Source organism: Rhodoferax sp., assembly GCF_013297935.1.
Taxonomy (GTDB): Bacteria; Pseudomonadota; Gammaproteobacteria; order Burkholderiales; family Burkholderiaceae_C; genus Allorhodoferax.
On record NZ_JAAFIX010000009.1, the window covers coordinates 1 to 57,671 of the forward strand.

Consider the following 57,671-nt stretch of genomic DNA (forward strand, 5'->3'; position numbering starts at 1 on the left):
AGAACTTGGCAATCACCTTCAAACGCCCACGCTTATCGGCTGTAAATTTTTAATGATCAGAGATCTCTTCAGATTTCTTTACTTGCTGCGATCAGCGAAGCCTTCAATTATGACACACTTTTCAGTACATCTCAGCAATCAGCGAACTTTTTTGCTTTTTTGCTGCCAGATGAAGAATCGACTTAGCGGAGGAGGGATTCTACACGAGAAAGCGCCTAGATGCGGTATCTATCTCCGGAACCTTTTAATCGGGCAAATACTGCATCTGCAATTTCGCTTAAAGGAAGGATCTCGTCAGCAGCGCCTGCTTGAATAGCCTCCCGCGGCATTCCAAAGACGATACAAGACGCCTCGTCTTGAACGATGTTGTAGCTGCCGGCATCTTTCATAACCTTCATTGCCTTGGCACCATCCCCCCCCATCCCAGTCAACATAATTCCCACGGCGTTGCGCCCCACTACTTGGGCAATAGACAAAAACAAAACCTCCACGGAAGGTTTGTGTCGATTCACCGGCTCACCATCCTCTACAACACATTGATAGTTGGCACCGCTACGCTCGATGCGAAACTGCTTCCCGCCAGGCGCAATGTACGCATGACCAGGCAAAATCCGCTGCCCGTTAGACGCCTCTTGAACCACGATCTGACAAAGACTGTTGAGACGGGCCGCAAAACTTGTAGTAAATCCAGGTGGCATATGCTGCGTAATGACAATCGCCGGTGCATCCGCGGGCATACGCACAAGCACCTCTTTGATTGCCTCTGTTCCACCGGTCGAAGCGCCGATACACACCAGCTTCTCTGTTGATACGTGGCTCAAAAGTCCGCCTTGACGAGGGCGGATGTTTTCCTGCTTCACGCCGACTGCCTGGATCGGTGTTTTTTCAGCAACCGTCCTGTGAATCTTCGCCTTGGAAGCGATGCGAACTTTTTCGACAATGCTTGCCGATAGCTCTTTGATTCCCTCGACGAGGCCAATACGAGGCTTTGCAACAAAATCTACAGCACCTAGCTCCAGCGCTCTAAGCGTGACATCAGCCCCACGCTCCGTCAACGTTGAAATCATTACGACAGGCATCGGACGCAATCGCATCAGTCGAGACAAAAACTCTAGCCCGTCCATCTTGGGCATTTCGATATCTAGCGTGATCACATCAGGATTCAACTCTCGGATCATCTCCCGAGCAATTAAAGGATCGTTCGCAGCACCGATGCACTCGATGTCTACTTGCTTATTTAGAATTTCCGTCAAGAGACTACGCACCAAGGCGGAATCGTCAACTACCAATACGCGAATTTTCTTCATTGCCAATCAAAACAAGTCCACTGAACCACCCGCATTCGATTTCGCGACCGTGGCGGCATTACCTCTACGCTCCTCGACGACCAATGTTTCAGGATGCGAGTGAGCAAGGCGCTTGACAAGCGCTTTGCCGCTGGTAGGAAAGAAACAAACCTTCCGCGGATGGATGTCCAAAACATCTTGGGAAACGATAGGGATGCGCTCCGTAGCGAGATAGTCGATCACGAATTTGGTGTTTCTTTCTCCGACATTCATCGTTGTGAAGCCAGCCATCACCTGGCCTCCCCCAAATATCTTTGCCTGCATCGTTTCTCGACGAGCACCCAACTTGAGCATCTCGTTGATCAAAAGCTCCATTGCGAACGAACCATAGCGTCCAGAGCCGTCACCGCCTTCACCGTCTGGCAACATAAAGTGATTCATCCCACCGACTCTTGCTTTGCCGTCCCAAATACATGCGGCAATACAAGAACCTAAGACTGTCATGATGACAATTTCTTCGTTGGATACAAAGTACTCACCGGGAAGTACTTTTACTGCGTCATACTGAAAATGATGATCTGCATAGAAGAAAGAGGCTTCGCCTGGTTTGCGCGGCTGTGCCTTTAAGTGATCGACTCTCGACATACGTCCGCTAGCCAATAACTTAGCCCCCGGCGTAAGCCCGCCCGGCTTAGATGCAGTAGAACTGGAGGAAAAAGTGTTCATAGACATGTATAGGGTTGGCAAATAAGACCACTAAACCCGCTCGTAAACAGTTTTACCTTTTAGGGCAAATAGGTCACGCGAATCACTGAAGTTCTCCGCATGTCCAACAAATAGAAGGCCACCTGGCTTCATCACCTTATGAATACGCTCCAAGACCTGTCTTTGGGTAGTCGCATCGAAGTAAATCATGACGTTACGGCAAAACACAACGTCAAACGGATCTCTGAATGGCCAGTCATTGCGAATCAGGTTGACCATAATGAAGTCAACTTTTGAGCGGACTTCAGCCTTAACCTTTGCCATCCCAGAATTAGCAGCCTTCCCTCTCATGAAAAAACGCTGAAGACGCGCCTGATCCAAGCCCTTCAGTGCATCTGATTTATAGACTCCTTGTGATGCGGTGTGCAGAACTTTTGAGTCGATATCACTTGCAACTAAGGAGAAGTTAGACGATGGTCCGAGCGCTTCCAAGGCTGTGATAACGATGGAGTATGGCTCTTCACCTGTCGATGCCGCACTGCACCAAATTTTGCATGGTCCACTAGGTTGGATGGACTGTAAATAGTCAGCCAGAATTTGGAAGTGATGCCCCTCTCGGAAAAACGAGGTCAAGTTCGTCGTCAATGCATTGACGAACTCCTGCCATTCGGGACCGTCCGTTGACTCGAGCCACTTTAAATACTCACGAAAGCTCTGGTAACCAGTTTCCCTTAACCGCCTGGAGAGGCGGCTGTAGACCATCGCATGCTTGCCATCATGGAGGCTGATTCCCGCACGCTGGTAAATCAGTTTTTGAACATGATCAAAATCGGCGTTGGTCCACAAGAACTCCCGACCTTGCATTTCATCTGGAGCTTTGAGTGACATCTATACTTTCGGGGTGAGAAAAAACGATATCTAGGTCAATCTCGTATCAGCCTCAATCTTCCATCGACACCAACCCCATCTCAGGGGCCGACATCAACTTTTCGATGTCAAGCAAGATAAGCATCCGCTCACCGACGGACCCCAAGCCCAGCACAGCAGAGTTGTCAATGACGCTTTCAATGTCAGGTGCGGCCTTTAAGCTCTCAGGCGGCAACTCCATCACGTCACTCACTGAATCCACAACGATGCCCACTATTCGACTTCTCAGATTCAGAACGATCACAACCGTGAAAGAGTTGTAGTCTGCTTTGGAACAATTAAATTTCAAACGCATATCTACGATAGGAACGATAGTTCCACGTAAATTCACCACTCCCTTAATAAAAGATGGAGCATTTGCGACTCGGGTGGGGGGCTCATAGCCGCGAATTTCTTGCACTTTCAGGATATCAATTCCGTACTCTTCCTGATCAAGGCGAAATGTCAGATATTCACGGGCTCCGCCCGTAGTGAGGTCGCCTAGCTTTTCCATCATTCCCATGGCTATCTCCTGTGTGCGTGCGTTTAGTGGCGAGACCGACGAACTAAGGCGCCAGTGTCCAAAATCAATGCGACTTTGCCATCGCCCAAGATCGTGGCCCCAGACACATTTGGCACCTTGCGGTAGTTGGACTCTAGGTTCTTGACCACAACCTGCTGCTGGCCCAAGAGCTCATCAACTAAAAGGGCTACTCGACTTCCGTCAGCCTCCACAACGACCATGATGTCACTCGATTTCTCAAAATCGAATCTTGGAATTTGAAATACTTTTTCAAGCTCAATGACAGGCATGTACTCGTCACGGACCTTGACAAGTTGGGACCCTTGGCCGACCGTGCTGACAGCCTCCGCTTTTACCTGGAACGACTCGATCACCGAAGAAAGCGGCAGAATGTAAACCTCTTCGCCCACACCCACTGACATCCCATCCATGATCGCCAAAGTCAACGGGAGGCGAACCGACACTTTCATGCCGTAGCCTTCAGCAGAATCAATGTCTACAGTACCATTTAGTGCGGTAATGTTTTTCTTTACAACATCCATACCCACACCACGCCCGGAAACATCAGTCACAACGGCGGCCGTCGAAAATCCAGGGGCAAAGATTAATTGCCATACCTCGGCATCAGACATTTGATCCGAAACATCCAAACCTCGCTCACGGGCTTTACTCAATATCTTGGTGCGGGACAGACCACGACCATCATCCCGCACTTCAATAACGATCGACCCACCTTGGTGGGAAGCAGACAAGGTAATCGTCCCTGACTCAGACTTCCCTGCGGCTATGCGCTCAGACGGCATTTCAATTCCGTGGTCGCAACTGTTGCGAACCAAATGAGTCAGCGGATCCGTGATTTTTTCTACAAGCCCCTTGTCCAACTCAGTTGCCTCTCCCTGCGTCACAAACTCTACTTTTTTACCGAGCTTGCCTGCCAAGTCACGCAGCATGCGCGGGAAACGACTGAACACAATCGACATCGGGATCATGCGAATCGACATGACCGACTCTTGTAGGTCCCTGGTGTTCCGATCCAAATCTGCAAGGCCAGTTAGCAATTGCTGGTAAACCGCCGGATCAAGTGCTCGGCTGTTTTGCGCAAGCATCGCCTGGGTAATGACCAATTCTCCGACCAAATTGATTAACTGATCGACTTTGCTGATAGCCACCCGTATGGTGGCGGCCTCAGGTTGAGACGCAGCGGATGGACTTGCTTTAGGTGCCACCTTAGATGCTTGGATCGATTCCTGCACCACCGCGGGAGGAGCCGCATGCTCTGCTGGAGCGCCAGGTGCGCCCGGGGAGCCATCAAAAAAGCCGAAGCCGGTCTCAGTCGGAGCGGCACGCTCGACAACTGATGACGCACTCGGCGCCCCCGCTGCACCATCAAAGAAGCCAAATCCCTCCTCGACTACACGCGGAGCGGACATCGTTTCAATCAGGACTTTATCCCTCGCAACGTGAAATGCGAACAAGTCCAACAAATCATCATCAGTCGATGCAGTAGAAGCGTGAAAGACCTTGTGGCTGGCTTTTGATGACTCCGCAAGCTTGATTGAGCCAAGTCCGGGAATATCCCGGAATAGCTCCTGAATAGCGTCGGCTTGCTCCGGGCGCTCTAAAGGACCTATCGTGATTACGAGCTCACGATCACCGACCTGCTTAGCAGAAGCTTCCAAAGCCACCGGAGGTGCAACACTTGCCTTGGGTGCAACAACCGCAGGTGCAACCGCTTTTTGAGACGACAAGATGCCGCCAGCAGCAAGGATACTGATTCGCTTTACGAGGTCAGCGGTTGGCAGAGCGTCCCCCTCGTCTCCTGCTTGGTGACGAGCAAGCAAGCTCCGCGACGCATCGGCAGACTCTAGCAACACATCCACCATTACCGATGTAGGTTGCAACTCATGTCGCCGGAGGCGGTCAAGCAAAGACTCCATCTGGTGGGTAAGCTCAGCTACATCAGCAAAACCGAAAGTAGCGGCACCGCCCTTTACAGAGTGGGCACAGCGGAAGATTCCATTGAGCTCCTCGTCATCGGCGGTTTCCAGATTCAAGTTAAGCAGCATCTGCTCCATTTGATCCAGATTTTCGCCAGCCTCTTCAAAGAAGATTTGATAAAACTGGCTGAGATCAAAGTCTCCGCCAGAACCACCATCTTGATGCGTCTCAGCCATGCCTAACTCCTGTTTTTGAGAACCAACGACGTCCCCACCACCCTATCGGATTACCTTTTTGATGACATCTAGAAGCTTTGCCGGATCAAACGGCTTTACCAACCAACCGGTCGCACCTGCAGCGCGCCCAGCCTGCTTCATAAGGTCACTCGACTCTGTAGTGAGCATCAATATCGGAGTCGTTTTGAAGTTAGGGTGCTCGCGCAATTTACGCGTCAAACCCAAGCCATCTAAACGCGGCATATTTTGGTCGGTCAGAACGAGATCAAATGTTTGTGCCTGCGCTTTTTCGTAGGCATCTTGACCATCCACTGCTTCCACCACTTGGTAACCTGCACCTGTAAGGGTAAAGGAAACCATCTTTCGCATGGAAGGGGAATCGTCAACAGCAAGAATTAAAGGCATGAGAGGCTCCGAAAAAAACGCGGTAATGTTGGTGTCTTAAAAAAGCTCAATGGACCCAGCGTCCATTTCATCTTGGGTCACGGGATTAGGGCGCTCCGGCACCTCTTCTACGAAAGGAACAGCTTCGCCATCTTCACTACCCATCGACTCAGAGGCCAGCCGATAGGCGCAACCTTGCAAAATCTTCGAGGTATGGACAATCAATTGAGACGCCATGTCTTGAAACTGCAGCTCCGTCACCGCGGCGTGGAGTGCTTTACGGACCTGATCAAGCTCCTCGGAGCTGCCCAAAGCAGGCGAAGCCAAATTGGCACTGGCGGTTGTGAAGCGCTCCATGAGGTTCTCCATGGTGTGCGCTAGCAAGCCATCCAAACGGGTCAGATCGTGCACAACCACCAACAGAGAGTCCTGCACTTCAGCGACCAGCATGACAGGCAGCTGTACAGCTGGAGCAGCAGGTGGCGTCAACGATGATTCCATTGTCATTCTTCCTCTGTGCCTGTCTTATTCGCTATCCTACGCCCGAATTAGGAGCTTTACGTTAATTACAGCCTATAAGTTAGCAGGAATCACGAATTTTGGGGAAAAATCAATTACTTTGACAGAATAAAAAATTTCAATTCTGCACTAAGCACACATAATCGTCTGCATGATAGCCCTGAAACACGACTCTGATCCAATGGGTAACCCTGTAAAAGCACTGCACTTAGAGGATTCTGAAATCGACCATCTGCTCTTAAAGCGGGCGGTGTCCGCAAGTGGCCTTTTGGCAGACTATGTCCGAGTTGATTCGCAAGAGACGCTCGTCGAAGCATTGCAATCGCAAACCTTCGACATCGTCTTGATGGATTTCAGGCTCCCCGGCTTCACAGCATTGGAGGCGTGGGATCACATTCGGCAGGATCCCCAGCATGCGCCGTGTGTCATCGTTTCAGGCGCCATCGGCGAAGAGGCTGCCGTAGGCGCAATTCAAAACGGCATCTCTGACTACCTCCATAAGGATCGGATCTCAGAAATCGGTCGCGTTATTCGAAGAGCGATTCGTGTTCATCAACTCGAAGTCGAACGAAGCGATGCAGAAATTCGACTCAAACTATCCGAGCAAAAGACCCGGGAGTTAGCCCAGCATCTGCAAACGTCGGTGGAGGAAGAGCGCACAGAAATATCGAGGGAGATACATGATGAAATCGGCGGCTCACTAACGGCCCTCAAGCTGGACCTGGGACGGATCAAACGGCATACCACTGACGATTTGGTCCGACAGCGCCTCGTTGGAGCTGAGGAAATTTTGAACCAAGCGCTCACAGCTACCCAACGCATCATGCAAAACACCCGTCCAGCAATTCTGGACCAAGGCCTTACCGAAAGCGTTCAGTGGCTTCTCGACGGATACCGCAGACGCACTGGCTGGGCCGCCTCATTGAACTGCGAACTTTCAAACTCGACCATCTCAGACGCGATTCGTCTTACGGCCTATAGAGTGGTTCAAGAGTCACTGACCAATGTCACCAAGTACGCTGCCAGTGCGTCTGTCAACGTCGAAATATCCGATTCAGGAGACGTACTGACCGTAGAGGTTAAGGACACTGGGCCAGGGTTTGATACCGGTCAGAACGATATTCGGAAAGGCTTCGGGCTCAAGGGACTCAAAGAGCGGGCCCACTCTGTGGGCGGGTGGCTGGATGTCAGTAGTGCGCTTGGTCGCGGAACTACCATTTCTCTCACTGTGCCTCTTGGCCTCGAACCACCCACTGAAGAAGAGAGCCCCGCAGCATGATCCACGTTGTACTGTGCGACGACCATGCAATGATCCGTCGGGGGATTAGAGACACACTGGTGGACTCCGGTTCCATTTCAATCACAGGGGAAGCCGCAAGCCAACAAGAACTCAAAGAGGTGCTCAAGACGGCCCCATGTGCAGTCTTGGTGCTTGACTTGAATCTACCCGGTCGCGGCGGCCTTGAGATTCTGTCATGGGTAAAAGAAGATCTACCCCACATCAAAATCCTGATCGTCTCCATGTACCCGGAAGATCAATATGCAATTCGGTGCCTGAAAGCCGGCGCATCCGGATACCTCAACAAGGCAGGAGATCCGTCGGACCTCGTAAAGGCAATACAGCAAATTCATGCTGGGAAAAAATTCATTACCCCAGCCGTCTCAGAAATGTTGGTTGAAAGTCTGGCGACACCTCAAAACGAGACATTGCATGCAAGGTTGTCTGAGCGTGAAATGCAGACTTTGATCAAAATTGCGTCCGGCAAAAAACTCTCGGACATTGCCGAAGATCTCATGCTGAGCCCGAAAACAGTCAGCGTGTATCGAGCACGCCTGCTCGAAAAACTGTCCCTCGCCAACAATGCCGAGCTCACGGTCTATGCCATCCGCAACGGTCTTGTCTAAGCCCTAACCTACCCCGAATAGTCCGATGACGCGCACCATAAGCGCGGTGAACGGCTGATCCAACATAGGCAAGGTAATGGCGATCGCCAGGATACCCACTACAAGCGTGATGGGAAAACCTATAGCGAAGATGTTCATCTGCGGCGAGACCCTTGAAATAATGCCAAGGGCCATATTGGTAAACAAGAGTATTCCGACCATCGGCAAAGCAATCCACAACGCACTGGAAAAAATTTCACTTCCCAGTTTTTGTAGCTGCATGGACGCCAACGCATCCAAAAAATGAGGTGAAACGGGAAAGGCTACAAAACTTTGTGTGACAGCCATCAGCACCATGAGGTGCCCATTCATCACCACAAAAAGCAGCGACGCCATTTGGGCAAAAAACCTGGCTACGGCGCTGGATTGCGTGTTCATCGATGGATCAAAAAATGCGGCAAAGTTGAGCCCCATTTGAAACCCCACCACTTCTCCCGCAAGCTCTACAGCCGCAAAAACGAGGCGCACGGCGAACCCGATAGACAGCCCGATGACGACCTGTTGCAAAACGACTGCTAATGCGTCGGGATCATTAAATGAAACGACGGGCGCGACGGGCAGGCTTGCCTGGGCTGCCAATGCAACCAAAAAAGAAAGCGCAATTTTTGCACGCAAAGGGAACGCTCGGGACGACAGCACGGGGGCCGAAGTAAAAACGGCCAGAACTCGTATAAACGGCCAGAATATAGGAGACAGCCAATGGGCTATCTGGGCTTCATCAATCGAGATCACGGTGTCGGCACGCTACACCACCGACGCGGGTATTGCTTCTAGCATGCGACGTATGTATTCCACCAGCATAGTCAGCATCCACGGGCCTGCAATTGCGAAGACTGCAATCACCGCCAGCAACTTCGGAACAAACGCCAGCGTTGCCTCATGAATTTGGGTAACCGCCTGAAACAAGCTGACCAGAAGCCCCACCAAGAGTGCTGTGCCCAAAACAGGGGCAGACACCATCAATAACATCAACAGAGCTTCTTGGCCCAGCGTAAGCACCGTCTGCGCGTTCATTTGAGCTCCTCAGGTAACGAAACTTGCAGCCAGTGAACCAATCAGCAGGTTCCAACCATCGGCCAAGACGAATAGCATCAGCTTGAACGGCAACGCCACCAAAACAGGTGACAGCATCATCATGCCCAGCGACATCAGCACGCTCGCCACCACGATATCAATAACCAAAAACGGAATGAAGATCATGAAACCGATCTGGAAGGCGGATTTCAGCTCGCTGATAACAAAAGCAGGAACCAAAACCCGTATAGGCGCCGTCTCAGCCGTGGTTTCAGCAGGAAGCTTTGCCAACTTGGCAAACAAGGAGAAATCTGACTGTCTTGTCTGCTTCACCATGAAGCCACGGATAGGCGCCTCGGCCTTCTGAATAGCCTGATCAAAAGGCAGAGTCCCTTGTGTGTAAGGCTGATAGGCCTCCGCATAAATCCGATCAAAAGTCGGCCCCATCACAAAGAATGTCAAAAACAATGACAGCCCGATAATCACTTGGTTCGGAGGCGCAGATTGAGTTCCCAATGCTTGCCGCAGTAGCGACAGCACAATCACGATCCGCGTAAAGCCCGTCATCATCAACAGGATTGCGGGAACAAAAGACAGCGCAGTAAAAAACAGCAGTGTCTGTATGGGCACTGAGAAATTCACACCACCGCTACCGGAGCCTACCAACAAAGGCAATTGCCCCGCCGCTTGGGCAAAAACTACTCCCGGCAGAACCAGTCCAGCCAGAACTGCGGCAGCCTTCAGAAGCAGGGGACGCATGAGAAGACGAATACGCATATCAGCTCACACTTGTCGCATCACTATTGGGCAACATGTGCGCCTGGGCCGGCGCCGGGGATGTGTGCAGGCAATGTATCCCGCTAGAACTCACACCTAACGTTAGCCAGACTCTGTTGTTCGCAGGTCCAACCTCAACAGTCACAACCCTTTGGTGAGGCCCTACTGCTACAGCAGAAACAAACACGTTTTGGGAATTATCGAGACGCGAAGCACTGGGAACACGTGATTTGAGCCATCGGATCAAAAAAGGAATACAAGCCAATCCGACCAAAAAAAGTACTACGGGAAAAAGTTGTGATGACACCGGCGAGGCCTGCCCTAGTTTCTACTGACACGTTTCAGTCGCTCCGACGGAGTGACCACATCCGTCAATCGTATACCGAACTTATCGTTCACCACGACCACCTCACCTTGGGCGATCAGATAGCCGTTCACCAACACATCCATGGGCTCCCCTGCCAGGGCATCCAATTCCACGACAGAGCCTTGTCCTAGCTGCAGAATATGCTTAATTGGCACTCTGGTGCGACCCAACTCTACGGACAACTGCACTGGAATATCGAGCACCATATTGATGTCGTTGGTGTGGCCATCAGAAGACGCAGAGAACGGCTTCGGCGTATCGCCAGACAGAGGCCCTCCGGAAGCAGAATCCGCTCCAGCATCGTTAGCCTTTTGTTCTAACAGGGCCTCCGCCCAATCGGCCATGCCATCGTCTGCAGCGCCCTGCGCGTCATCGGGTTTGTCTTCAGATGCCATTACGTTCTCCCAACCAGTTTTGGTCATTGCCGCGCAGCGCTTTTTCAATGCGCAACGCGTATTTTGAATTGTGAGTGCCATATTGGCACTCAAATATCGGCACTCCGTCTACAGTAGCCTGAATTCGCGATGCACGGTCAAGTTCGATAAAGTCACCTTTCTTCATGCCCAGCAACTGCTCCACAGTCGCGTCAGCGCGTGCGAGCTCCGCAATGATGGTGACCTCCGCAGCCTGAATTTCACGGGTCAACACATTCACCCAGCGGCGATCGACTTCAATCGAATCACCTTGGGTGGATGAGTACAAGACATCGCGAATAGGCTCCAGCGTGGAATACGGAAAGCTAAAGTGGATCGCCCCCGTGATATCTCCGATCTCCAGCTGAAACGATGTCGAAATCACGATTTCACTGGGCGTCGCAATATTGGCAAACTGGGGCTGCATTTCCGAACGCTGGTACTCAAGTTCCAGCGGGTAAATCCCCTTCCACGCCTTTTTGTACTCTGTGGTGATGACATCGACCAAGCGATTGATCACCCTTTGTTCTGTCGCAGAAAAATCCCGTCCCTCAATACGGGTCTGGAATTTCCCGATTCCACCGTAGAGCGTATCGATCACGCCGAACACCAAGGCCGGTTCACACACAATCAGCCCGCTCCCCCTCAGTGGGCGGATGGCCACGATATTGAAGTTGGTCGGAACCGCCAATTCGCGCAGAAAAGCGCTGTACCGCTGAACCACCACCGGCCCCACAGAGATTTCCGGGCTCCGACGGATGAAGTTAAAAAGTCCTACTCGGAGATTCCGCGCAAATCGTTCATTCACGATCTCCATCGTGGGCATGCGCCCACGAACAATACGCTCCTGGCTCGAAATGTTGTACGCGCGGACCTCTCCATGTTCGGCGACCTCTTCGACGGTCTTCTGGCTCTCGCCAGTGACACCTTCGAGTAGGGCATCAACCTCTTCCTGGGAAAGAAACGATTCGCTCATAGCAAGCCCGTACGTCCTTTACTGAACTATAAAACTGGAGAACAAGACACCTGTCACGGGGTACTCCACTTGAACGACCCGCTTTTTCTTCTTTTTGCTGCTGGACTCATCCTCATCCTCGCCACCACCAAAAGGAACGGATGCGGCTTTCAAAATATCTTCCACCAGCTTGTCTTTGCCTTCCGCCTTAAGTAGCTCGTCCGCGGTACGCTGAGAAATCAGCATCAATACGCTGCTGCGGATAGTGGGCAGGTAAGCCTTTACGGTGTCTGAGGCCTTGGTATCTATAACTTCCAATGTAATTCCAACTTGCGCGACCCGCTCTCCACCGGGGTCTGCAAGGTTCACCACCATGGAATCCATCGGCAAATACACCGGCGGAGTCTTGGGTGTAGCATGGGCAGCCGCCTTAGGTGGAGGGGGAGCGGCCTCTTCTCCGCCTTCTTCAGCTGCTGCATGTTTTTTGCTGATGAAGAAGAACGCACCACCACCGCCCAGCACTAACACAAGGACGGCCGCAATAATGATGATCAACATCTTCTTGCTCTTGGCAGGCGGCTTGGCCGCATCGGCTGCTTCTGGTTTTGCTGACACGTGAATACCTCTAAAGCGTAGTGTTAGTTGGATTATTCAATGCCGACCCGCCATCTAAGCATGAATAAGGGGGATTATTCATTTCCACCTGTCAATTTCACCATAAGCCTTACACAAAAAGGTCAATCGTCCGGCCGGCACCTTTCGCAGTCGGCCCGCGGGTCACGGGCTCGTCGGCGGCAACCTCGACCTGGCCCGAGCGCCATTTAGACGACCTATCGCCCCCTCCTTGAGGTTGAGCGCCACCGGAGTCAGAGGTTCCCACCGACATCCCGGCCAAGGTCAGCCCCTGGCGACCCAATGCCTCTTGTAACTGAGCGCTGGCGTTGGACAGTGCGTCACGGGTTTGGGCCTCGTCCGTCCGGAACATCACCTGAGCCTCATTTCCCTGCAGGGAAATACTGACCTCCACTGGATCCATTCCCATGCCGTCAAGGGTGATTTCGGCCTTCTGAAGATCCTGCCCCACCCAATATTTGACATCCTCAGAGAACGCCCCGGCCATGGACTCTGCGGCTGCACCCGCAACCACACCGTCAACCCCCATAGCTCCACCGGCTCCTTGTTGTATGCTGCCCACCTGCACCACCGCATCTTGATTCGCGCTTCGGCTCGTGGCGTAGGGCTCCTGGGTCCGCTCACGGGTAGTTCCCGCAAAAACCTGTGTTGCATCCGCTGGCTTAGTGCCCGTAGCACTCAGCTCTTGAACCAGCTTATGAATTCGGTCCGGCAAAGTCTCCTTCACCTGCAGTTGTTGAATCGTCGACCCTTGCAAAGCACCCGTATCCAGCTGCTCTTGCTTAAGCGCCGCTTCCGCCGAAACATCTAAGGCACTCTTTCCCGAAAGCGCGCCGGCAAAGGCCGTCTTCTTCCCTGCAAACTCAGAAGCAGTTGTCGCAACCGGTGACGCATCCGTAACCAACGACTTTACCGGCCTGAAAACTGTGGCTAGCCCCCCCGCTTCGGGCTGCGGAGTTTGCGCAGGCTGTGCGAGCAATGCAACTGCGGGCTGTCCCCATGGAACACTCGGGTCAGTTTCAACCAGCGCTGAAATCGCCGCACCTTGAACCGGCAGCGGCGCATCCGTCGGGTTTAACCCGACACCACTGAGCGGCGACGTATCGGTGGCGGCCAAGCTGTCCACGCTATCTAAGACAGACAGGAAACTCGCTCCGCCCTCGGGCTCTGCGTCGCGGGCCGCTTGTTTTCCAGCAGCAGCCACCCGGCCGGTAGCGGGTGTGGACTGCGGTGTTGTCGGGGCAAGTTCAATTGTCATCGGGCGTCCCCTTGAAGTTGGTGAGCGCGCGTGCGCGCAAAAAGCTGTGCCGCCATCTCGTCCATTTCGGATTGCTCACGTCGTCGTGTCACCCGCTCGGCATCTGCGCGCCGCTGCGCCAGCACCTTTTGCAAACCTGACAAGCGGGACTCTGCGGCCAGCAGGAGCTGCTGCACAGACTCCGCTTGGCGCCGGAGATTCACAATGACCCCCTCTTGCATGCCGATAGCTTGCTGAAGCCGACCACTGAATTGGTAATGGTGCTTTAGCAACTCTACAGAGAGCCCCGTTGAACCATTGCGAACCCAGCGCCCATCGGTATCGCCGGCATAGGACTTGAGTTGTTCCAGCTGGCCCAGTGCTGACTGCACGTTGTGTTGGGCTTGTACCAATTGCTGGACCACCGCATCGCGCTTGCGCTCTGCCAGCGAAATCGCCAGTATCAACCCGCTTGAATCTTTCATGGCAAGGCCTCAATCGACGTGCTCATGGCCAACTCCGCCAGGGTTTGCTCCATGGGCGCAGCCTCAAACATGTCCTGCTGCAAAAACTGATGCATGCCCGGCTGCAAGGCAATCGCCTCATCCAGCACCGGGTCTGAGCCCGGGGCATACGCGCCGATTTGCACCAGATCACGCCCTTTCTGGTACTTGGAGTAGAGACTGCGAAACCTGCGTGCCTGCTCGAAATGCCCACGGTCCACCACGTTGTGCATCACCCGCGACGCGGACTGCTCCACATCAATCGCCGGATAGTGCCCGGACTCGGCCAAGGCCCGCGAGAGCACGATGTGCCCGTCCAGAATCGCCCGCGCTGCGTCTGCAATCGGGTCCTGCTGGTCATCCCCCTCCGACAGGACGGTATAGAAAGCGGTGATCGAGCCCACGCCGTTAAGTCCGTTGCCACTGCGCTCCACCAGCTGAGGGAGTTTGGCAAAACACGATGGCGGATAACCTTTGGTGGCCGGCGGCTCGCCGATCGCCAACGCAATCTCCCGCTGCGCCATGGCATAGCGGGTCAGCGAATCCATCAACAACAACACATGCTTACCTTGATCGCGAAAATACTCTGCAATCCCCGTGGCATAGGTCGCCCCCTGCATGCGTAGCAAGGGAGGCGCATCGGCCGGAGCTGCCACGACGACAGAGCGCTTGCGACCATCCACCCCCAGAATATCTTCAATAAACTCCTTAACTTCACGGCCGCGCTCACCGATCAGCCCCACCACAATCACATCCGCCTGCGTGTAGCGCGCCATCATCCCGAGCAACACGCTTTTCCCGACACCGGAACCGGCGAACAGGCCCAGGCGCTGGCCGCGCCCCACGGTCAAGAGCGCATTAATACTGCGCACCCCGGTATCCAGTGCTTCGCGCACCGGGGCACGGTCCATCGCATTGATGGGCTTGCGATCCAGAACACGGGCTGCGACATCGGCCAGCGGACCCATGCGGTCCATGGGGTAACCCTGCGAATCCACCACCCGGCCAAGAAGTCCATCGCCCAAAGGCAGGCGCAACATGCCGGCGGAAGCCGCATCCAGCGCGGCAGGTTTTTCGCCTAAGCGAGGCACGGGTACAAATGCCGGTGCCGCTGCAACCCCGGCACCGCTGGACAAACCATGCACGTCTCCGGCCGGCATCAGATAGGCCCGGTCACCCGAGAACCCCACCACCTCCGCCAGCACAGGCTCCCGGGCGCGCATAGTCACGACGCATTGCGACCCTACCGGCACCCGCATCCCGCTGGCTTCTAACACCAAACCGGTCAGCTTGGTCAGGGTGCCACGCACCTCCAGTGACGACTCCTCGCGCACAGCGTCCCGCGCCTGCGACAAAAAAGCAGCCCACTTCTCAGTGGCAAGGGGCACAGCGGCTTCAGGCGTTGACATCTTCCGGCTCCCAGGGCGCATCCAAGCCCAGTGCTGCAACGGTCTTGCGCCAGCGCTGCTCTACCGTGCCGTCGACCACAGTTCCTGCAGCCTCGACCAAACAGCCGCCACGGCTGATGGAACTGTCTGGCAGCAAAGTCAGAGAAAGGTTAGAAAACTCCTGGCGCAGCACCTCGGACAGCACCTCCATATCTAACGGGTTCAAGCGCACCAGAGCGGCTTTGCTGTCGATCGCCAGCACGCTCAAAGCCTCTCGCACCACCGGCTGCAAGGCATTCGGGTTGGTCGACATTTCATGCCGCAAAACCTGCCTCGCCAATTCGCAGGCCAGCTCCAGCACGCCCTTGGCCATGACCTGCTCGGCCTCCGCGAGTTGGGATTGCGCCGTGGCAAACAGCTGACTCAAACTCTCCGCTGCGACACGCCCTTCATGGGCGACGTAGTCATTGAATTGCTTCTGCCCTTCCAAGGTGGCGTGGGCATGGCCTTGGGCATGGCCTTCGGCGTAGCCTTCTGCATACCCTTGGGCGTGTCCTTCTGACAATAGAGTCTGTCGCAGGCTGGTTTCCCGGGCCTGCTCCTCCGCCAATGCCTGGGCTGCCACTTTGGCCGCAAAACGGGAGGTGGAGGTATCGACATCGACGAAATCCCAGTCCGAAATGGACCCGATTTCTTCGCCGGGAATAATGCGTGCGTGATTGCGGCTCATCAGACCATGGCGTCGTCGCCACCTCCGCCGCCGATCACAATCTGGCCCTCGTCCGCCAGTCGGCGCACGATCTTGAGAATTTCCTTCTGCTGCGCTTCCACCTCCGACAAGCGCATGGGCCCGCGGGACTCCAAGTCTTCTTTAAGCGTCGCCGCAGCGCGGGAAGACATATTGGCCAAAATTTTGTCCTTGAGTTCGGGTTGAGCGCCCTTGAGCGCCACCACCAGCACATCGGACGACACCTCTTTGAGCACCATCTGAATCGCTTTGTCGTCGAGTTTGTTAACGTCGTCGAACACAAACATCTTGTCCATGATCTTCTGGGCCAGGTCTGCATCGTGGCTGCGGATCGACTCAATCACCGTGCCCTCAATGGCGGTACCCATCAGGTTAATCATCTCTGCAGCCGTCTTCACGCCCCCCAGGGAGGACTTGCGAACCTTGTCACCACCGGCCAGTACTTTGAACAACACCTCATTCAAGTCTTTGAGCGCCGTGGGCTGAATGCCCTCCATCGTGGCAACACGCAGCATCACCTCGTTGCGCTGGCGCTCCGTCAGGTTCTTGAGCACATCTGCCGCTTGGTCGTAGTCCAGGTGCACCAGAATGGCCGCTACGATTTGCGGGTGTTCATTGCGCAGCAGCTCGGCCACGGAGAGGGGGTCCATCCACTTCAGGCTTTCAATGCCCGAAACATCGCCACCTTGCAGAATCCGGTCAATCAACAGCGCTGCCTTGTCATCGCCCAAAGCCAGCTTCAAGACCGAGCGCACATAGTCCCCCGAGTTGGATACCAGCAAACTCTGGGAGGCTGCAACTCCGGTGAATTTATCCACCACTTCATCCACTTTTTCACGGGTGAGCTGGGTGGTCTTGGCGATCGCCTCACCCAATCGCTGTACCTCTTTAGGGGACAGGTGTTTGAACACCTCCGACGCCTCGGCCTCGCCGAGTGACATCATGAGGATTGCTGCATCTTGGAGTCCGTCTTCGTTTGCCATATTGATATTTTGCGCCGCGGATCAAGCCGGTGCTTCTCCATTCATCCATGCCTTGACGATATTCGCAACCGCGGCCGGGTTGTCCCGGGTCAACTTGCGAGCATCTTCCAGGCGAAGCTCGCCCGGGGACGCCTGTTGCGCATCGCTGGCCGCTGTGCCGGGGCCGGTGAGCTGAGGGCGGTCGGGCTGATCGTTCTCAATCGCATCCAACTGCATCGCATCGTCTTCAGCTACAGGCTCTGCCACCGGCACGGGCTGGGTCAACGCCTTCATGGCCGGCCGGATCACGCCCAACAACACCAAGGCTGCCAGTCCCAAGGTACCCAGAGGCCAGGCCAGACTACGGGCTAACTCCTGAGCCTCAGGCTGCCGCCAGATAGGTGTGTCGTCGACCTGGGCCTTTTCAGGGGCAAATGGTGCGTTCATCAAATTGACAGAATCGCCGCGGTCCTGGTTGAAGCCCACCGTTTCCCGCACCAACGCTGTCATTTTTTCCAGCTGCGCATCGGTCAGCGGCACGCTGGTGGTCACGCCCTTGGCGTCGGTGGCAGTCTGGTTGTTCAACACCACGGCCGCATTGATCCGCTTGATCACACCTACCGCGGCCTTGGTCACGCGCACCGTCTTGTCCACTTCGTAATTGATGATGGACTCTTTTTTCGACGAACTGTTCGCGGCTCCGGCGCCGGCTTGTCCATTGGCGGCCAAGATCTGTGGCTGGCCATTGATCGGTGCTGCAGCCTGAGCAGGAGGTTGGTTGGTGGTGGCTCCCGGGACCCCGGCTGGCGGCGCAGGCTGGGCACCGTTGGTGCTTTCTACTAATTGCTGGCTGCGCACCGCACTGCTGTCGGGCGTCTGGTTGGGCTTGTGCGACTCGGTCGTACTCTCGGTTTGGGAGAAATCCAGCTCAGCCGTTACCTGGGCCTTCACGTTTTGCTTGCCGACCAAGGGCTCCAGCATATCCAGAATCCGCCGGCTGTACAGCTGCTCGATCTGCTGCACACGCTGCAACTGCTCGGCATCAACGCCGGCGCCGCCATCGGGGTTGGCAGACAGCAGCTTGCCCGTGTCGTCCAGCACGCTCACTGCGTTGGGGTTCATCTCGGGCACGCTCGAAGCCACCAAGTGCACGATACCGGCCAATTGGCCTTTGTCCAGAGCGCGACCGGCGTGCAGACTCAACAACACCGAAGCCGAGGGCTTTTGTTGCTCACGGAAAAAACCGTTCTGATTAGGGAGCGCCAAGTGCACCCGCGCACTGGATACAGAGGCCAGCGCCTGAATAGAACGGGTCAGCTCCCCTTCGAGACCCCGTTGAAAGGTCAGGCGCTCCTGAAACTGGGTCATGCCGAAGCGGTTGGACTCCATCATCTCAAAGCCACTCACAGCACCCTTGGGCAAGCCTTGCGATGCGAGTTTCAAGCGCACATCGTGCACACGCTCAGAAGGCACCATGATGGCGCCGCCGCCTTCTGTGTATTTGTAAGGCACATTCATGGTCGTGAGCTGCGCAATGACAGCACCGCCGTCTTTGTCGGCCAGATTGGAATACAGCACCCGCCATTCGGTCTGTCTTCCCATGACCAAGCCGATCACGGCGATAGCGACAAAAAGTGCCACCCCCAAGGCCAAGCGGATGCGCTGCCCCTGGTCCAGAGCCGAAAGGCGCTGTCCCAAAGTGGGGTTCACAGGAATGGTGGCAACTGCGGGCATGTCTTGTTTCCAGGGCTGAGAGCGGGCTTCTCCGCATGAATGGGACTGATTATTCGACCCACCCTCCAAAACATTAGGGTAATAAGCCACGGCTTTACCCACCAATTCAAAAAAATACGCACACAGGTGCGGGCATAGGATTCGCGGCAACCCAACTTACAGGGAGACCAGCATGGATCTCAAGCTCACACCCGTCTCAATGCCCACCTCCATCCGCCCCTCCACCGGCATCAAGCCAGGGGGAGCCGGCAGCGCCGCTGGCGTGGGCGGCGGGTTTTCAGGCGAACTGAAAAATGCACTCAGCTCCGTGAGCGCGGCCCAGAATGAATCAGGGCGCCTCCAGCGGGAAGTGCAGATGGAAAACCCCAAGGTCAGCCTGGAAGAGACCATGGTCGCCATCCAAAAGGCGCAGATCGGCTTCCAAGCCACCCTGCATGTGCGCAACCGCATGGTGCAGGCCTACACCGATATCATGAATATGCAAGTCTGACTGATTTACTATCTTTTTCATAGCTGCTTGCGCTTTATCAATAAGCGCCAGCAGCTATTTTTATGTCTAAATAAATCCACCTGATTTGCAGGACTCTATCAAGCCTTAAGGACGGAAAAGCACCGTATTTCCGGTTTGTGTCCCAACGGACTCAAGAATGTTTCAGGTCTGCCGTAATACCGTGGAGAGGCCGTATTGTTGAAGCAGGTGACATGGGTGACCTGCCCGGCGGCCAAAAAATTGACAGCAGACGTTTAATTCAAGAGGCCCACCATGACCACGATCACCATCTCCGGCGGCGACAGCAACCTGACCCTGCCTGGAAACATCGATACGATCATGGGGGGAACCGGGGCGGACACGATCACCATCAGCTCCGCACTGACCGACGTCAGCAACACGCTGATCGACCTTGGCGCCGGCACCGACAGCCTGACCCTCGGCAACTTTGCCAATACGGGCACCATCGCCAACATCGAGTCCGTCACCGGCAACTCCGGCGCCGACACGCTCACGCTGGCGGCCTCCAGCTCAGGTGTCACCATGGACCTGGGCGCCGGTATTGACCGAGTGACGCTCTCCACAGGCACCAACAGCGTGACCTTGAGCAACGTGGAAACGGTGGTAGCTGTAGGGGGCGATGACGCAGTCACCATGGGCGGCTCCTTCGGAGTCGCCAACGTCAACCTCGGCGCAGGAGCCGACTCGTTGACCTTGACCACCGCAGTGACCTCCGGCACTTTTGATCTGGGCGCAGACGCTGACAGAATTACCTTCGCCAATGGCACGAACTCGGTCACTGTGGCCGGTGCCGAAACGGTAACAGGCAATTCCGGCGCAGACACCATTACCCTGACCAGTGCCATTGCATCGGCGGGGGTCATTGACCTTCAAGGTGGTGCTGACACCCTGACTCTGGCTGCGGGCGGCAACGTTGCCACGATCTCCAATGTGGAGAGCATTTCCACCTTAGGCGCAGGCGATGACACCATTACCCTGGGCACAGCGCAAGCCAGCGGCACCATCAACCTTGGCGACGGCACTGACCAGATCACGCTCGCCGGCAGCGCCAACACCCTGACCCTGTCCAACATTGAGTCTGTCACCGGGAGCACCGGCAACGACACCTTGACCCTGGGTGCCGCACAAACCGGCGTGTTTGACTTGGCCAGTGGCAGCGACACCTTGACGCTTGCCGCCGGCACGAACCTGATCACCGCATCCAATGTGGAGTCTGTATTGGGTGGCACTGGCGCCGACACTATCGCTCTGCAAACCGCCGTCAGCGGGGGCAACTTCAACTTGGGCGGAGGCACGGCACTCGACACCTTGACGCTGGCCAATGGGACCAATGTCATCAGCGCCACCGGCATCGAGACACTGACCGGAAACTCCGGGGACGACACCATTACTATGGGTGGCACGGTCACCAACGGCGTCTACCAACTCGGCAGCGGCACCGACTCCATCACCCTGGCCAACGGTACCAACAGCCTGAGCGCCACCAATGTTGAAACCGTCATCGGTGGCACCGGCGCTGACAGCGTGACCTTCGGTGCAGCGATCAGCGGCGCAGTCGCCAACCTCGGCGCGGGCAGCGATAGCCTCACTCTTGCAGCGGGCGGCAACATCGTCACCGCCAGCGGCATCGAACTGATCACCGGCGGAGCCGATGCCGATGAGATCACCCTGACTGCCGCCCTCTCCGGCGGCACGATTGATTTGGCAGCAGGTGCCGACAAGCTCACCCTCGCGTCGGGCGGTAACACCATCACCGTGTCCAACGTCGAATCGATTACCGGTAATGCCAACGCAGACAACATCACCCTGGGCGCCAACCAAACCAGTGGCACGATAGACCTCGCAGCAGGCGCCGACAGCTTGACCCTGACCAACGGCACCAACGTATTGACGGTTGCCAACACCGAGTTAATCACCGGCAACGCGGGCGACGACAGCATCACCCTGAGCACCACCGCCAACAGTGGCGACATCGTCAACCTGGGTGCCGGCGCTGACAGCCTGGTGCTCTCCAACGGCGCTAACGTCGTCACCGCGACGGGCGTGGAGTCGGTCACGGGCGGAACCGCTGCCGACACTGTGACCTTCGGTGCAGCCATTTCAGGCGCCACCATCAACCTCGGCTCCGGCACTGACGCCCTGACCTTGGCCAATGGCGCCAACACCATCACGGCGACCGGTATTGAGAGCATTTCCGGCAATGCAGGTAACGACACCATTGTCCTGTCCGGCACCGTAACGGGCGCCACCTTTGACCTGAAGGCCGGTACCGACACCTTGACCCTCGACTCCGGCACCGGAGCCAATAGCCTTACGGCCAGCGGCATTGAAACACTGACCGGCGGAAGCGGAAACGACACCGTCACCCTCACCGGCGGCGTCACCGGCGGGTCCTACACGCTGGGTGCAGGTACCGACATGCTGACCCTGGGTGGTGCCTCCACACTTACGCTGGACGGCAGCATCGAATCCTTGGTCGGTAGTACCGGCGTTGACACCATCACCCTGAGTGCTCCGGTCGCTAGCGGCACCACCATAGACCTCGGAATCGGTTCCGATCGCCTCAATCTGGCGGATGGCGGCAACTCCATCACCTTGAATGCCTCCGTAGAAACACTGGTCGGCGGCGCCGGCGCAGATGCGATCACCTTGACGCAGGGCGTGATCAACATGCAGATTGACAGCGCTGGCGGGGCCGATCAGCTGACCTTGGCCAACGGTGCCAACATTCTGCAAGTCTCCAACCTGGAGTCCATTACCGGTAACTCGGGGGCAGACCAGATCACCCTGCGGACTGGCGTGACCAACGGCCAGTTCAACCTCGCAGGTGGTACGACCGACAAAATCGTGCTCTCCGATTCCGACAACAGCCTCACCACCACTGCGGTAGAAACCGTCACCGGCGGCACCGGTGCCGATACGCTCGTGCTCGCAGATACCAGCACCGGTGGTGTCTTCAACCTGGGCGCGGGCAACGACAACCTGACTCTGGGCACAGGCGCCAACACACTCACGGCGTCCAATATTGAAAGCATTACCGGGGTGGGTGGGGATGACACCGTTACTTTGGGTGCTGCCAGCACCAATACCGTCATTGACTTGGCCGGCGGCACCGATCAACTGAACCTCGCTGACGGCACCAACGTCATCACCGCCAGCAATGTCGAAACGATTGTGGGCAACTCCGGTGCCGACACCGTCACACTGGGCTTAGCACAGGCTGCTGGCGACATCGACCTTGGCGCAGGCAGCTCAGATAAGCTGATTCTGGCCTCGGGTACCAACACCCTCACCGTTGCCGGTGCAGAGAGTATTCTGGGTAACGGCGGGGTCGACACCCTTACGCTGGGCGCGGGAATTTCCGGCGCCATCATCGACCTCGGTGCAGGCTCCGACAAGCTAACCCTGTCCGTCGAGAACCACAACATCACCGTCGCCAACATTGAAACACTGACCGGGGGCGTCGGTGACGACGTGGTGACTTTCAGTACATTGACAACCACCGCCGGCGTGTACGACCTTGGTGTGGGCAATGACCAAGTCATTCTGGGCAACGGCACAGGCGCCAACGGCATCACGGTGAGCAACGTCGAAAGCTTTACCGGCAGTTCTGCAGCGGACACTGTGACCTTCGCCGAAGCTGTTGCAAGCGGCACAGTCAACCTCGGCGCAGGCGCCGACAGCCTGAACCTGGCTGCCGGTGGCAACACACTCACGGTATCCGGCACAGAGAGCATTTCAGGTGATGCTGGTGCTGACAACATCACGCTGGCTGCAGCCATCAACGGCGCCAACATTAACCTGCAAGGTGGCTCCGACCAGCTGACTCTTGCAAACGGCACCAACGCGATCACCGCGACCCAAGTGGAATCCATCACCGGTGGATCTGGCGCGGACACTGTCACATTGGGTTCCGGCACCACCTCAGGCACGATCGACCTGGGCAGTGGTGCCGATAGTTTGGCCCTCTCCGCGGACGGTGGAACCTACACCGTCACCGGTGTGGAAACCACTACGGGAGGCGTAGGCGCCGACCTTGTCACCTTGGGCAGCGCCAGCAGTGGCATTACCGTGACCTTGGGTGCCGGCACTGATGCCCTGACACTGGCCAATGGCACCAACACGGTGACCGCCGTAGACGTTGAAAGCGTCACCGGCGGTGCCGGTGCTGACACACTGGTGCTCACCAATATTGCCAACACACTGACCACCGCAGGGGTCGAGTCCATCGTCGGAGGAACCTCCACCGACACCCTAGCCCTGACCGATATCACCAACACGCTGACGGTTTCGTCGATTGAAAGCATCAACGGCGGCACCCTGGACGACAACATTACCCTGAGTGCAGCCGTCACCGGTGCGGTGTTTGACCTGAAGGCCGGCATCGACACCTTGCGCCTCGCAAGCGGCACCAATAGCCTAACGGCCACCGGCATTGAGAGTGTTGTGGGCGGTGGTGGAACGGATACCCTGACGTTAGCCGGAAATGGCAGCACACTGACCGTATCTGCCATTGAAACCATTGTCGGCAGCACCGGTGACGATGCGGTCACCTTGAGCACCACCGTCAGTGGCGGTAGTTTTGATCTGGGCACCGGCACCGACACGCTAAACCTCGCCAATGGTGGCAACACCCTGACCGTCAGTGGGAGCATTGAAACCGTCGTGGGCGGCTCTGGCAACGACCTGATCACCGTCGGCAGCGCTGTGACAGGTCTCACCTATGACCTGGGCGCGGGAACCGCCGATCGACTCACACTCTCCAGCGCTGGCAATAACAGCATTACCGCCATCGGTATCGAGACTCTGGTGGGTGGCACCGCCAACGACACGGTGACATTCACCGCAGCGGCTTCCGGCATCAGCGTAGACCTCGGCTCGGGTACCGACACCATCAACCTCGCCAATGCGGCCAACACCCTGTCGGTCAATGCCACGGTGGAAACCATCGTGGGCGGCACGCTGGCGGATGCCATCACTCTCACGTCGGCCGTGACAGGCGGCGTGTACCAGCTCGGCTCCGGCACTGACAGCCTGACCCTGACCAGCACCGCTGCCAACTCGCTGACCGCCAGCGACATTGAGACCATCACCGGCGCCAATGGCGATGACGCCATCACCTTGGGCACAGCCATCACTGGCGGAGTGATCAACCTCAACGCTGGCAACGACAGCTTGACGTTGGCCAGCGGCACCAATAGCCTGACTGCCACCGGCATTGAGTCCATTACGGGCGGCGCTGGAGACGATACCGTCACTTTGGGCACTGCGGTCAGTGGCGGCACCATTTCACTCGGAGCCGGCAGCGACACCCTGACCCTCGCCGGCGGCGTGGGCTCCACGCTGACGCTGGACACGACCGTAGAAACTGTCGTGGGCAGCGCCGGTAATGACACCATCACGCTGAGTGCCACCGTCACCAGCGGCAGCTACGACCTAGGTGCCGGCGCTGGCGACCGTTTGAGTTTGTCGGGCGGCAATAACGTTCTGACCCTAGGTAACAGCATTGAGAGCCTGACCGCGGGCGGCGGCGACGACACCATTGTGCTCAGCGCAGGGGTCGCCAACATGCGCTTGGACCTCGGTTCGGGCAGCGACAGTCTGACACTGGCCAACGCCTCCAACAGCGTGACGGTTTCCAACATCGAGTCCATCACCGGGAACTCGGGCGTGGACCAGGTCACCCTGCTCACCACCCTGAGCGGCGGCCAGATCAACCTGGGAGCCGGCACTGCCGACAAAGTGACCCTGGCCAACGGTACTAACAGCCTGTCGACTACGGGTGTCGAAACGGTGCTGGGCGGTACTGGTGCCGATACCCTGACCCTGGCAGATGCCGCAACGGCAGGTCAGATCGATCTGGGTGCGGGCACCGACATATTGAACCTGGGCAACTTTGCCAACACCCTGACCGTGAAGAACGTGGAGACCTTGGTGGGTAACGCCAACGCCGACACCGTTGCGCTGGGCAATAGTGTCACCGGCGCGCAAGTGGACCTCGGCGCAGGCGCAGACGTTCTGACCCTGTTCGATGCGCCCAACAGTCTGACCATCACCAACGTAGAAACGGTGGTGGGCGATTCCGGTGCAGATACCGTCACCCTGTCGGCCAACGTGAGCGCTCTGGACGCCAACCTCGGTGCCGGTAGCGACACCTTAGTTCTTGCCACTGGCGCAAATACCATCAACGCCACGAACGTGGAAAGCATCCTCGGCAACGCGGGCAACGATGTCATCACCTTCGGTGCAGGTGTCACCGGCGGTATCGTCAATCTCGCCGGTGGCACCGGCGACTCCCTGACGCTCTTCAACGAAGACAACGTCTTGACCCTGACCGGCGTTGAAACTGTAGTTGGCGACTCCGGCTCCGACACCATCACACTGACAGACACCGCGGCGGTGAACGTCAACCTCGGTGCGGGCACCGACATCTTGAATCTGGCCAACGGCGCCAATACGTTGAGCATTAGCAATGTGGAAACGCTGAATGGCGGCAGTGGCAACGATGCCATTACCTTCGGCAGCGCATTGACCGGCACCGTTGTCAACCTGGGCTCGGGCACTGACTCGATGACCCTCGCCGATGGCACCAACACGGTCACTACCCAAAACGTGGAGTCGGTCTCCGGCGGCACCGGGGACGACACCCTCACCCTCGCTGCAGCGGCCACGGGCATCACCATTGACCTGAAAGCGGGCAACGACGCACTGGTTCTGGCTAACGGCGTGAACACCCTCAGCGTGAGCAACACCGAATCCATCACCGGCGGTAGCGGTGCAGACACCCTGACGTTGGGTACTGGCAGCTCAGCGGGAACGATCGATCTGGGTAGCGGCGCCGACATACTCAACCTGTCCAACTCCGATGGCACCTTCACCATCTCCGGCGTGGAAACCCTGACCGGCGGTACCGGAGGGGACACCGTCACCCTGGCAGCCGCCGTGTCCGGCGCCATTGTCAACCTGGGTAGCGGCACCGACAGCCTGACTCTGGCCAACGGCACCAACGCAATCACCGTCAGTGGCGTCGAATCCTTAACCGGCGACGCCGGTGCAGACACCGTCACTCTGAGCGCAGCCACCACCACCGCCAATCTGGATCTCGCCGCAGGCACCGACCGCCTGGTGCTGGCCAACGGCACCAATGCCATTACGGCCGCCAACATTGAATCCATCGTCGGTGGCAGCGGAGCGGACACGCTCACCCTGACCAACATTGCCAACACCATCTCGGTCTCCGGCATAGAAAGCATCGTCGGCGGCACGCTGGCAGATGCCATTGCCTTGGGTGGCGCGGTCACTAACGGCGTGTTCGACCTCGGCAGTGGCTCCGACAGCCTCACACTCTCCGGCGCAGGAGCCAATTCGCTCACAGCCACCGGTATCGAAACCATCACCGGCGGCAGCGCCGCAGATACGGTGGTACTGGGTGCCGCCATCAGTGGCGCCAGCATCGACCTCGGCTCCGGCGCCGACAGCCTCACGCTGGCAGCCGGTGGCACGACCTTGAGCGTCAGTAACGTAGAAACCATTCTGGCAACCGGCAGCGGTGATGACAGCATCACCTTGGCCACCAGCGTATCGGGCGGATCTGTCGATCTGGGTGCGGGCACCGACACCTTGACCCTCGGCGCCTCGGGCAACGCCTTGACGGTGGCCGCCTCCGTGGAAAGCCTGGTCGGCGGCGCGGGCGATGACGTCGTCACCCTCGGCGGTGCAGTCAACGGCCTGAGCTACGACCTGGGCGCAGGCTCCGGCGACAAACTCATTCTCTCCGGCGCAGGGGGCAACGCTGTCACCGTCAACAACATTGAAACCATCGCCGGCACCGGCTCTGTCAATGACACCGTCACCTTCACGGCCGCGGTCAGCGGCGTCACGGTCGATTTGGGTGCCGGCACCGACCAAGTCATCCTGGCCAACGCGGTCAATACCTTGTCTCTGAACGCCACGGTAGAAACCGTCACCGGCGGCACGCTGGCCGACAACATCACCTTGACTGCGGCGGTCACCGGTGCAACTTACAACCTGGGGGCCGGCGCAGACCGTCTGACCCTCGCCAATGGCACCAACACAGTCACCGCCAGCGACGTAGAAAGCATCGTCGGCGGCTCGGGCACGGACGACCTTACGCTCAGCACGGCCACGACCAGCCTGGTACTCGACCTCGGTGGCGGCACAGCGGACAAGCTCACTCTGGCCAACGGTGCCAACACCGTGACTGCCAGCAACGTGGAGACCATCGTTGGCAATGCCGGTATCGACATCGTCACACTGAGCTCGGTGGTGAGCAACGGCAACATCGATCTGGCGGCGGGCGCTGACCAGTTGGTGCTGGCCAATGGCAGCAACAACCTGACCGCCACAGGCGTGGAAACCATCACCGGCGGTACCGGAGCCGACACCATCACTCTGGGTGCAGCCCAGAGCAGTGGCGTCTTCAACCTCGGCGCCGGCGTAGACCGCCTGACCTTGTCGGGTGCAGCGGCGAACGTGTTGAGCCTTGACGCCAGCGTTGAGCAGGTCATCGGCGGAGCCTCTGCAGACGCCATCACGCTCACCCAGGCGGTGTCCGGTGGCGTCTACGACCTGGCCGGTGGCGCTGACAGCCTCACGCTCGCCAGCGGCACCAACTTGCTCACCGCCTCTAACGTAGAGTCGGTAGCCGGCAATGCGGGCGATGACAACATCACCCTCGGCGCAGCTATTAACGGCGCCAACATCGACCTGGCAGCTGGCAACGACACAGTGCAACTCTCCAGTGCGGGCAACAACACGGTCACGCTGGCCAACGTCGAGTCCGTGTCCGGCGGCGGTAGCAATGACAACGTGACACTGACCACCGCGCTCTCGGGCGGTACCGTCAACCTTGCTGGCTCCAACGACACCGACCGCCTGCAACTGGCCGATGGTGGCAACGTAGCCACCATCAACAACGTCGAGTCACTCACCGGTGGTAACGGCAACGATGTCATCACCATGAGCAGCGTGAGCCCCTTCAATGCTGTGGTGGATCTGGGTGCCGGTAGCGGCGACCAAATTACCTTGGCGGCCGGTGGCAACACCATGACGCTGAGCAACGTGGAGTCGGTAGTCGGCAATGCGGGGGCAGATGTCATTACCTTCGGTGCTTCGGTCGCAGGTGCGCAGGTGGACATGGGTGCCGGCGTGGACAAGCTCTTCCTCGCAGCCGGTGGAAACACCGTGACCGCGTCCAACCTGGAGAGCATCACCGGTGGTGCCGGTGACGACGTGATCGCCCTGCTGACTACGGTGACAGCCGGCAACCTCGAGCTAGGTGCCGGAGCCGATAGCCTGACTTTGGCAGACGGCACCAACAGCCTCACGGCCAGCAATACGGTAGAGACCATCGTAGGGGGCTCCGGAGCCGACACCGTCACCTTTGGTGGCGGCATCAGCACAGGCTCCTACAACCTGGGTGCCGGCAACGACACCTTGATTCTGGCCAATGCGGCTAACAGCTTTACCCTCAGCAACACTGTGGAAAGTGTGCTGGGCAACTCCGGTGCCGACACGCTCACGCTGGACGGCGCGGTGACCGGCAACACCTACGACCTGGGCGCGGGCGCTGACCGCTTGACCTTGTCCGGACTGGGAGCCAACACCCTCACCCTGAACGGCTCCATTGAATCGCTGGCCGGCAGTTCCGCCGTTGACACCATCGTGCTGACCGCCGCAGCAAGCGGTCACAACTACGACCTGGGCACGGGCAACGACCAATTGACCTTGGCCGATGGCGCCAACACCTTGACCGTGGCGGGCATTGAATCGATTCTGGGCGGAACCGGTGCCGACCTGCTGACATTCAGTGCTGCACAAACCAGCGGTAGCTTTGACCTGGGTGCCGGTGCGGACCGTGTCAGCCTGTTCAACGCCAACAACACCATGTCTCTGGGCAACGTGGAAACCATTGTGGGTAACAGCGGCGATGACCTGATCACGCTCACCACCGCCATCTCCGGTGGATCGGTCAGTCTGGGCGCCGGCAACGACGTTTTGACACTGGCCAACTTCAACAACAGCCTGTCCATTGACGCCGCCATCGAAAGCCTCGTGGGCGGCACGTCCAACGACGCGGTAACCCTCACGGCCGCCGTCACAGGCAACAGCTACGACCTCGGCTCCGGCACGGACACCTTGGTCCTGTTTGCCACCGGCAGTGGCGCCAATACGGTGACACTGTCCAATATTGAATCGCTCAAGGGTGGTTCAGGTGCGGACACCATTACTTTCGCAACCACCATCACCGGGGGTGTGGTGGACCTGGGCTCGGGCACAGATGTCTTGTCTCTCGCCAACGGCACCAACTCGCTGACAGTCTCCGGTGCGGAGACCATCAACGGCAACTCCGGCGACGACACCATTACCCTGGGTGCTGCCGTATCCGGTGGGTCCATTGCCTTGGGTTCCGGAACCGACACCCTGAACCTTGCCAATGCCGCCAACACCTTGACAGTCGGCGCCGATATTGAAACCCTGAACGGCAATTCGGGCGCCGATGTGATCACACTCTCCAGCGCAGTGACCGGACGCACCTATGACCTCGGCGCCGGCACAGACCGGCTTGTCTTGGCCAACGGCACCAACGAGATTACCGCTGCCAATATTGAAACGGTCACTGGCGGCACAGGTAACGACAGCATTACCTTGAGCGCGGCCATTACCAGCGGCTCATTCGACCTCGGTGCCGGCACCGACACCTTAACGCTGGCGAACTTCAACAATGCGGTCACCTTGAGCAGCTCAGTAGAAACCGTCGTGGGTGGCAACGCCAACGACACCATTGCACTCAGCACGACCGTGACGGGGGGCATCTACAACCTCGGGGCCGGCACTGACACCCTTACCCTTCTGACTACTGGCTCGGGCGCAAACACGGTGACCTTGGGGGCTGTGGAATCTGTCTTGGGCGGCTCCGGCGCGGATACCGTGACCCTGACCACCCAAACCGTTGCAGGCAACTTCAACCTGGGTAGCGGTGCCGACGCCCTGATTCTGGGCAACTTCAACAACACGCTCACCGCCACGGGCGTAGAGACCATCACCGGCGACAACGGCAACGACACCGTGACCCTAGGCGCTGGCTTGTCGGGCACCACCAGCATTGTGCTGGGGGCCGGCACCGACATTCTGAACCTGGCCAATGCTGCCAACACCTTGACCCTGGGCAGCGATATTGAAACCGTCATGGGAAGCTCCGGCGTTGACACCATCACACTCAACGCTGCGGTCAATGGCAACGTCTACGACCTGGGGGCTGGCGCTGACGCACTGACCCTCACCGGCGCGGGCAACACCGTAACGCTGAGCGGAGTTGAAACCTTGACCGGCAGCACCGGTGCCGACTTGGTCACCCTCACCACAGCGCAGTCCGCCGGGGTGTATGACTTAGGTTCCGGCACCGATGTACTCACGCTGGCCAACGGCATCAACACCCTTACGGTGCGTAATACCGAAAGCATCATCGGCACCTCCGGTGTGAACACCATCACGCTGGGCACGCTGGCCACCAATGGCGTGTTTGACCTGGGCGCAGGCCTCGACAAACTGACTTTTGCTAATGGCACCAACAGCGCCACGCTCTCCAACATTGAGACCATTGTGGGCGGCACCGGAGCTGACACCGTAACGCTGGCAACCGCGGCCTCCGGACTGAACATTGATCTGGGTTCCGGCACCGACACTCTGCAACTGGGCGATTTTGCCAACACCCTCTCGGTGGGTAACAGTGTGGAAACACTGCTGGGTGGCAACCTGGTGGACACCGTCACCCTGACTGCAGCGGTTTCCACCGGAACCATCAACTTGGGTGATGGCAGCGACAAGCTTGTGCTGTTCAACGGCGCCAACACCCTGACCGTGACCAATGTGGAAACCTTGGTCGCCAACGCTGGGACCGACTTCATCACCCTGGGCAATGTGGTCAACGGTCAAACCTTTGATCTGGCAGGTGGTGTCGACAAGCTCACCCTCTCGGGTGCCGGCAACAACAGCCTGACCGCCAGCAACATCGAAACCATCGTCGGCCTGGCCGGTGATGACGTAGTGACCCTGAGCAGTGCAGTGAGTGGTGCCAATATTTCGCTGGGCGCCGGGTCCGACACCCTGATCCTGGCGACCACGGGCACCAACACCCTGACCTTCAACACCGACATCGAAACCCTGGTCGCAGGTGGCGCGAATGACGTCATTACCCTCAGTGCAGCGGTCGCGTCGCGCAGCTTCGACCTCGGTGCAGGTATCGACCAGATCACTCTGGCCGGTACCAGCAACACGGTCACGCTGGCCAATGTCGAGACCATCACCGGCGGCACCGGTGCGGACACGGTCACCATCACCAGCAACACCACTGCGGCCATCATCAACCTCGGCTCGGGTGCGGACTCTTTGATTCTGACGGCAGCGACTGGTGTGAACACCCTCACCGCCTCCGGGGTCGAAACCATCACTGCCAATGCTGCCGACGACACAGTGGTGCTTGCCACCGGCCTCACCGCCGCGGTGATTGACCTGGGCCAGGGCACCAACAAGCTGACACTGGCCACTGCGGCTAACACCTTCACCCTGTCCAACACAGAGAGCGTGATCGGTGGTACGTCCGATGACAAGATCACCTTCGGCACACAAATCACTGCAGGTCGGTTTGACCTGGGTGGAGGCACCGCCGACACCCTCACCCTGGCCAATTTTGACAACACGCTTACCGCCATTGGTGTTGAGACAGCCGTGGGCAATGCGGGCGCCGACGACATCACGTTGGGCACGGCTGCTGCGGGCGGCTCCTTCAACCTGGGTGCCGGCAACGACACCTTGCGGCTGTTCAATGGGGTGAACAACATCACCTTGACTAACTCGGTGGAAACAGTGGTGGGCAACTCAGGATCGGACATCATCACCCTGAGCACCAACGGTGTCACCGGCAACACCTACAGCCTGGGTGCCGGTGCGGATGCCGTCACCTTCGGCAACTTCGTGAACGTGGCGACCCTGGCCAACGTAGAAACTATCACCGGTAACTCCGCAGCGGACACCATTACCCTGACCACCCAGGCTGCTGGCACCCTGATCAACCTCAGCTCGGGTACCGACATCCTGAACCTGGCCAACTTCGCCAACAGTGTCAGCGTGGCCGGTGTCGAAACCCTCAACGGCAATGCAGGCGCCGATACCATCACCATGACAGCAGCGCAGACCATCGGGGTGTATGACCTCGGGGCCGGCACCGACAAGCTGATTCTGGCCAGCACCGGCGCCAATACACTGACTTTGATGAATGTGGAGAGCGTGCTCGGCAGCGGTGGCGTAGACACCCTGACCTTTACCGCAGGCCTGACCGGCAACGTGATCGACCTCGGCACCCTGGGCGACAAAATCATCCTCAGCAACGATGGCAATGACTTCACCGCCTCCAACGTGGAAACCATCATCGGCGGCACCGGCAACGACATCGTGACCTTCGGGGCCGTCGTCACCGGCGCCACCAGCCTGACCGGTGGCGATGGTGTCGATGAACTGCGGCTGTTCAACGGCTCCAACGCCTTCAGCTTGTCGGATGGCACGATTGAAACCGTCATGGGCAACGCGGGGGCTGATGTCATCACGCTGACCTCGGCCGTCAATGGCACCACCTACAACCTGGCCGCCGGCATCGACTCGCTGACTTTGGCCAACGGTACCAACACCCTGACGGCCTCGGGCGTGGAGACCATCACCGGCAACTCCGGTGCCGACACCGTGACGCTCACCACTACCCTCTCCAGCGGCTTGGTCAACCTCGCGGGCGGCAGCGACACGCTGAACCTGTCGAGCGGCGTCAACAGCTTCTCGGTGGCGGGTGTGGAGTTTCTCAATGGTGGCAGTGGCAGTGACCGTATTACCTACACCACCGCTATTACCGGCGCCATTGTCGATCTCGGCGGTGCCAACGACACGCTGACCCTGGCATCCAGCGGCACCAACCAGCTGACGATTCTGGGAGTGGAGACCCTGATCGCCTCCGGTGGCAGCGACGATGTCACCTTGGGCGAGTCTGTGAATGGCGTCACCTACAACCTGGGTGCAGGCACCGACATACTCCGGCTCTCGGGCAATGGTGCCAATAACGTCACCGCGTCCGGCATCGAGAGCATCATTGGCGGGGTCGCGGACGACACCATTACCCTGGCGCTGGCAACCGTCGGCTCCCGGCTGGATGGTGGCGATGGCGATGACAGCTTGATCGGCAGCAACGGTGCCGACATCCTGATCGGCGGCAGCGGTGCAGACCGCTTCATCTTCCGCGACACCCTGCAATCGAGTGTGACCGTGGCGGACACCATCAACGACTTCGTGGTCGGCCAAGACAAGCTCGTCTTCGAGGGCCTGGGCAACGGCACCTTCAGCATCGTGAGTAGCTTCAGTAATACGGGCAATGCACAGGCTACTTATGCCTTTAGCGGATCCACCGGTACACTGATGATTGACTCCGATGGCAACGGTGCAGCCGATATGAAACTCACCCTGCTTGGAGGTTCCGCGGCGGCGCTCAGCGCTTCCGATTTCCAATGGACATAAACACGCTCAATGGCCGGACGGCAAGCCCAACAGGACACCGATGCACTGTTTTCCCAAGCCCTGTCACTGCAAAGTGCGGGGCGTGGTGATGCCGCCCGCGAGGTCTATGGTGAGCTGCTGGCCCTGGAGCCGCTCCATGCCAACGCACTGAACAACCTTGGCATCCTGCACAACAGTGCAGGAGAGCACCAAGAAGCGCTCGCCTTGTTTGAACGCCTGGTGCAGGCCGCACCGGGCGATGCGCGTGCCCATGCCAACCGCGGCGTGGCACTCAAAGCGCTGGAGCAGTGGGCTGCCGCAGAGGAAGCCTATCTCGCAGCCCTGAAGGTAGACCCCCACTTCCACTCGGCCCACAACAACCTGGGCAACCTGCACTACGCGCGGCGCGACTTCAGCAAAGCGCTGGCCCATTTTGAAACGGCCTGCACCCAGCAGCCCCGGCACACCGACTACCGATTCATGCTGGCCAAGTGCCTTCTGGAATTGCAGCAAATGGCCCGCGCCCGCGCCGAACTGGAGCTGGTGCTGCGCACTGAGCCAGCACATGCAGACGCCTGGGGCACGCTGGCCCGCTGCTTTGGCGAGCAATACCGCATGCCTGAAGCGCTTGCCTGCTTCGAGCGGGGCATTGCCGTGCGCCCGGACTACGCAGGCCTGATCTACAACCGCGGGCTGGCCAGGCTCTTGGCCGGTGACCTGCCCGGTGGCTTTGCCGATTACGAGCGCCGCTTTGATGTGCCCGACTTCCCGTCCAAGCGCCTGGTCACCACCAAGCCGCTCTGGCAAGGCCAGCCCTTGCCCGGCCAAACCCTGCTCATCCACGCCGAGCAAGGCTTGGGCGATACCCTGCAGTTTTTACGCTATATCAGCCTCTTGCCCTCGCCAATCCTGCGTGTGCTGCTATTAATTCAGGAGTCTTTGACTTCTCTCCCGGTCTTGCCTGCCCATGTCGAGCTGGTGCATGAGGGTGCGCCTACACCCCACTTTGATGTGGTGTGCCCGCTCCTGAGCCTGCCGCATTTGCTGGGCCCGCAGTTGCCCGGTACCGATGCACTCAATATTCCGCAGGCCATTCCCTACCTCGCACTGGACCACGCCCGCAGTGCGGGCTGGGAGTCGCATTTCGCAGCCCCCGGGTTGCAGGGCAAGCTGCGGGTGGGCTTGGTCTGGGCGGGTAACCCCACCCACAAGAACGATGCCAACCGGTCTATGGATTTCTCAGCGCTCTCCGGTTTGTGGGAGCTGGAGGGGGTGCACTTCTTTTCGTTCCAGGTGGGCGCCCGCAGTGCCGACCTCGACTCCCTGACGCCTGCGCAGCGCGCCCGGGTCACTGACATGGCCCCGCTGCTGAAAGACTTCGGCGATACCGCCGCTGCCTTGGTGCATTTGGATGTGCTGGTGTGTGTGGATACCAGCATCTGCCATGTGGCGGGTGCTTTGGGTATTCCTGTGTGGCTGCTCATTCCTTGGATGCCCGATTGGCGCTGGTTGTTGCACCGCGAGGATTCGCCTTGGTACCCCAGCGTGCGCATCCTGCGCCAACCGGCCTACCGAGATTGGGATTCGGTGCTGCACACGCTGGCCAACGATTTGAATGCATTGGCGCACCCGCAGTCTGCCGGGGGCCAACGCCTTCAGCAGGCGGCCCACGCGCTGGTTGAACAAGGGCGTGCGCTGCTGGAGCGCAATGAGCCGGCGCTCGCCCGCCCTGCTTTCTGGCAGGCCCTGCGCGAATGCCCCACCCATGCCCGTGCCGCCAGTGCGCTGGCCATTGCTGCTTTCCGCGCGGGCGACACCCACGCCGCGCTCATGCTCGGCTCACGCGCCTGCAGGCAAAGCCCCCAAGATCCCGAAAATTGGTCGAACTGCGGGGCCTATTACAAGGCCGTGGGCGACCTGTCGGGTAGCTTGGCCTGTTTCGAGCGAGGCATTGCAGTGCGCCCCGACTACGCAGGCCTGATCTACAACCGCGGGCTGGCCAGGCTCTTGGCCGGTGACCTGCCCGGCGGCTTTGCCGATTACGAGCGCCGCTTTGATGTGCCCGACTTCCCGTCCAAGCGCCTGGTCACCACCAAGCCGCTCTGGCAAGGCCAGCCCTTGCCCGGCCAAACCCTGCTCATCCACGCCGAGCAAGGCTTGGGCGATACCCTGCAGTTTTTACGCTATATCAGCCTCTTGCCCTCGCCAATCCTGCGTGTGCTGCTATTAATTCAGGAGTCTTTGACTTCTCTCCCGGTCTTGCCTGCCCATGTCGAGCTGGTGCATGAGGGTGCGCCTACACCCCACTTTGATGTGGTGTGCCCGCTCCTGAGCCTGCCGCATTTGCTGGGCCCGCAGTTGCCCGGTACCGATGCACTCAATATTCCGCAGGCCATTCCCTACCTCGCACTGGACCACGCCCGCAGTGCGGGCTGGGAGTCGCATTTCGCAGCCCCCGGGTTGCAGGGCAAGCTGCGGGTGGGCTTGGTCTGGGCGGGTAACCCCACCCACAAGAACGATGCCAACCGGTCTATGGATTTCTCAGCGCTCTCCGGTTTGTGGGAGCTGGAGGGGGTGCACTTCTTTTCGTTCCAGGTGGGCGCCCGCAGTGCCGACCTCGACTCCCTGACGCCTGCGCAGCGCGCCCGGGTCACTGACATGGCCCCGCTGCTGAAAGACTTCGGCGATACCGCCGCTGCCTTGGTGCATTTGGATGTGCTGGTGTGTGTGGATACCAGCATCTGCCATGTGGCGGGTGCTTTGGGTATTCCTGTGTGGCTGCTCATTCCTTGGATGCCCGATTGGCGCTGGTTGTTGCACCGCGAGGATTCGCCTTGGTACCCCAGCGTGCGCATCCTGCGCCAACCGGCCTACCGAGATTGGGATTCGGTGCTGCACACGCTGGCCAACGATTTGAATGCATTGGCGCACCCGCAGTCTGCCGGGGGCCAACGCCTTCAGCAGGCGGCCCACGCGCTGGTTGAACAAGGGCGTGCGCTGCTGGAGCGCAATGAGCCGGCGCTCGCCCGCCCTGCTTTCTGGCAGGCCCTGCGCGAATGCCCCACCCATGCCCGTGCCGCCAGTGCGCTGGCCATTGCTGCTTTCCGCGCGGGCGACACCCACGCCGCGCTCATGCTCGGCTCACGCGCCTGCAGGCAAAGCCCCCAAGATCCTGAAAACTGGTCGAACACGGGCGCGTTTTTCAAAGCCGCCGGGGACCTGCAACGCGCACTGCACTGCCAGACTACGGCAGTGCAAGTGGCCCCCACCAGCGCGCAAGCGCAAGCCAACCTCGGCAACACCCTGGGCGCCCTGCACCGCTGGCCGGAGGCTCTGGAAGTCACCCGAAAAGCGGTAGCGCTCTCGCCCAGTGCCAGCGAGTACCAGTACAACCTGGGTATCGCGCTCAAAGAAAACGCGCAGTTCGGCGAGGCCCTGCGCACCTTTAGGCAAGTCCAGACCGCGCCCAACGGCCACGTGCGCGCGGCCCTGCACGAGGCGCTGCTGGAGCTGTTAACCGGCGACCTGGCCGCCGGCTGGCAGCACTATGAAAGCCGCTGGGCCCAGCCCGACGCGAAAGAGGTGCGCCACTTCGCGCAGCCCTTGTGGACCGGACAGGACATTTCCGGCCAAACGATTCTGGTCCACGCCGAGCAAGGGTTTGGCGACACCTTTCAGTTCTTGCGCTACCTGCCGCTGCTGGCCGAGCGCGGCGCACGCGTGCTGCTGGTGGTGCAGAGCGATGTGGAAAGCATCGCTGCCAGGGTGCAAGGGCTTGCCCAGCTCATACCCAATGGCAGCGAACTCCCCCCTTTCGACTGGCACTGCCCTTTGCTGAGCTTGCCGGCTGCCTTTGGCACCGTGGTGAGCACCGTACCGGCCCACACACCCTACCTGAGCGCACTGCCGGAGCGCACTGCCGTGTGGCGGGAGCGTCTGGGGCCGGGCCGCGCCTACCGCGTGGCACTGGTCTGGGCGGGGCGCCCCACCCACGGCAACGACGCCAACCGCTCGCTGGCACTGCACCACTTGGAGGCCTTGCTGCGGCTGCAGGGTGTGGAGGTGGTGTCGGTGCAAAAGGGCGATGCGCTCGCCCAAATCAAAACCTTGCCCTCAGACTGCCGCTTGCGCAACCTCAGCCCCGAGATACAGAGCTTTGAAGACACGGCCGCCATCCTCGGCGAAGTGGACGAGCTGGTCACGGTAGACACCTCGGTAGCCCACCTCGCGGGCGGGCTAGGCTGCCAAGTGCGGGTGCTTTTGCCCCTTATTCCGGATTGGCGGTGGTTGCTCGATCGGGCAGACTCACCGTGGTATCCCACTGCGCGCCTGTACCGCCAAACTGCCCGGGGAGCCTGGGCCAAGCCGGTAGCTGCGCTGGTGGCCGATGTTGCTAAAGCCGCACAGGCCCGCAGGCCGTGAACACCATGAACTATGTCAAACGCCCGTCGCCCTTTGTGATCCTGTCCACCAGCCAGGGCACCCTGATCACCAACAAAAACGACTACCGCATGATCGATGCCACCCGTGGCTATGGCGTGGGCTGGCAGCTCTTCAACCAGGGCTGCTTTGACCCGGACGAGGTGGGCGCAGCCATCCAGCTGCTCAATATCCGCCACAAACACTTCGGTGACGGCGTGGTGGGCCTGGACTGCGGCGCCAACCTCGGCGTGCACACCGTGGAGTGGGCCAAAGCCCTCTACGGGCGCGGCAGCGTGATTGCCATCGAGGCCCAGGAGCGCATTTACTACGCACTGGCGGGCAATATTGCCATCAACAACTGTTTCAACGCGCGGGCCATCCACGGTGCCATCGGGGCCGAAGTGGGTGAGCTCGACATTCCTGTGCCCGACTACTTGCAACCCGCAAGCTTTGGCAGCTTGGAGCTGCGCCAAACGGCCAAGAGTGAATTTATCGGCCAGACCATCCATGCAGAGCGCAACCAGAAAGTGCGCATGCTGACCATCGACTCCCTGAACCTGCCACGTCTTGACTTCATCAAGATCGACGTCGAAGGCATGGAGCTCGAAGCGCTGGCAGGCGGACGCGCCACCATCGAGCAGCACAAGCCGGTCATGTTGATTGAGTCCATCAAAACCGACAAAGCAGCACTCCTGCAGTTTCTGGAGGCCCACGGCTACCAGACCTTCCCCATGGGCATCAACGTGCTGGCCGTGCACAGCACCGACCCCACCCGCGAACAAATTTCCATCAAAAGCTGAGCGCGCTGCATGGCCTACCTGTCGTTCACCCGGAATTTTGAAGACGTCATGATCAACCGGGCTTTGGCTGCGGTCGACAAGGGCTTTTATGTGGATGTGGGCGGCTACATGCCCATTTCTGACAGCAACACCTGCGCCCTGTACCAGCGTGGTTGGCGAGGCATTGTGGTGGAGCCCCAAGCGCGGCTCCACCCCCAGTGGGCCAGACACCGCCCCGAAGACATTCTGGTGGGGGCCGCCGTCGGTGAGTCCGATGGCGAGGTGACCTTTAACGAGTTCCCCTGGAACGACCAGGCCGCAACAATAGCCCCCGATATTGTGGCCATGCACCAGCGCGAAGGGCGCGAGGTCAAGAGCTACACCGTGCCACTGGTCACTCTGAGCAGCCTGCTCGAAAAGCACCGCCCCCAAGGCGAAGTGCACCTGCTGAGTATCGACGTGGAAGGTGCCGAAAAAGCGGCGCTCAACGGGCTGGACCGCACCCGCTTCCGCCCCTGGCTCATCGTGTTGGAGAGCGTGCTCCCGAACCGGCCCCAGGCCAACTATGGCGAGTGGGAGCACCTGCTGCTCTCCACAGGCTACGAGTTTGTGTACTTTGATGCGGTCAACCGCTTTTACCTGGCGCAGGAGCATCTGGACCTGAAAGCCCACTTCACCTACCCGCCCTGTGTGTGGGACAACTTTGTGGACCACCGCCTGAACCATGCCCAGCAGGTGGCAGCCCAGGCCCAAGCAGAGTTAGCCCAGCTCAAGGCCCGTCTGCGCGAACTTGCCGGCTGAGCTCCGCACACAGGCGCTCCACCACCCCAGCCCAGCCCTCACCGGCCTGCTGGCGAAATAAACGCATGCCCGGGTACCACGGGCTTTCGTCCCGCCCCAGCAACCAGCGCCAGTCCGGGCTATGGGGCAGCATGAGCCACACCGGCTTGCCCAGAGCGGCCGCCACATGGGCCACCGAGGTGTCCACCGCAATGACTAAGTTCATGTGCATGATCAGCGCGGCCGTGTCGGCAAAGGAGTGGAGCGCTTCAGCCCAGAGTTGCACCCCCAAAGCGGCAGGGCCCAGCGCCAAGTCCGCGGGGCGGAATTCTTTTTGCAAGGCGTGAAACTCGGCACCCAGCCCCAACAAGGGCACCAGGTGCTGTAGCGACATCGATCGGTTGTGGTCGTTTTTGTGCTCAGGCCTGCCCGACCACACCAGGCCTACCCGCAGCTTCCGGGCGGGCCCCAGGCGTTGACCCCACCGGGCCACCAGCCCATCGTCAGCCCGCAAATAAGGCTCTGGTGCGGGCACGGTTTCGGGGGTGGTTTGCAGCGCCAGTGGCAGGCTTAGCAAGGGGCAGTGGTAGTCGAAGGGTGGCAATGCATCCCCTTGCCGTAGCCAGACGTCCACGCCGCCCAGCGAATGCAGCAAAGGCAGTAGCGGGACCTGCACCTCCATCAATACGGTGGCCCCCAGCGCCTTGAGCAGCGGAGCGTAGCGACAGAACTGCACGGTGTCGCCCAAGCCCTGCTCGGCGTGCAACAAAATCGTCTGGCCCGCCAGGCTCTGCGCCCCCGACCACTGAGGAGCCGCAAAAGGCCGCACTCCGGCACGCAGCTGCTCGGTTTGCCAACGCCACTCATAGTGCGCAAAACCCTCTGCAAATTCACCCCGCAGCAGGTGGCAAATGGCGAGATTCAGGTGGGCACCGCTGCATTCGGCATCCAGCGCCAAGGCACGCCGGTTCATGGCCATGGAGGCATCCAGATCCATCATTTCTTTGAGCAGCGTCGAGCAGTTGACCAGGGCGTCCAAGAAGTCGGGCTCTAGCGCAATGGCTTCCTGGTAGCTACGCAAGGCTTCAGGAAAACGCCCCATGCGCTTGAGCAACACCCCCCGGTTGGACCAAGCCTGCGCATAGCGCGGCCGCAACGCGATAGCGCGCTCATAGGCAGACAGCGCTTCGGTAAACGCGTCCAACTCACGCAGGGCGTTGCCCCGATCGAGGCAGGCCACCGCCATGTCGGGCTGGCATTGCAGCGCCCGGTCAAACGCTGCCACGGCCTCCTGCCAACGGGCGAGATCGTTATAGGCCAGCCCCAGCCCATGCCAGCTCTGTGCATAGTCGGGCTGCAGCTCCAGGGCTTTGCGATAAGAGTCCATCGCCTGCAGGCTCTTGCCGGCGTCCCGCAGGACATTGCCGCGGTTACCCCAAGCCTGCGCGAAATCAGCTCGCAAGGCGATGGCTTTGTCATAGCAGTCCAGCGCCTCCGGTAAGCGACCCAGTGCGCGCATCACCAGCCCGGTGTTGGACCACGCGGCCGCATGGTCGGGTTGCAAGCGCAGCGCGCCTTCCAGCAACACCAGCGCCAGCGCATGGCGCTCCAGACGGTGCTGGGTCAGCCCCCGCAAGTGAAAGGCCTCGACATGGGCGGGTGCCAAGGCCATGAGGCGCTCCAACGCGTCGTCCGCCGCTGCGTATTGGCCGAGGGAGAAGGATTGCACTGCCGATTGCAGCAGGGTGTCGACCGTATCAGCCGGAGCCGGCTGCTGTGCAGGCATGGGCAAACGGGTCAGGGCGTGGTGCGGGCAGGGCTCAGCAGTTCGTCGATGTACGACACCACCGAATCTGCGGGCACCCCTGCTTTGTTGTAGAGGCGCAGGCGCTGGAAAATGTGGTCGTAGCGGGCCTGCGCCAAGTCTCGCTGGGCCTGGAACACTTTACGCACAGCTTCCAGCACATCTGCATTGGTGCGCAAGCCGGAGGTCTGGCCCTTGAGAGTGCCCTCCAGCGCTACGCGGCTGGCGTCCAGCACATCTTCATACGCCAACAGCTTGGACTTGCCGCTCTGGATGATCTGAAAGAGCCGGCTGACCTCGACTTCCAGACTGCGCTTCTCGTTCAGCCACTCGGCCTCGGCCTTGCTTTTTTCAGCAAGGGCCTGGGTCACCGCAGCCTTGACGGCGCCACCGCTGTAAATGGGAATATTGAGCTGCAAGCCAATGGCGCTCTGGTTGACTGACTGATTGAGGCTGCTGACCGACTCGTTGCGGCTGTTGGACACGCTGGCCACCAGATCGAGCCGGGGCATGTGCCCTGCATTGCTGCGCGCCACAAGCGCATCGGCTGCGTCCACCAGGTAGCGCCTGGCCTGAATGTCGGGGTTGGCTGCCACCGCCTTGTCTTGCCACTCCTGCAGGCTGGCCGGCACCAGCGCCGGAGGCGCAAACTCATCTTCCAAGCGCACCACCAGTGGCTGGGGCAAACCTGTCATGGCCTCCAGCGTTTCGCGGGCACTCATCATCTGGTTTTTGGAGTCCGCCCACTGCACCAGCGTGAGACTCAAGTTCGCGCGCGCCTCGGCAACTTCGGTGCGGGTTCCTTCGCCTTGCTCGAAACGGCGGCGCATCAGGTTGCGCTGGGCCACTGTGGCGTGAACCTGGGCGTGCAGAGACAAAAACGCGTCTTCAGCGAGCATGCGCTGCAAGTAAGCGACGGCCAACCGGTCCACCAACTCGGCCTTACGGGACACAAAAGTGGCTTCGGCATTGCCGGCCTGCGCAGTGGCTTGCCGCACCCGGGCTGCGCCCTCCAAGTTGAGCAAGGGCGCACGCAGGTTGATGCTTTGCACCGGCGCACGGTAATCTAGGTTGTTGGTTTTGGAGGCGCTACCCGCCACGTCGTATTGCTGGGTGCCTTGCACCGTTGTCTCGGTGATAGAGGCGCTCACCGTCGGGAGCACCCCGCTGCGAGCCAGCGGCACTGCCTGCTGGCCCGACGCGAGTGCGGCGCGGGCGGCCTGGAAACGGGCATCGTTCTCCAGGGCCGCGAGATAGGCTTTCTCAAACTCTCCGGCATGCGCTGCAGGCCAGCCCCCGCACAGGGCGAGACCGATGAGCGCAAGCCGGCGCAAGGAGGCAGGCAGACGTGTCATGGCTCGATGAGTGCCCGGTGCATCCGGTCCGTCAGTGGCTTGAGCAAGTAGCTCATGAAGGTGCGCTCCCCTGTCTTGATGAAAACATCCGCCGGCATGCCGGCCTTGACTTCCTGATGTTGCAATTTTTGCATTCCATCAGGGGTGACTTCAATAACCAGCTTGAAGTAGCTGGCATTCTGCCTTGAATCGTTGGCCGCATCGGCAGCAACCTGCACGACCCGGCCATCAATGCGCGGGGTGGTCGCCTGGTTGAGTGCACTGAACAAAATGCCCACGTCCATGCCCGGCTTGACCTTGTCAATCAGATTCGTGGCCAAGGGCGTTTCAATGCGTAAGACGTCGTCTTTGGGAAATATCTCCATCAAGGGCATGCCGTTGCTGACCACGCCGCCTATGGTGTGAACGCTCAGGCTCATGACCGTGCCACTGACAGGCGCGCGGACTTCGGCGTTGCGCACCTCAAACTCCAGGCCACGTAAGCGCGCCTCCATGGTGGCTGCTTCGCGCTGCACATCCGACAGTTGTGACTCGATATCTTTGCGTTGCTCTTGCTGTCGGGCAGCAATGCGGGCGCGCCCTTCGGCGATTGCCTGGCGGGTTTTGCCCGCGCTGTTGAGGTCTTCGGCCACACCGCCCTGGATGCTGGCATACAAGCGCTCTTGCTCTGACACCCGGTTGCGCGGAAAGAAGCCGTCGTCCGCCAGAGACTTCTGATTGCGCAACTCTTCACGCAACATGCGGCTTTGTGACTCTTTGGAGTATTTGGCCGCCTCCTGGCCCTGCACCTGAAACTCCAGCCCCCGCAAAGCGGCCTCCATGCTTTGCAGCTCATTGGCGCGCAATTGCCTGCGCGACTCCAAAAGACGGCTCTGCAATGCCATGACCTCAATGACCCGGGCGTCTTCACCCAGCTCCAGAAGCGCAGGCGGAAAGTCGATGGAGGCTCGCCCCTGCTGCTCAGCCGCCAGTCGGGCTTGCATGGCCATGGCTACGAGCCACTGCCCTTGCACTATGCTGAGTTGCGCGCGGGAGGTCGTGTCGTCCAAGCGAACCAGCACCTGGCCGGCCTGCACCTGGGCGCCGTCGCGCACCAGAATCTCGGCGACCTTGCCGCCGGTCAGGGGCTGCACCAGCTTGCGGCTCCCGCTCACCACCACGGTGCCGGAAGAGCTCACCGCAGCATCTAAGGGCGCCAAGGTAGCCCAGGCCATGAACCCGCCAAAGCCGAAGACCAGCAAGAGCCAGCCCCAGCGGATGGGCCGCGCGTCGTTCAGGTCGACGGAGACGCTCGAGCCGAAGGGGGTGTCGGGGATTGCGGTGCGCATATCAATCACCGAACTTCAGGTTAAAAGGCGGCATGCCACTGGGCCCCTCGGGCGGGGGCGTGGCGCTCGGTTTAGGCGGTGGCTCTGCGGCAGGCGCGGCGGTTTGGCGGTTGACCAGCACGGGGGGCACAGCACCCTTGGGTGGCCCGGCAGAGTTGGCCGCCGCCGGGGGCGCAGGCGGGGGCTCAATAGGTCGACCGTTAAGGGCCGCGAGTACGTCTTCACGCGGGCCATAGGCCGCAATCGTGCCCTCCCGCAGCACCATCAACTTGTTGGCAGCGCCCAACGCTGACGGGCGGTGCGTGATGATGACCGAGGTGCGCCCGCGGGAGGAGAGGCCCTGGATAGCGTCTGTCAGGGCTTTTTCACCGGCGTCGTCTAAATTGGAATTGGGTTCGTCCAGCACGACCAACACCGGGTCGCCATAAAGCGCCCGCGCCAGTGCAATGCGCTGCCGCTGGCCGCCCGATAGGGCCGCACCTGCCGCGCCCACGGGGGTGTCGTAGCCCTGGGGCAGGCGGAGTATTTGCTCGTGAAAACCCACCCGCTGCGCAGCCACCACAACCTGCTGGGGGTCGATGTCGCCGAAACGGGCAATGTTTTCAGCCACCGTGCCATCAAATAACTCAATATCCTGGGGCAGGTAGCCGACAAAGGGGCCGAGCTCCTGCTTGTTCCACCGGAAGAGGTCTGCGCCATCCAGCCGCACCGTGCCCGACACGGCCGGCCAGATACCGACCAACAGGCGCGCCAGGGTGGACTTGCCCGCCCCACTGGCACCAATGACGGCTACCGCGTCTCCAGCCTGGATTTGAAAGCTGATTTGTTTCAGGATGGCCGCACGCCCGCCGGGCGCCGCAGCAACCACATTTTCAAATGCCAACAGCCCGCTGGGCGCGGGCAAGCTCATGGGCTGGGGGCGCGGCGGGAACGCCAGCAGAATCTCCCGCAATCGCTGGTAGGCACTTCGGGCTGCCGCCAGTGAAGCCCAGTTACCGACCAAGCCTTCCGCAGGTGCCAAGGCCCGGCTAGTGAGCAGTGAGACCGCAATCATCATGCCGCCTGTCATACGCCCCTCCAGCACCAACAGCGCCGCCAGCCCCAGCGACAGGGACTGCATGGACACCCGCACAAACCGGGTCAGGTTCTCCATGACGGCGGCGCGGTCGCTGGCGCGGGCCTGCAAGCCGATTTCCTGGGTGTGCAGGCCTTGCCAGCGGCGCTGAATGTGGCCTAGCATGCCCATGGCCTCTATGACTTCAGCATTTTGCAAATGACTGCTGAGCTCGCGCTGGGATTGCATGTTGTACGTTTGTGCTTCGTCCAGCGCAGCGCGGGCCAGCTTCTGGTTCAGCCAGGTGATGGCTACCAACACCAGCGCCCCGGCCAGCGTAAAGGCGGCAGCCTCGGTCGAGAAAGACGCAATGATCAACAGGTAGAGCGGAGCCCAAGGGGCATCAAACACGGCAATCAGGCCCGGGCCGGTGAGCGTCTGCCGCAGGGTGGTGAGGTCCTGAAGCGGCTGGGTGCTGCTGTTGCCAGGCAGGCGCAATATGCGCTCAAAGGTGGCCCCCAGCACGCGCAAGCCCAGCAAATGGTCCAGTCGGGCACTGACGCGCACCAACACCCAGGCGCGAATGGTTTCGAGCGCGCCCATGAATAGAAAGGCTCCCACCACCAACAGGGTAAGCACGAGCAGGGTGGTTTCGTTGCGGCTGCCCAGCACCCGGTCGTAGACCTGCATCATGTAGAGCGAAGGCGCCAACATCATGAGGTTCAGGAAACCGCTGAACACCGCCACCGTCACAAACGCCGTGCGCAGCTGGCGCAGCGCGTGCCTCAGCTCGTCAGGGGGTGTGGGGGGCGAGGATGCCATGGAGGGAGATGGGTACGGGATAGAGCCAGTTCGGCCCCCATCTTACGTACGCCCCCATCCGGCAAGGCGCGAAACAGCGCCTGAAAAACCGTCGTTTTCTAGTGCAAAAACTGGCGTTGGCCTTCGAAGCGCTGCTCGCAATGCGCAAGCCAAGGCTCGGCAAGGTAGCGGATCTGGGCATCGTTGTGAAGAATGCGCTGCATGATGCGGGTTTTCTCTGCGCGGCTGGCTGCGTCCAGCTCTTCGCTACGTGCCCGCTGTCGCAGCTGCTCAATGAGCACCGCGCACGCGCCTTCGAAACGCATCACGCCATCCCAGTCTTCCGCCTTGGCGGCCTCCAACATTTTGGCGCTGCTGTCTTCAATGGCTTTATAGAAGTCGATCAGCATTTGTGGCATGAAAAAGTCCCCGCGCATCAGACTGGCTGCAAATATGCAGGGCCTTGGCCATTAATTTGCTTCCAGCCGTTGGAGACAGGCTCCATGACGCGCTGCACCTCTTCGAGAATGGACGCGTCACTTTTGAGGTTAGCAATAGTGAGGCGCTGCACGCAGTAGGTGTAGAGGTCGTGCAGGTTAGCGGCAAGCTCGCCGCCTTCTTGCAGATTGAGGGGGGCAATCAAGCCCTCTTCAAAAATGCGGACCGCATGGTTGATGTGCTTGCATTTGTTGGGGATGTCACCGTTCTGGATCGCCACACAGGCGCTGCCCAGGGTTTGCTGCAGTGCATCAAACAGAAGCACCACCAGCTTGTGGGGATCTGCATTGTCAACACTGGTCTCAATGCCAACGCGCTTGTAGGCAGAGGCGGAGCGGGAGCTGACGGAGGTAAACATGCTGCAATTCCTTGAGGAGATGCTTTAGTTATCGGCAGATGGTGCGACAAATCAAGTAATTCTCCTCGGGAATTGCATGGCTTCTTTGTTGCTACTATTTTTATAGCTGCTCGCGCATACTCCACAAGAGCCGAACGCCAATTAGACTTAAAAAATTTAACTAGTGGACCTGTTCCAGGTGGTGACCTGCTGCGCCACGTAGCTATTGAGGGCAGTCAAGCCAGCCATTTTGGTGTCCAGTGCGGAGTATTGGGCCTTTAGCCGAGCTTCCAGGTTGGTCGCGCGGGTATTGACCTTGGTTTGCTCGGCCGAGTTGAGGTCAATGGCCTTTTTCACAGCACTGGTTTTATTGGAGACGGTCCCCGCCGCCGCCAGCAAGCCATTTGCAAAGTCTTTAACACGCAATCCGAAACCATTGGTGGCGTCAGAGCCACCAAAGTTAGTAAACAACAGCTGAAGATTGGCTACATCGCTAAATGCGGATGTCAGCCGGGTGCTATTGAGTTCCAAGTCGCCGCCCAATTTGGCACTGATGCCCACATCCGCCAGCCGGGTAAAGGTGGAACCGGTCGCAGAAGTGGCTCCGACCAAACTGCGCAGCGCGCGTTGAAGACCGTTGGCCACGGAGTCCCCTTGCAGGGGGCCTGCGGTTTTGGTCGCTGCATCGTAGGCTGTAGCGTCATTCAGCGTTTGGTTCAACGCGTTATAGGCACTGATAAAGTCTTGAATGTTCTTGGTCATGCCCGCAGTGTCTTTGCCCACTGTGACATCTACTGCCGTGGTGGTCACCTGTGACAGGGTCAAGCTCAACCCATCGACGACATTGGTCAACGTATTTTTTGAAGAGGTCACCGCCACCCCATTGATGGTGGCTTCGGCGTTCTGCGGTGCCTGGTTCTGGGCCATGGCGAAGTTGCCAGTGGCGTAAGACAGACGAGACAAAATAGAGGGCACACTGATCGTGCCCCCGGTCCCCTCGGTTGCGGTGACGGTGAAAGCCCCATCCGTGCCGGTATTGGTAGCGCGCAGCATCAGATTTACTTTGCCGGATCCGTCTGAAATCACGCTCGCCGCGACCCCCAAACCGGAGACTGCATTGATTTTTGCAGCGATCTGGGCGAGCGTGCCCTCCCCGTCGGCAATGTTGATATTGACGGCAGCATTACTCCCGACTTGAATGGTTAACGTACCGTAACCCAATTGGTCCGTTGAGGCGGGCAGTGCGGGGCTACCCACCGCGGTAGGCAGCGCCAATGACTGAGCCTTAGCGAGTTTGGATACCTCGATGCTGTAAGAAGCCGCAGCAGCCCCAGTGCCCGCCGTTGCAGCGACGGCGGCAGTGTTTGAGGAGGTCGCCGTGGTTCCCTTCCAGCTCAGCACACTCCCCAACTTTGCAGCGGCAGTGGACAGAGTGGAAACCTGAGATTGGATGATGCCAACTGTAGAGAGCTGTGTCTGCAGCGTTGTGGCTTTAGATTGAAGCGCTTTGAGCGGCTGCTTTTCCAGCGCAGAGAGCTGCGAAATGATGCTGGTGACATCGAGACCGCTGCCTAAACCCGTTGATGAAATAGCCATACCGAACCTCCAGACTGTGACCAGCCATCATTATGGTGAAGCGCTTTGGCTTCTAAAGGCTCAATTAATCGGCATTCCCCCCTCAAACTGAAATCAAACGCCCATGAAAAAGGCGACGACCGGATGAACGGTCGTCGCCTGCTAGTTTTTCCGGCCACCGCGCTGCGGTAGCCGGGGACTGCGGTTAACGCAACAGGGCCAACACACCTTGTGGCAACTGGTTCGCCTGGGCCACCATCGCCGTACCGGCCTGCTGCAGAATCTGCGAGCGGGACAGGTTAGCAGTTTCTGCTGCGAAGTCAGCATCTTGAATGCGTGAGCGGGAGGCCGACAAGTTTTCGCTAGAGGTTTGCAGGTTGGTCACTGTGGACTCGAAGCGGTTTTGCACAGCACCCAATGCAGCGCGCTGGTCGCTGATCTGAGCCAATGCGGCATCGACCACTTTAAGGGCGCTGTTCGCACCGTCGACGGTACTCACCTTAAGTGCAGCGACTGTACTTAATGCACTTCCGTTAGCAGTCGCAGTCATCAAAGTAAAACCAGTAGTTTCAGTAGTCACGATAGAGAATCCTGACTTACCATCGAACGTCAACCCGCCCCCGATCGTGGCAGCTGCTGTACCCAACGCAGCTGTCACAGGTCCAGTCGACCCTTGTACTAAAGCGGTCCCAACACCGTCAGTAGCAGCTGCCTGGGTAGAGACAATTTTGATGTCATTTCCATCCAAATCTGTCAACACCAGCTTTCCCGCCTTATCAGATGTTGCAGTGATATTGGTTAAGCTAGACTGGGCATTGACAGCTTTTGCAATTGCAGACAGATCGGTTGCATCACTCACAGTTGCTGTAATTGCAACCGCGGTGGTGTTGGCTCCTTGGAGGGTGAAGGAGATCGCACCAGCAGTCACGCCTGTGAGCGTAGCCGTTGTCTTAGCTGTTGCAGTGATACCTGTTGACGCTGTATTGGTGTTCACCTTTCCCGCAATGGATTTTGCTGACTCATTGACAGCGACGCTCACTGAAGCGGTTGCGCCATTACCATTGAGAGTCAAAGTTTGAGCGGCTGTATTGTTTACAGCAGCCAAAGCGGCATTCGATATCGCTGTCGTAGTGGTTGTTCCAGTGATACTGGACAAGGTGTTGTTTCCTAAATCTGCCGCCTTCGCGCTACCGATGCCGACGTTGATAGTCTGGTTGGCATTAGCACCCACTTGGAACTGCGTTCCGGTCAAAGTTCCGTCCAACAGATTCAAACCGTTGAACTGGGTAGTGGTCGCAACACGGTTGATTTCCGAGGTGAGTTGGGTCACTTCATTTTGAATGGCCTCACGGTCGCTCGCACTGTTAGTGCCGTTGGCAGACTGCACCGCCAGCTCGCGAATACGCTGCAAGTTGGAGGAGATACTGCCTAACGCACCTTCAGCGGTTTGCGTAAGGGAGATCGCATCGTTGGAGTTCCGTGCCGCCTGTGTGAGACCACGAATCTGCGAGGTCATACGATCGCTAATCGCCAAACCGGCAGCATCGTCTTTAGCGCTGTTAATGCGCAGGCCAGAAGACAGTCGCTGCATAGAGGTCGACAGCGAAGACTGAGACATCGACAAGTTGCGTTGCGCAGTCAGCGACTGGATATTGGTATTGATGGTGGAAGCCATTTTGGTAACTCCTTAAAAAGACTCACTAAATCCGGCGGAATGCCGATCTCAACGCCAGCATTGCTGCTGACACCATGACCGGCGCACCCCAGGAGATGCCTTCCGGACGACGAGCCCGCTATGAACCCGTTGGTTTTGTTTTCGGGCGTTCTCAAAAAAACTTTAGGTGATTCGTCAACAGGCTTGCCTTATCACGCTGCTTTCGCTCAGAAAAAACGATCAAGCGGTTGTTTGCACCTCATTTCCCGAATTTAAGGGTTTACCCCTATAAAGATTGGCTAATCCGTTTGGATAAGGCCGCTTTTCCGGCCGCTTATTGCGTTTTTGTCAAAAACGTGAATCTCCAGAATTCAACCCATCGTTACTGATTGTCTGCAGGTACGCAGGCTTTGCAATCGGCGGCGACGCCGGTTCATTCTTTTTAGGAGTTTCGCAATGGCCTCAACTATCAACACCAATATCCAGTCGCTGACTGCGCAGCGCAATCTGTCTATGTCGCAGGCGTCTTTGACCACATCGATGCAGCGCTTGTCTTCGGGCTTGCGCATCAACAGCGCCAAAGACGACGCCGCCGGTTTGGCGATCAGCGACCGCATGACCTCGCAGATCCGCGGTCTGAACCAGGCAGCCCGCAACGCCAACGACGGCATTTCGTTGGCCCAGGTGGCTGAAGGCGCGCTGGGTAGCACCTCCAACAATCTGCAGCGTATTCGGGAACTCGCAGTGCAATCTGCGAACGGCACCAACAGCGCGAGCGACCGCTTGGCGCTGCAACAAGAAGTGCTGCAGCTCAAACAAGAGATTGCGCGCGTGGGCAGCCAAACGGAATTCAACGGTCTGAAGTTGCTCGACGGCAGCTACACCACCCAACAATTTCAAGTGGGTGCCAATGCCAACCAGACGATTGGTGTGAGCGTGACCAGTGCGCGTGCCATCGACATGGGCAACAACCTGGTGAACTCGCAGGCTACAGCACCCAGTATTGCAACTGCTGCGGTCGGTCCCAGCTTTGCGGGCGCAGTGAACGGCTTCCTGGCACAGACTCTGACACTGGCTGGCAATGGAACCGTGAACACCATTCCCGCAACCGGCACCTTGGCCGGTGGCAGCAGCGCCAAGGCGGTCGCAACCGCCGTGAATGCTTTCACTGCGCTGAGTGGTGTGACGGCCGTAGCAACGACCAAGGCAACCATTTCGAATGTGACCATGGGTTCGGTGCAGTTCCAACTGCAGGGCAGCAATCTTCCGCCAGCCAGTCCGATTACGGTTTCCGCGACTGTGAACAACGCCAGCGATCTGGCCCCCTTGGCCCAAGCCATTAATGCGCAAAGCGGCACCACCGGCATTACTGCGGTTGCAGACAAAACCGGTAACCTGGTTCTAACGCAAGCGGATGGCGATGACATCAAGATCTTGAACCTCAACACCACCGGCGGCCTGACAGGTGCCAGCATGGTCGGCGAGGACACCCTGACCCCGGTAAGCTTTCAACCTGCCACAGGCGGAACTGCCACAGCCACAAGTGATATCGCCGTTGCCGTTGGAGGGAAAGTCGCCCTGAACTCCTCAGCGGGTTTCACGTTGACCAGCACCGACACCACCGGAACCTTGGTTGCAGGCGGTAGCGCTGGCAGCGCGCTGTCCTCCGTGGCAGAGATCGACATCAGTACCCAGGCAGGTGCCAATGCAGCACTCCTGGTGGTGGATGGCGCACTCGCCTCGGTCAGCGCCAACCGCGCCCAGCTCGGTGCGGTGCAAAACCGGTTTTTGACGACCATTGAGAATCTGCAAACCAACAGCGAGAACCTGTCGGCCTCGCGCTCACGGATTCAAGATGCGGACTTCGCCATGGAAACCGCCAATCTGTCTCGCACTCAGATCCTGCAACAAGCCGGCACCGCCATGGTAGCGCAGGCCAATCAGTTGCCACAGGGCGTGCTGCAGTTGCTCAAGGGCTAAGTCGGGGGCCCTCCCCGGCTTAGGCCGAGACTCCTTACTCATGGGCTTGCACCCACGCGCTCGCAGGAGCGGGTCTGCACACACACGACTGGCATTCTGTGCTTCAGTTATGGATCAACACGCCGATATGTCTCTCAGCGCATGCCGCCTTGGCAGGCCTGTTTCCGTTGAGCTTTTGCGTTTGTAGGCAATCTTCCTACACGCTGCTCCGGTGCGCCTGACACGCGGATTAGACAAATTCCGATTCAAGTTTTAACCCCCCCCGCCCAGAATTCGCTCCATGGTGATTCAAACGAATTGCCCCCAACTCAGGAGCTGAATCATGCGCAACGACCAAATCCTCGCCGAGATCCGCGAAGCCAACATGACCTATCTCATGCTGGCGCAAACTCTCATCCGCCAAGACAAAGCTGAAGCGCTGTTCCGCTTGGGCATGTCCGAAGAGGCGGCCGACATGATCGGGGCACTCTCCCCTGCGCAAATCATGCGTATTGCTTCGGGCAACATGCTGCTGTGCCGCTTCCGGGTCGATGACGACATTGTGTGGAACCTGCTGACCAACCACTCGGTCAACAAAGTGGATAACGACGCCACCACCAAGCTGCACGCCAGCATTCTGATGGCCGGCCGTTTCGCCGAAGCCGTCTAAGCCCCCGCCTCACCCGTTTTCGCCCAGGAGCAGCACCATGGCCACCCAAAAAAGTGTTTTGAACGATTCCAAGCAAGTGGAACGCGCAGTGTCTTTAATTCAGTTGGGCGCACGCCTGCAAGTGCTGGAGAGCGAAACCGAGTTGTCCTACGAGCGCTTGTTGCGCCTGTACAAAGAAGTGGCCGGCCGCTCCCCCAGCAAAGGCCAGTTGCCGTTCTCGACCGAGTGGTTCCTGACCTGGCAGCCCAACATTCATGCGTCGCTGTTTCAAAACACCTACGAGTACCTCACCAAAGTGAGTGCCATGGAAGACATCGACGCCATCATGGCCGCCTATCGTCTTTACACCGAGCAAATCTCTGCCTGCGGCGTGGAGCCATTGCTCTCCATCACCCGCGCTTGGCGCCTGGTGAAGTTCATCGACAACAACATGTTGTCCATGACCAAGTGCTCTAAATGCGGCGGGCACTTTGTGTCCGAAGCCTACGAAAACTCCCGCCACTTTGAATGCGGTCTCTGCAGCCCGCCTGCCCGCGCCGGCAAAGGCGCGTCCAGCGGAGGCATACTGCTCCACTAAGCTACTAAATTGATAGCTACTCGCGCATACATTCATTGGGCCAGAGCCCCATTTGGCAACAAATTACGCCCACCTGGTGCGGCGGGCGATATGATGGGACTAGGCCTGAAAAGTCCTGTTGTTCAACCCTTGAGACTCGTGGCGTCCCTGTCACAATGAAACTATGTTTGTAATCATTGGCTGGCTTGTCTGTTTGGGCTGTGTGTTCGGCGTGTACGCCATGCACGGTGGAAATATGGGCGTGATTCTGAAGGCATTGCCTTTTGAAATGCTCACGATCGGTGGGGCGACGATTGGCGCCTTTATTGCAAACAACCAGATGAAGGTCATTAAAAAGACCATGGCCGGGCTCGGTGCCTGCTTTAAAGGCAGCAAGTACACCAAAGCGCGCTACATGGAGTTGCTGGCACTCCTCTTCGACATATTGCAAAAGGCCCGCAAAGAGGGCCTGATGGCGATTGAAAAAGATGTGGAAGAACCAGAGCAGTCGGAGATTTTCAAAAAATACCCCACCGTCGGTAGCGATCACCATGTGGTGGAGTTCATTACCGACTACTTGCGCATGATGGTGTCGGGCAACCTGAACGCCCACGAGATTGAGTCCATCATGGACAGTGAGATCGAAACCCACCACCACGAAGAACACTCAGCGGTTGCCGCCATCCAGCGTATTGCAGGCGGCTTGCCCGCGTTCGGTATCGTGGCGGCGGTGTTGGGGGTAGTGAATACCATGGGCTCAGTGGGCCAACCGCCGGCTGTGCTGGGCGGCATGATCGGCTCCGCGCTGGTGGGCACCTTCCTCGGGATCTTGCTGGCTTATGCGTTTGCCGAACCTTTGGCAGGCCTGCTGGAACAAAAAGTCGAAGAAGGCAGCAAGGAATTCCAGTGCATCAAGACCACCTTGTTGGCGAGCATGCAGGGCTACAACCCGTCTACCGCCATTGAATTCGGCCGCAAAGTGCTCTATTCCACCGAACGACCCACCTTCGGTGAATTGGAGGCACATGTCAAAAAGAAATAAGGGCGGGAGCTTCTGAGCATGGCAGGAGACGCCAAGAAACTCCAACCGATCATCATCAAGCGGGTCAAAAAGGGCGGCCACGCTTCGCATGGCGGCGCCTGGAAGATCGCATACGCCGACTTCGTAACGGCCATGATGGCGTTCTTTTTGCTCATGTGGCTGCTCGGCAGCACGAGCGAAGGCGACAAAAAGGGCATTTCCGATTATTTCCAATCCCCCTTGAAGGTTGCCCTCCAAGGCGGCGCGGGTGCAGGCGCCAGCAACAGCGTGATTACCGGTGGTGGTAACGACCTCACGCAAGCCGCAGGCCAAACCAAGCGCGGCGAAGGTTCGGACTCAAAAGCCAAGAAGAGCGCGGGGGATCAGCGCAAGATCGAACGCGCCAAGAAAGACGCCCAGACTTTGGCCGCGCTGGCAGCCAAGATCGCGAGCTCCATCTCCAGCAACCCGAAGATGGCGGAGTTCAGCTCGCAAATCAAACTCGAAATCACGCCCGACGGCTTGCAAATCCAGATTGTGGACGACCAGCGCCGCCCGATGTTTGACATCGGCAGCTCCTCAGTGAAGCCCTATATGCGTGACATCCTGAAAGAAATCGGCATCACCTTGTCAGATGTAGACAATAAAATTAGCTTGGACGGACACACCGACCAGGCGCCTTATGGCAACGCAGCCCGCGGATACAGCAACTGGGAGCTGTCGGCAGACCGAGCGAACGCCAGTCGCCGTGAGCTCATTGCCGCGGGTATGCCGGAAGATAAGCTGGCCCGGGTGGTGGGCATGGCGTCGAGTTTGCTCGCAGATACGCAAAATCCCTTGAGTGCAGCAAATCGCCGCATTAGTATCTTGGTCATGACCAAAGAGGCAGAAGAACGCCTCTTGGGCGGTGCCGTTATTCCACTGGAAGAAGAGGTGACATCAGCCGCCCCCGCGGAAGGAACATCGAAAGCCAGTCCGTGAAATCTCTAAAATTCAGTCATACTCGTTAAAATTGAAAACCGTACGGCCAAAGGTTACCTATGTCTAAAGAATTGCGCTTTCTCATCGTCGACGATTTCTCCACCATGCGACGGATCGTGCGAAATCTCTTGAAAGAAAGCGGCTACGCAGACGCAGACGAAGCAGAAGACGGCGTTGCCGCCTTGCAAAAGCTTCGTAACAGCACGTTTGACTTCGTGGTGAGCGACATCAACATGCCCAATATGAATGGGTTCCAGTTGCTGGCCGAAATCAAGAAAGACGAAAAGCTCAAGCACATTCCCGTATTGATGGTGACCGCCGAAGCCCGCAAAGAAGACATCGTGCTCGCTGCGCAGCAAGGCGCCTCCGGCTACATCGTGAAGCCGTTCACCAAGGCGACGCTGGAAGACAAGGTCAACCACATTCTCACCAAAATGGGATTGAAGTAATCATGTCGACAGAACCCACTCCCTCCACACCGGCACTGAGTACCGTAGAAGTTCACCAGCAACTCGGCGCACTGACCCGCCAATTGCACGACTCTTTGAATGGACTGGGTCTGGCCGACAAAGTAAAAGACTGGGCCGGCGAACTACCCGATGCCAAAAGCCGCTTGTCTTACATTGCGCGCCTGACAGGGCAAGCTGCGGAGAAAGTACTCAATCAAGTAGACCAAGCCAAAGAGCAGCATGACTTCATTGCCTCTGAAACACGGCGTATCGGTGAGCTGATCGTCAAGGACCCGGTTGCCGCAGTGGCCAAGGGCCATGTGATGAACTTTATTAGCGATGTAGACCAGGCCAGCAAGAAAGTGGATGCCCATCTGACCGAAATCATGATGGCCCAGGACTTTCACGACCTCACCGGCCAGGTGATTGCCAAAGTGGTGAACTTGGCAGCGACCATCGAAGAGCAGCTGGTGCTGTTGCTGATTCAGACCGCGCCCCCGGACGCAGCTGCCAAAACCGCGGCCCCGGCGGAATACGTGCCGGCGCTGGCGGGCCCGGTAGTAGATGGCCAGACCAACCAGGAAGTGGTTACCGACCAGTCGCAAGTGGATGACTTGCTGGCGAGCCTGGGCTTCTAAACTGCCTGAATGAAGGGGCAGAAAGCCCCTCTTTTCACCCTTTAGTTTCAGAGGGTGCTCGCGACAATGGTGAGAACACGAGAGTCTCACCACCATGGAACAAGGCAGTCAAGATCGCAATTTACCGGCTTCCGAAAGAAAGCTGCAAAAAGCACGCGACGACGGCCAAGTCAGCCGCTCGCAGGACCTTTCGCACCTCGCTGTGCTGGGCGCCGGCGCGGTAGCCGTACTCTCTCTCTCCCCTATTTTGTTTGAGCAACTCAAACTCAGCATGATTCAGCAGCTGAGTTTTGATGCAGAGGCCGTGCGCCGGACCGGCACGATGGTGCAACGCCTGGGCGACGCAAGCACCATAGGCACCGCGGGCTGCGTGGCATTCGCAGCAGTGGTGATGACGGCTGCAATTCTGGCGGCCATTGCATCCGGCGGGTGGGTGAACAGCCTCAAGCCCCTGATGCCGGATTTCTCGCGCCTGAACCCGCTGTCTGGGTTCGCCAACATGTTTTCTAAAAAGAAACTGCTCGACACCGCGAAGATGACTTTGATGACCGGCATCTTGTTCGCGATTGCAGTTGGCTTTTTGAAAAGCGGAATGCAAGACATGGCGGCCATGCTGCTGCAGCCTTCGCCGGCCGCCATTAACCACTTGATGCAGTGGATGACAGGCGGCTTGGGGCTGATGTTGCTGGTCATTCTGTTGGCAGCCATGGTGGACGTGCCGCTGCAGATGTTTCTGCACAAAGACCAGATGAAGATGTCGCACCAAGAGGTGAA

Annotated in this window: 43 protein-coding genes (1 of these 43 running past the window's edge); 15 read left to right on the forward strand and 28 right to left on the reverse strand. The window is 58.7% G+C overall.

Going from position 1 to position 57,671, the window contains the following annotated elements; genetic code table 11:
- Positions 1–215: 215 nt before the first annotated feature.
- The 7 genes from QZW03_RS12920 to QZW03_RS12950 all read right to left on the reverse strand — a co-directional run bounded on the left by QZW03_RS12920 (position 216) and on the right by QZW03_RS12950 (position 6,479).
- On the reverse strand, positions 216–1,307 hold the full coding sequence (locus QZW03_RS12920; protein WP_296510420.1) for a chemotaxis response regulator protein-glutamate methylesterase: 1,092 nt from the start codon (positions 1,305–1,307) through the stop codon (positions 216–218).
- Positions 1,308–1,313: 6 nt separating this feature from the next.
- Positions 1,314–1,931 carry a chemoreceptor glutamine deamidase CheD gene (gene cheD / locus QZW03_RS12925; RefSeq protein WP_296510528.1) on the reverse strand — a complete coding sequence of 206 codons (618 nt, stop codon included), beginning with the start codon at positions 1,929–1,931 and terminating at the stop codon, positions 1,314–1,316.
- A 111-nt stretch (positions 1,932–2,042) separates the two neighbouring features.
- On the reverse strand, positions 2,043–2,879 hold the full coding sequence (locus QZW03_RS12930; RefSeq protein ID WP_296510421.1) for a CheR family methyltransferase: 837 nt from the start codon (positions 2,877–2,879) through the stop codon (positions 2,043–2,045).
- 52 nt (positions 2,880–2,931) lie between these two features.
- The gene (locus QZW03_RS12935; protein WP_296510422.1) at positions 2,932–3,420 is read right to left on the reverse strand and encodes a chemotaxis protein CheW; all 489 of its coding nucleotides are present in this window, start codon (positions 3,418–3,420) and stop codon (positions 2,932–2,934) included.
- 23 nt (positions 3,421–3,443) lie between these two features.
- Positions 3,444–5,594 carry a chemotaxis protein CheW gene (locus QZW03_RS12940; protein WP_296510423.1) on the reverse strand — a complete coding sequence of 717 codons (2,151 nt, stop codon included), beginning with the start codon at positions 5,592–5,594 and terminating at the stop codon, positions 3,444–3,446.
- Between the two features lie 42 nt (positions 5,595–5,636).
- Positions 5,637–5,999 carry a response regulator gene (locus QZW03_RS12945; RefSeq protein WP_296510424.1) on the reverse strand — a complete coding sequence of 121 codons (363 nt, stop codon included), beginning with the start codon at positions 5,997–5,999 and terminating at the stop codon, positions 5,637–5,639.
- Between the two features lie 36 nt (positions 6,000–6,035).
- Entirely contained in the window at positions 6,036–6,479 is a 444-nt protein-coding gene (locus tag QZW03_RS12950; protein WP_296510425.1) for a hypothetical protein, read from the reverse strand.
- Positions 6,480–6,678: 199 nt separating this feature from the next.
- On the opposite strand from QZW03_RS12950, the gene QZW03_RS12955 reads away from it, so the two are divergent.
- On the forward strand, positions 6,679–7,776 hold the full coding sequence (locus QZW03_RS12955; protein WP_296510426.1) for an ATP-binding protein: 1,098 nt from the start codon (positions 6,679–6,681) through the stop codon (positions 7,774–7,776).
- Positions 7,773–8,402: a response regulator transcription factor gene (locus QZW03_RS12960; protein WP_296510427.1), complete on the forward strand. Its 630-nt coding sequence runs from the start codon at positions 7,773–7,775 to the stop codon at positions 8,400–8,402. Before QZW03_RS12955 ends, QZW03_RS12960 begins: the two co-directional genes overlap by 4 nt.
- A gap of 3 nt (positions 8,403–8,405) precedes the next feature.
- On the opposite strand, the gene fliR is transcribed toward QZW03_RS12960, so the two are convergent.
- The 13 genes from fliR to fliF all read right to left on the reverse strand — a co-directional run bounded on the left by fliR (position 8,406) and on the right by fliF (position 19,172).
- Positions 8,406–9,173 carry a flagellar biosynthetic protein FliR gene (fliR, locus tag QZW03_RS12965; RefSeq protein ID WP_296510428.1) on the reverse strand — a complete coding sequence of 256 codons (768 nt, stop codon included), beginning with the start codon at positions 9,171–9,173 and terminating at the stop codon, positions 8,406–8,408.
- A 12-nt stretch (positions 9,174–9,185) separates the two neighbouring features.
- Positions 9,186–9,455 (reverse strand): flagellar biosynthesis protein FliQ, encoded by a 270-nt coding sequence (gene fliQ, locus QZW03_RS12970; protein WP_296510429.1) that lies wholly within the window; start codon positions 9,453–9,455, stop codon positions 9,186–9,188.
- Between the two features lie 9 nt (positions 9,456–9,464).
- A complete protein-coding gene (fliP, locus tag QZW03_RS12975) occupies positions 9,465–10,214 on the reverse strand; it encodes a flagellar type III secretion system pore protein FliP (protein ID WP_296510529.1) in 750 nt (249 codons plus the stop codon).
- Between the two features lie 19 nt (positions 10,215–10,233).
- Positions 10,234–10,539, reverse strand: a complete 306-nt coding sequence (locus QZW03_RS12980; protein WP_296510430.1) for a flagellar biosynthetic protein FliO — start codon at positions 10,537–10,539, stop codon at positions 10,234–10,236.
- A gap of 14 nt (positions 10,540–10,553) precedes the next feature.
- A complete protein-coding gene (gene fliN, locus QZW03_RS12985) occupies positions 10,554–10,994 on the reverse strand; it encodes a flagellar motor switch protein FliN (RefSeq protein WP_296510431.1) in 441 nt (146 codons plus the stop codon).
- Entirely contained in the window at positions 10,984–11,988 is a 1,005-nt protein-coding gene (fliM, locus tag QZW03_RS12990) for a flagellar motor switch protein FliM (protein WP_296510432.1), read from the reverse strand. The genes fliN and fliM overlap by 11 nt, the downstream gene beginning before the upstream one ends.
- A gap of 18 nt (positions 11,989–12,006) precedes the next feature.
- A complete protein-coding gene (locus QZW03_RS12995; RefSeq protein WP_296510433.1) occupies positions 12,007–12,582 on the reverse strand; it encodes a flagellar basal body-associated FliL family protein in 576 nt (191 codons plus the stop codon).
- Positions 12,583–12,691: 109 nt separating this feature from the next.
- Positions 12,692–13,858, reverse strand: coding sequence for a flagellar hook-length control protein FliK (locus tag QZW03_RS13000; protein ID WP_296510434.1), 1,167 nt, complete (start codon positions 13,856–13,858; stop codon positions 12,692–12,694).
- The gene (gene fliJ, locus QZW03_RS13005; protein WP_296510435.1) at positions 13,855–14,322 is read right to left on the reverse strand and encodes a flagellar export protein FliJ; all 468 of its coding nucleotides are present in this window, start codon (positions 14,320–14,322) and stop codon (positions 13,855–13,857) included. The genes QZW03_RS13000 and fliJ overlap by 4 nt, the downstream gene beginning before the upstream one ends.
- Positions 14,319–15,749, reverse strand: coding sequence for a flagellar protein export ATPase FliI (gene fliI, locus QZW03_RS13010; protein ID WP_296510436.1), 1,431 nt, complete (start codon positions 15,747–15,749; stop codon positions 14,319–14,321). The genes fliJ and fliI overlap by 4 nt, the downstream gene beginning before the upstream one ends.
- Positions 15,736–16,458 (reverse strand): FliH/SctL family protein, encoded by a 723-nt coding sequence (locus QZW03_RS13015; RefSeq protein ID WP_296510437.1) that lies wholly within the window; start codon positions 16,456–16,458, stop codon positions 15,736–15,738. Before QZW03_RS13015 ends, fliI begins: the two co-directional genes overlap by 14 nt.
- The gene (gene fliG, locus QZW03_RS13020; protein WP_296510438.1) at positions 16,458–17,459 is read right to left on the reverse strand and encodes a flagellar motor switch protein FliG; all 1,002 of its coding nucleotides are present in this window, start codon (positions 17,457–17,459) and stop codon (positions 16,458–16,460) included. The genes QZW03_RS13015 and fliG overlap by 1 nt, the downstream gene beginning before the upstream one ends.
- A gap of 21 nt (positions 17,460–17,480) precedes the next feature.
- Positions 17,481–19,172, reverse strand: coding sequence for a flagellar basal-body MS-ring/collar protein FliF (fliF, locus tag QZW03_RS13025; RefSeq protein ID WP_296510439.1), 1,692 nt, complete (start codon positions 19,170–19,172; stop codon positions 17,481–17,483).
- Between the two features lie 172 nt (positions 19,173–19,344).
- Here fliF and fliE point away from each other — a divergent pair, with 172 nt between their 5' ends.
- The 5 genes from fliE to QZW03_RS13050 all read left to right on the forward strand — a co-directional run bounded on the left by fliE (position 19,345) and on the right by QZW03_RS13050 (position 40,238).
- The gene (gene fliE, locus QZW03_RS13030) at positions 19,345–19,662 is read left to right on the forward strand and encodes a flagellar hook-basal body complex protein FliE (protein WP_296510440.1); all 318 of its coding nucleotides are present in this window, start codon (positions 19,345–19,347) and stop codon (positions 19,660–19,662) included.
- A 273-nt stretch (positions 19,663–19,935) separates the two neighbouring features.
- Complete coding sequence (locus tag QZW03_RS13035; RefSeq protein WP_296510441.1) at positions 19,936–34,257, forward strand: hypothetical protein; 14,322 nt, start codon at positions 19,936–19,938, stop codon at positions 34,255–34,257.
- 9 nt (positions 34,258–34,266) lie between these two features.
- On the forward strand, positions 34,267–38,658 hold the full coding sequence (locus QZW03_RS13040) for a tetratricopeptide repeat protein (protein ID WP_296510442.1): 4,392 nt from the start codon (positions 34,267–34,269) through the stop codon (positions 38,656–38,658).
- Between the two features lie 5 nt (positions 38,659–38,663).
- Complete coding sequence (locus tag QZW03_RS13045; RefSeq protein WP_296510443.1) at positions 38,664–39,458, forward strand: FkbM family methyltransferase; 795 nt, start codon at positions 38,664–38,666, stop codon at positions 39,456–39,458.
- 9 nt (positions 39,459–39,467) lie between these two features.
- A complete protein-coding gene (locus QZW03_RS13050; RefSeq protein WP_296510444.1) occupies positions 39,468–40,238 on the forward strand; it encodes an FkbM family methyltransferase in 771 nt (256 codons plus the stop codon).
- Here QZW03_RS13050 and QZW03_RS13055 read toward each other — a convergent pair.
- The 8 genes from QZW03_RS13055 to QZW03_RS13090 form a co-directional block, all read right to left on the reverse strand.
- Positions 40,207–42,003: a tetratricopeptide repeat-containing glycosyltransferase family protein gene (locus tag QZW03_RS13055; protein WP_296510445.1), complete on the reverse strand. Its 1,797-nt coding sequence runs from the start codon at positions 42,001–42,003 to the stop codon at positions 40,207–40,209. The two genes, QZW03_RS13050 and QZW03_RS13055, sit on opposite strands and share 32 nt — an antisense overlap.
- A gap of 11 nt (positions 42,004–42,014) precedes the next feature.
- Positions 42,015–43,376 carry a TolC family outer membrane protein gene (locus QZW03_RS13060; RefSeq protein WP_296510446.1) on the reverse strand — a complete coding sequence of 454 codons (1,362 nt, stop codon included), beginning with the start codon at positions 43,374–43,376 and terminating at the stop codon, positions 42,015–42,017.
- The gene (locus QZW03_RS13065) at positions 43,373–44,704 is read right to left on the reverse strand and encodes an HlyD family type I secretion periplasmic adaptor subunit (RefSeq protein ID WP_296510447.1); all 1,332 of its coding nucleotides are present in this window, start codon (positions 44,702–44,704) and stop codon (positions 43,373–43,375) included. Before QZW03_RS13065 ends, QZW03_RS13060 begins: the two co-directional genes overlap by 4 nt.
- A 1-nt stretch (position 44,705) precedes the next feature.
- Positions 44,706–46,580, reverse strand: a complete 1,875-nt coding sequence (locus QZW03_RS13070; protein ID WP_296510448.1) for a type I secretion system permease/ATPase — start codon at positions 46,578–46,580, stop codon at positions 44,706–44,708.
- Between the two features lie 98 nt (positions 46,581–46,678).
- The gene (locus QZW03_RS13075) at positions 46,679–46,978 is read right to left on the reverse strand and encodes a flagellar protein FliT (RefSeq protein ID WP_296510449.1); all 300 of its coding nucleotides are present in this window, start codon (positions 46,976–46,978) and stop codon (positions 46,679–46,681) included.
- 17 nt (positions 46,979–46,995) lie between these two features.
- Positions 46,996–47,415: a flagellar export chaperone FliS gene (gene fliS / locus QZW03_RS13080; protein ID WP_296510450.1), complete on the reverse strand. Its 420-nt coding sequence runs from the start codon at positions 47,413–47,415 to the stop codon at positions 46,996–46,998.
- A gap of 156 nt (positions 47,416–47,571) precedes the next feature.
- Entirely contained in the window at positions 47,572–48,990 is a 1,419-nt protein-coding gene (gene fliD / locus QZW03_RS13085) for a flagellar filament capping protein FliD (RefSeq protein ID WP_296510451.1), read from the reverse strand.
- A 184-nt stretch (positions 48,991–49,174) separates the two neighbouring features.
- Complete coding sequence (locus tag QZW03_RS13090) at positions 49,175–50,644, reverse strand: flagellin (RefSeq protein ID WP_296510452.1); 1,470 nt, start codon at positions 50,642–50,644, stop codon at positions 49,175–49,177.
- A gap of 435 nt (positions 50,645–51,079) precedes the next feature.
- On the opposite strand from QZW03_RS13090, the gene QZW03_RS13095 reads away from it, so the two are divergent.
- From QZW03_RS13095 to QZW03_RS13130, 8 genes are all read left to right on the forward strand, one after another.
- A complete protein-coding gene (locus tag QZW03_RS13095; RefSeq protein WP_296510453.1) occupies positions 51,080–52,603 on the forward strand; it encodes a flagellin in 1,524 nt (507 codons plus the stop codon).
- A 322-nt stretch (positions 52,604–52,925) separates the two neighbouring features.
- A complete protein-coding gene (gene flhD / locus QZW03_RS13100; RefSeq protein WP_296510454.1) occupies positions 52,926–53,252 on the forward strand; it encodes a flagellar transcriptional regulator FlhD in 327 nt (108 codons plus the stop codon).
- Positions 53,253–53,289: 37 nt separating this feature from the next.
- Positions 53,290–53,829: a flagellar transcriptional regulator FlhC gene (flhC, locus tag QZW03_RS13105; protein WP_296510455.1), complete on the forward strand. Its 540-nt coding sequence runs from the start codon at positions 53,290–53,292 to the stop codon at positions 53,827–53,829.
- Between the two features lie 163 nt (positions 53,830–53,992).
- The gene (motA, locus tag QZW03_RS13110) at positions 53,993–54,850 is read left to right on the forward strand and encodes a flagellar motor stator protein MotA (RefSeq protein ID WP_296510456.1); all 858 of its coding nucleotides are present in this window, start codon (positions 53,993–53,995) and stop codon (positions 54,848–54,850) included.
- Between the two features lie 18 nt (positions 54,851–54,868).
- A complete protein-coding gene (gene motB, locus QZW03_RS13115; protein WP_296510457.1) occupies positions 54,869–55,810 on the forward strand; it encodes a flagellar motor protein MotB in 942 nt (313 codons plus the stop codon).
- Positions 55,811–55,869: 59 nt separating this feature from the next.
- On the forward strand, positions 55,870–56,259 hold the full coding sequence (gene cheY, locus QZW03_RS13120; RefSeq protein ID WP_296510458.1) for a chemotaxis response regulator CheY: 390 nt from the start codon (positions 55,870–55,872) through the stop codon (positions 56,257–56,259).
- 2 nt (positions 56,260–56,261) lie between these two features.
- Positions 56,262–56,897: a protein phosphatase CheZ gene (locus tag QZW03_RS13125; RefSeq protein WP_296510459.1), complete on the forward strand. Its 636-nt coding sequence runs from the start codon at positions 56,262–56,264 to the stop codon at positions 56,895–56,897.
- Positions 56,898–56,991: 94 nt separating this feature from the next.
- Positions 56,992–57,671, forward strand: the 5' portion of a protein-coding gene (locus QZW03_RS13130; RefSeq protein ID WP_296510460.1) for an EscU/YscU/HrcU family type III secretion system export apparatus switch protein. It continues 475 nt past the right edge of the window; the window shows 680 of its 1,155 coding nt (coding positions 1–680); its start codon is at positions 56,992–56,994; its stop codon lies off the right edge, out of view.

Excerpts from the sequence above, each read along its gene's own strand:
- QZW03_RS12940 (WP_296510423.1), bottom strand. The coding sequence starts at position 5,594 with ATGGCTGAGACGCATCAAGATGGTGGTTCTGGCGGAGACTTTGATCTC.
- QZW03_RS12950 (WP_296510425.1), bottom strand. The coding sequence starts at position 6,479 with ATGGAATCATCGTTGACGCCACCTGCTGCTCCAGCTGTACAGCTGCCT.
- QZW03_RS13075 (WP_296510449.1), bottom strand. The coding sequence starts at position 46,978 with ATGCCACAAATGCTGATCGACTTCTATAAAGCCATTGAAGACAGCAGC.
- QZW03_RS12920 (WP_296510420.1), bottom strand. The coding sequence starts at position 1,307 with ATGAAGAAAATTCGCGTATTGGTAGTTGACGATTCCGCCTTGGTGCGT.
- fliS (WP_296510450.1), bottom strand. The coding sequence starts at position 47,415 with ATGTTTACCTCCGTCAGCTCCCGCTCCGCCTCTGCCTACAAGCGCGTT.
- cheY (WP_296510458.1), top strand. The coding sequence starts at position 55,870 with ATGTCTAAAGAATTGCGCTTTCTCATCGTCGACGATTTCTCCACCATG.
- fliN (WP_296510431.1), bottom strand. The coding sequence starts at position 10,994 with ATGGCATCTGAAGACAAACCCGATGACGCGCAGGGCGCTGCAGACGAT.
- QZW03_RS12960 (WP_296510427.1), top strand. The coding sequence starts at position 7,773 with ATGATCCACGTTGTACTGTGCGACGACCATGCAATGATCCGTCGGGGG.
- fliF (WP_296510439.1), bottom strand. The coding sequence starts at position 19,172 with ATGCCCGCAGTTGCCACCATTCCTGTGAACCCCACTTTGGGACAGCGC.
- QZW03_RS13060 (WP_296510446.1), bottom strand. The coding sequence starts at position 43,376 with ATGACACGTCTGCCTGCCTCCTTGCGCCGGCTTGCGCTCATCGGTCTC.
- QZW03_RS13050 (WP_296510444.1), top strand. The coding sequence starts at position 39,468 with ATGGCCTACCTGTCGTTCACCCGGAATTTTGAAGACGTCATGATCAAC.
- fliM (WP_296510432.1), bottom strand. The coding sequence starts at position 11,988 with ATGAGCGAATCGTTTCTTTCCCAGGAAGAGGTTGATGCCCTACTCGAA.
- fliG (WP_296510438.1), bottom strand. The coding sequence starts at position 17,459 with ATGGCAAACGAAGACGGACTCCAAGATGCAGCAATCCTCATGATGTCA.
- QZW03_RS13065 (WP_296510447.1), bottom strand. The coding sequence starts at position 44,704 with ATGCGCACCGCAATCCCCGACACCCCCTTCGGCTCGAGCGTCTCCGTC.
- fliI (WP_296510436.1), bottom strand. The coding sequence starts at position 15,749 with ATGTCAACGCCTGAAGCCGCTGTGCCCCTTGCCACTGAGAAGTGGGCT.
- QZW03_RS13045 (WP_296510443.1), top strand. The coding sequence starts at position 38,664 with ATGAACTATGTCAAACGCCCGTCGCCCTTTGTGATCCTGTCCACCAGC.
- flhD (WP_296510454.1), top strand. The coding sequence starts at position 52,926 with ATGCGCAACGACCAAATCCTCGCCGAGATCCGCGAAGCCAACATGACC.
- motB (WP_296510457.1), top strand. The coding sequence starts at position 54,869 with ATGGCAGGAGACGCCAAGAAACTCCAACCGATCATCATCAAGCGGGTC.
- QZW03_RS12930 (WP_296510421.1), bottom strand. The coding sequence starts at position 2,879 with ATGTCACTCAAAGCTCCAGATGAAATGCAAGGTCGGGAGTTCTTGTGG.
- cheD (WP_296510528.1), bottom strand. The coding sequence starts at position 1,931 with ATGTCGAGAGTCGATCACTTAAAGGCACAGCCGCGCAAACCAGGCGAA.
- fliE (WP_296510440.1), top strand. The coding sequence starts at position 19,345 with ATGGATCTCAAGCTCACACCCGTCTCAATGCCCACCTCCATCCGCCCC.
- QZW03_RS13125 (WP_296510459.1), top strand. The coding sequence starts at position 56,262 with ATGTCGACAGAACCCACTCCCTCCACACCGGCACTGAGTACCGTAGAA.
- QZW03_RS13095 (WP_296510453.1), top strand. The coding sequence starts at position 51,080 with ATGGCCTCAACTATCAACACCAATATCCAGTCGCTGACTGCGCAGCGC.
- QZW03_RS13040 (WP_296510442.1), top strand. The coding sequence starts at position 34,267 with ATGGCCGGACGGCAAGCCCAACAGGACACCGATGCACTGTTTTCCCAA.
- motA (WP_296510456.1), top strand. The coding sequence starts at position 53,993 with ATGTTTGTAATCATTGGCTGGCTTGTCTGTTTGGGCTGTGTGTTCGGC.
- QZW03_RS13055 (WP_296510445.1), bottom strand. The coding sequence starts at position 42,003 with ATGCCTGCACAGCAGCCGGCTCCGGCTGATACGGTCGACACCCTGCTG.
- flhC (WP_296510455.1), top strand. The coding sequence starts at position 53,290 with ATGGCCACCCAAAAAAGTGTTTTGAACGATTCCAAGCAAGTGGAACGC.
- QZW03_RS13035 (WP_296510441.1), top strand. The coding sequence starts at position 19,936 with ATGACCACGATCACCATCTCCGGCGGCGACAGCAACCTGACCCTGCCT.
- fliQ (WP_296510429.1), bottom strand. The coding sequence starts at position 9,455 with ATGAACGCGCAGACGGTGCTTACGCTGGGCCAAGAAGCTCTGTTGATG.
- fliD (WP_296510451.1), bottom strand. The coding sequence starts at position 48,990 with ATGGCTATTTCATCAACGGGTTTAGGCAGCGGTCTCGATGTCACCAGC.
- QZW03_RS12935 (WP_296510422.1), bottom strand. The coding sequence starts at position 3,420 with ATGGGAATGATGGAAAAGCTAGGCGACCTCACTACGGGCGGAGCCCGT.
- QZW03_RS12945 (WP_296510424.1), bottom strand. The coding sequence starts at position 5,999 with ATGCCTTTAATTCTTGCTGTTGACGATTCCCCTTCCATGCGAAAGATG.
- QZW03_RS12955 (WP_296510426.1), top strand. The coding sequence starts at position 6,679 with ATGGGTAACCCTGTAAAAGCACTGCACTTAGAGGATTCTGAAATCGAC.
- fliP (WP_296510529.1), bottom strand. The coding sequence starts at position 10,214 with ATGCGTCCCCTGCTTCTGAAGGCTGCCGCAGTTCTGGCTGGACTGGTT.
- QZW03_RS13090 (WP_296510452.1), bottom strand. The coding sequence starts at position 50,644 with ATGGCTTCCACCATCAATACCAATATCCAGTCGCTGACTGCGCAACGC.
- QZW03_RS13015 (WP_296510437.1), bottom strand. The coding sequence starts at position 16,458 with ATGAGCCGCAATCACGCACGCATTATTCCCGGCGAAGAAATCGGGTCC.
- QZW03_RS13070 (WP_296510448.1), bottom strand. The coding sequence starts at position 46,580 with ATGGCATCCTCGCCCCCCACACCCCCTGACGAGCTGAGGCACGCGCTG.
- QZW03_RS13000 (WP_296510434.1), bottom strand. The coding sequence starts at position 13,858 with ATGACAATTGAACTTGCCCCGACAACACCGCAGTCCACACCCGCTACC.
- fliJ (WP_296510435.1), bottom strand. The coding sequence starts at position 14,322 with ATGAAAGATTCAAGCGGGTTGATACTGGCGATTTCGCTGGCAGAGCGC.